At 73.9% G+C, this 56,903-nt stretch carries 52 protein-coding genes and 1 tRNA gene (2 of these 53 cut by a window edge); 24 read left to right on the top strand and 29 right to left on the bottom strand.

Annotated features, from left to right (window positions below; all coding sequences use genetic code 11):
• Positions 1-181 carry the 3' portion of a hypothetical protein gene (locus KBY47_RS05920; RefSeq protein WP_210919849.1) on the top strand. The gene continues 146 nt to the left of window position 1, outside the view, so the window shows 181 of its 327 coding nt (coding positions 147-327); the start codon falls outside the window, past its left edge; the stop codon is at positions 179-181.
• Here KBY47_RS05920 and KBY47_RS05915 read toward each other — a convergent pair.
• The 8 genes from KBY47_RS05915 to KBY47_RS05880 form a co-directional block, all read right to left on the bottom strand.
• Positions 168-689: a cupin domain-containing protein gene (locus tag KBY47_RS05915; RefSeq protein WP_210919848.1), complete on the bottom strand. Its 522-nt coding sequence runs from the start codon at positions 687-689 to the stop codon at positions 168-170. The two genes, KBY47_RS05920 and KBY47_RS05915, sit on opposite strands and share 14 nt — an antisense overlap.
• Before the next feature lie 7 nt (positions 690-696).
• Entirely contained in the window at positions 697-1,911 is a 1,215-nt protein-coding gene (locus tag KBY47_RS05910; protein ID WP_210919847.1) for a cytochrome P450, read from the bottom strand.
• 1 nt (position 1,912) lies between these two features.
• A complete protein-coding gene (locus KBY47_RS05905) occupies positions 1,913-3,007 on the bottom strand; it encodes a type III polyketide synthase (protein ID WP_308405058.1) in 1,095 nt (364 codons plus the stop codon).
• Positions 3,008-3,166: 159 nt separating this feature from the next.
• Positions 3,167-3,394 (bottom strand): DUF6213 family protein, encoded by a 228-nt coding sequence (locus KBY47_RS05900; protein WP_210919845.1) that lies wholly within the window; start codon positions 3,392-3,394, stop codon positions 3,167-3,169.
• Between the two features lie 25 nt (positions 3,395-3,419).
• On the bottom strand, positions 3,420-4,805 hold the full coding sequence (locus KBY47_RS05895) for an NADP-dependent succinic semialdehyde dehydrogenase (RefSeq protein WP_210919844.1): 1,386 nt from the start codon (positions 4,803-4,805) through the stop codon (positions 3,420-3,422).
• Positions 4,806-4,880: 75 nt separating this feature from the next.
• A complete protein-coding gene (locus KBY47_RS05890; protein WP_210919843.1) occupies positions 4,881-5,339 on the bottom strand; it encodes an NUDIX domain-containing protein in 459 nt (152 codons plus the stop codon).
• A complete protein-coding gene (locus KBY47_RS05885; protein WP_210919842.1) occupies positions 5,336-6,874 on the bottom strand; it encodes an ATP-dependent DNA ligase in 1,539 nt (512 codons plus the stop codon). Before KBY47_RS05885 ends, KBY47_RS05890 begins: the two co-directional genes overlap by 4 nt.
• Positions 6,875-6,903: 29 nt before the next feature.
• Positions 6,904-7,842, bottom strand: coding sequence for an NAD(P)/FAD-dependent oxidoreductase (locus KBY47_RS05880; RefSeq protein WP_210919841.1), 939 nt, complete (start codon positions 7,840-7,842; stop codon positions 6,904-6,906).
• A 77-nt stretch (positions 7,843-7,919) separates the two neighbouring features.
• Between KBY47_RS05880 and KBY47_RS05875 the strand changes: the two genes are divergently transcribed.
• The 6 genes from KBY47_RS05875 (at position 7,920) to KBY47_RS05850 (ending at position 13,178) form a co-directional block, all read left to right on the top strand.
• Positions 7,920-8,504, top strand: coding sequence for a helix-turn-helix domain-containing protein (locus KBY47_RS05875; protein ID WP_210919840.1), 585 nt, complete (start codon positions 7,920-7,922; stop codon positions 8,502-8,504).
• Positions 8,505-8,592: 88 nt separating this feature from the next.
• Entirely contained in the window at positions 8,593-9,558 is a 966-nt protein-coding gene (locus tag KBY47_RS05870; protein ID WP_210919839.1) for an NADPH:quinone oxidoreductase family protein, read from the top strand.
• Positions 9,555-10,736 carry an acyl-CoA dehydrogenase family protein gene (locus KBY47_RS05865; protein WP_210919838.1) on the top strand — a complete coding sequence of 394 codons (1,182 nt, stop codon included), beginning with the start codon at positions 9,555-9,557 and terminating at the stop codon, positions 10,734-10,736. The genes KBY47_RS05870 and KBY47_RS05865 overlap by 4 nt, the downstream gene beginning before the upstream one ends.
• Complete coding sequence (locus tag KBY47_RS05860; protein ID WP_210919837.1) at positions 10,733-11,815, top strand: acyl-CoA dehydrogenase family protein; 1,083 nt, start codon at positions 10,733-10,735, stop codon at positions 11,813-11,815. The genes KBY47_RS05865 and KBY47_RS05860 overlap by 4 nt, the downstream gene beginning before the upstream one ends.
• Positions 11,816-11,997: 182 nt before the next feature.
• A complete protein-coding gene (locus KBY47_RS05855; RefSeq protein ID WP_210919836.1) occupies positions 11,998-12,861 on the top strand; it encodes a phosphatidylinositol-specific phospholipase C/glycerophosphodiester phosphodiesterase family protein in 864 nt (287 codons plus the stop codon).
• Positions 12,862-12,983: 122 nt separating this feature from the next.
• Entirely contained in the window at positions 12,984-13,178 is a 195-nt protein-coding gene (locus KBY47_RS05850; protein WP_210919835.1) for a hypothetical protein, read from the top strand.
• Positions 13,179-13,196: 18 nt separating this feature from the next.
• On the opposite strand, the gene KBY47_RS05845 is transcribed toward KBY47_RS05850, so the two are convergent.
• From KBY47_RS05845 to KBY47_RS05815, 7 genes are all read right to left on the bottom strand, one after another.
• Positions 13,197-14,411: a phosphodiester glycosidase family protein gene (locus tag KBY47_RS05845; protein WP_308405057.1), complete on the bottom strand. Its 1,215-nt coding sequence runs from the start codon at positions 14,409-14,411 to the stop codon at positions 13,197-13,199.
• 119 nt (positions 14,412-14,530) lie between these two features.
• Positions 14,531-14,923 carry a monovalent cation/H(+) antiporter subunit G gene (mnhG, locus tag KBY47_RS05840; protein WP_210919834.1) on the bottom strand — a complete coding sequence of 131 codons (393 nt, stop codon included), beginning with the start codon at positions 14,921-14,923 and terminating at the stop codon, positions 14,531-14,533.
• Complete coding sequence (locus tag KBY47_RS05835) at positions 14,920-15,186, bottom strand: monovalent cation/H+ antiporter complex subunit F (RefSeq protein ID WP_210919833.1); 267 nt, start codon at positions 15,184-15,186, stop codon at positions 14,920-14,922. Before KBY47_RS05835 ends, mnhG begins: the two co-directional genes overlap by 4 nt.
• The gene (locus KBY47_RS05830) at positions 15,183-15,728 is read right to left on the bottom strand and encodes a Na+/H+ antiporter subunit E (RefSeq protein ID WP_210919832.1); all 546 of its coding nucleotides are present in this window, start codon (positions 15,726-15,728) and stop codon (positions 15,183-15,185) included. Before KBY47_RS05830 ends, KBY47_RS05835 begins: the two co-directional genes overlap by 4 nt.
• Positions 15,725-17,218, bottom strand: a complete 1,494-nt coding sequence (locus KBY47_RS05825) for a Na+/H+ antiporter subunit D (RefSeq protein WP_247694300.1) — start codon at positions 17,216-17,218, stop codon at positions 15,725-15,727. Before KBY47_RS05825 ends, KBY47_RS05830 begins: the two co-directional genes overlap by 4 nt.
• A gap of 8 nt (positions 17,219-17,226) precedes the next feature.
• Positions 17,227-17,655, bottom strand: a complete 429-nt coding sequence (locus tag KBY47_RS05820; protein WP_210919830.1) for a Na(+)/H(+) antiporter subunit C — start codon at positions 17,653-17,655, stop codon at positions 17,227-17,229.
• Positions 17,652-20,498 carry a Na+/H+ antiporter subunit A gene (locus KBY47_RS05815; protein WP_210919829.1) on the bottom strand — a complete coding sequence of 949 codons (2,847 nt, stop codon included), beginning with the start codon at positions 20,496-20,498 and terminating at the stop codon, positions 17,652-17,654. The genes KBY47_RS05820 and KBY47_RS05815 overlap by 4 nt, the downstream gene beginning before the upstream one ends.
• Before the next feature lie 180 nt (positions 20,499-20,678).
• Between KBY47_RS05815 and selA the strand changes: the two genes are divergently transcribed.
• Together selA and KBY47_RS05805 are read left to right on the top strand one after the other, a co-directional pair.
• Positions 20,679-22,031, top strand: coding sequence for an L-seryl-tRNA(Sec) selenium transferase (selA, locus tag KBY47_RS05810; RefSeq protein ID WP_210919828.1), 1,353 nt, complete (start codon positions 20,679-20,681; stop codon positions 22,029-22,031).
• A gap of 5 nt (positions 22,032-22,036) precedes the next feature.
• Positions 22,037-23,809: a SelB C-terminal domain-containing protein gene (locus KBY47_RS05805; protein WP_210919827.1), complete on the top strand. Its 1,773-nt coding sequence runs from the start codon at positions 22,037-22,039 to the stop codon at positions 23,807-23,809.
• Between the two features lie 14 nt (positions 23,810-23,823).
• On the opposite strand, the gene KBY47_RS05800 is transcribed toward KBY47_RS05805, so the two are convergent.
• The 5 genes from KBY47_RS05800 to KBY47_RS05775 form a co-directional block, all read right to left on the bottom strand.
• Positions 23,824-23,919, bottom strand: a tRNA-Sec gene (locus KBY47_RS05800).
• Positions 23,920-23,946: 27 nt separating this feature from the next.
• Positions 23,947-27,204 carry a formate dehydrogenase gene (gene fdh / locus KBY47_RS05795; RefSeq protein WP_247694268.1) on the bottom strand — a complete coding sequence of 1,086 codons (3,258 nt, stop codon included), beginning with the start codon at positions 27,202-27,204 and terminating at the stop codon, positions 23,947-23,949.
• A 4-nt stretch (positions 27,205-27,208) separates the two neighbouring features.
• Positions 27,209-28,099: an NrfD/PsrC family molybdoenzyme membrane anchor subunit gene (gene nrfD, locus KBY47_RS05785; protein ID WP_210919956.1), complete on the bottom strand. Its 891-nt coding sequence runs from the start codon at positions 28,097-28,099 to the stop codon at positions 27,209-27,211.
• A gap of 41 nt (positions 28,100-28,140) precedes the next feature.
• A complete protein-coding gene (locus KBY47_RS05780) occupies positions 28,141-28,944 on the bottom strand; it encodes a 4Fe-4S dicluster domain-containing protein (RefSeq protein WP_210919955.1) in 804 nt (267 codons plus the stop codon).
• 145 nt (positions 28,945-29,089) lie between these two features.
• Positions 29,090-29,500, bottom strand: coding sequence for a DUF1275 family protein (locus tag KBY47_RS05775; RefSeq protein ID WP_210919825.1), 411 nt, complete (start codon positions 29,498-29,500; stop codon positions 29,090-29,092).
• Positions 29,501-29,633: 133 nt separating this feature from the next.
• Between KBY47_RS05775 and KBY47_RS05770 the strand changes: the two genes are divergently transcribed.
• Positions 29,634-30,911: an MFS transporter gene (locus KBY47_RS05770; RefSeq protein WP_308405055.1), complete on the top strand. Its 1,278-nt coding sequence runs from the start codon at positions 29,634-29,636 to the stop codon at positions 30,909-30,911.
• A 65-nt stretch (positions 30,912-30,976) separates the two neighbouring features.
• On the opposite strand, the gene KBY47_RS05765 is transcribed toward KBY47_RS05770, so the two are convergent.
• The 5 genes from KBY47_RS05765 to KBY47_RS05745 form a co-directional block, all read right to left on the bottom strand.
• Positions 30,977-32,554, bottom strand: coding sequence for a DUF6851 domain-containing protein (locus tag KBY47_RS05765; RefSeq protein ID WP_210919824.1), 1,578 nt, complete (start codon positions 32,552-32,554; stop codon positions 30,977-30,979).
• A gap of 299 nt (positions 32,555-32,853) precedes the next feature.
• Positions 32,854-33,165, bottom strand: a complete 312-nt coding sequence (locus tag KBY47_RS05760) for a PRC-barrel domain-containing protein (protein ID WP_210919823.1) — start codon at positions 33,163-33,165, stop codon at positions 32,854-32,856.
• Positions 33,152-33,535, bottom strand: coding sequence for a hypothetical protein (locus KBY47_RS05755; RefSeq protein ID WP_210919822.1), 384 nt, complete (start codon positions 33,533-33,535; stop codon positions 33,152-33,154). The genes KBY47_RS05760 and KBY47_RS05755 overlap by 14 nt, the downstream gene beginning before the upstream one ends.
• Positions 33,532-34,761: an NRAMP family divalent metal transporter gene (locus KBY47_RS05750; protein ID WP_210919821.1), complete on the bottom strand. Its 1,230-nt coding sequence runs from the start codon at positions 34,759-34,761 to the stop codon at positions 33,532-33,534. The genes KBY47_RS05755 and KBY47_RS05750 overlap by 4 nt, the downstream gene beginning before the upstream one ends.
• A complete protein-coding gene (locus KBY47_RS05745) occupies positions 34,758-35,255 on the bottom strand; it encodes a hypothetical protein (RefSeq protein ID WP_210919820.1) in 498 nt (165 codons plus the stop codon). The genes KBY47_RS05750 and KBY47_RS05745 overlap by 4 nt, the downstream gene beginning before the upstream one ends.
• Before the next feature lie 272 nt (positions 35,256-35,527).
• Here KBY47_RS05745 and KBY47_RS05740 point away from each other — a divergent pair, with 272 nt between their 5' ends.
• From KBY47_RS05740 to KBY47_RS05700, 9 genes are all read left to right on the top strand, one after another.
• Complete coding sequence (locus tag KBY47_RS05740) at positions 35,528-37,999, top strand: nitrate reductase (protein ID WP_308405053.1); 2,472 nt, start codon at positions 35,528-35,530, stop codon at positions 37,997-37,999.
• Complete coding sequence (locus KBY47_RS05735) at positions 37,996-38,478, top strand: hypothetical protein (protein ID WP_210919819.1); 483 nt, start codon at positions 37,996-37,998, stop codon at positions 38,476-38,478. Before KBY47_RS05740 ends, KBY47_RS05735 begins: the two co-directional genes overlap by 4 nt.
• Positions 38,478-39,173: a GPR1/FUN34/YaaH family transporter gene (locus KBY47_RS05730; protein ID WP_210919818.1), complete on the top strand. Its 696-nt coding sequence runs from the start codon at positions 38,478-38,480 to the stop codon at positions 39,171-39,173. The genes KBY47_RS05735 and KBY47_RS05730 overlap by 1 nt, the downstream gene beginning before the upstream one ends.
• A 128-nt stretch (positions 39,174-39,301) precedes the next feature.
• Positions 39,302-39,517, top strand: coding sequence for a hypothetical protein (locus tag KBY47_RS05725; protein ID WP_210919817.1), 216 nt, complete (start codon positions 39,302-39,304; stop codon positions 39,515-39,517).
• Positions 39,517-41,778 (top strand): cation-translocating P-type ATPase, encoded by a 2,262-nt coding sequence (locus KBY47_RS05720; RefSeq protein ID WP_210919816.1) that lies wholly within the window; start codon positions 39,517-39,519, stop codon positions 41,776-41,778. Before KBY47_RS05725 ends, KBY47_RS05720 begins: the two co-directional genes overlap by 1 nt.
• Positions 41,775-42,296 carry a copper chaperone PCu(A)C gene (locus KBY47_RS05715; RefSeq protein WP_210919815.1) on the top strand — a complete coding sequence of 174 codons (522 nt, stop codon included), beginning with the start codon at positions 41,775-41,777 and terminating at the stop codon, positions 42,294-42,296. Before KBY47_RS05720 ends, KBY47_RS05715 begins: the two co-directional genes overlap by 4 nt.
• 93 nt (positions 42,297-42,389) lie before the next feature.
• The gene (locus KBY47_RS05710; RefSeq protein ID WP_210919814.1) at positions 42,390-43,025 is read left to right on the top strand and encodes a metal ABC transporter ATP-binding protein; all 636 of its coding nucleotides are present in this window, start codon (positions 42,390-42,392) and stop codon (positions 43,023-43,025) included.
• Positions 43,022-43,900, top strand: a complete 879-nt coding sequence (locus KBY47_RS05705) for a metal ABC transporter permease (protein WP_210919813.1) — start codon at positions 43,022-43,024, stop codon at positions 43,898-43,900. The genes KBY47_RS05710 and KBY47_RS05705 overlap by 4 nt, the downstream gene beginning before the upstream one ends.
• Positions 43,849-44,670 carry a metal ABC transporter solute-binding protein, Zn/Mn family gene (locus tag KBY47_RS05700; RefSeq protein WP_210919812.1) on the top strand — a complete coding sequence of 274 codons (822 nt, stop codon included), beginning with the start codon at positions 43,849-43,851 and terminating at the stop codon, positions 44,668-44,670. Before KBY47_RS05705 ends, KBY47_RS05700 begins: the two co-directional genes overlap by 52 nt.
• A gap of 56 nt (positions 44,671-44,726) precedes the next feature.
• Here the strand turns inward: KBY47_RS05700 and KBY47_RS05695 are convergent, their stop codons facing one another.
• Together KBY47_RS05695 and KBY47_RS05690 are read right to left on the bottom strand one after the other, a co-directional pair.
• A complete protein-coding gene (locus KBY47_RS05695; RefSeq protein WP_210919811.1) occupies positions 44,727-46,397 on the bottom strand; it encodes a class I adenylate-forming enzyme family protein in 1,671 nt (556 codons plus the stop codon).
• Positions 46,394-48,139, bottom strand: coding sequence for a CoA transferase (locus tag KBY47_RS05690; RefSeq protein WP_210919810.1), 1,746 nt, complete (start codon positions 48,137-48,139; stop codon positions 46,394-46,396). Before KBY47_RS05690 ends, KBY47_RS05695 begins: the two co-directional genes overlap by 4 nt.
• A gap of 145 nt (positions 48,140-48,284) precedes the next feature.
• On the opposite strand from KBY47_RS05690, the gene KBY47_RS05685 reads away from it, so the two are divergent.
• Entirely contained in the window at positions 48,285-49,457 is a 1,173-nt protein-coding gene (locus tag KBY47_RS05685; protein ID WP_210919809.1) for an acyl-CoA dehydrogenase family protein, read from the top strand.
• Here the strand turns inward: KBY47_RS05685 and KBY47_RS05680 are convergent.
• Together KBY47_RS05680 and KBY47_RS05675 are read right to left on the bottom strand one after the other, a co-directional pair.
• Entirely contained in the window at positions 49,454-50,719 is a 1,266-nt protein-coding gene (locus tag KBY47_RS05680) for a sugar ABC transporter permease (protein WP_308405052.1), read from the bottom strand. The two genes, KBY47_RS05685 and KBY47_RS05680, sit on opposite strands and share 4 nt — an antisense overlap.
• On the bottom strand, positions 50,716-51,858 hold the full coding sequence (locus KBY47_RS05675; protein ID WP_247694267.1) for an MFS transporter: 1,143 nt from the start codon (positions 51,856-51,858) through the stop codon (positions 50,716-50,718). Before KBY47_RS05675 ends, KBY47_RS05680 begins: the two co-directional genes overlap by 4 nt.
• A gap of 256 nt (positions 51,859-52,114) precedes the next feature.
• Here KBY47_RS05675 and KBY47_RS05670 point away from each other — a divergent pair, with 256 nt between their 5' ends.
• The 4 genes from KBY47_RS05670 to KBY47_RS37170 all read left to right on the top strand — a co-directional run.
• Positions 52,115-52,864 (top strand): hypothetical protein, encoded by a 750-nt coding sequence (locus KBY47_RS05670; RefSeq protein WP_210919808.1) that lies wholly within the window; start codon positions 52,115-52,117, stop codon positions 52,862-52,864.
• A 233-nt stretch (positions 52,865-53,097) separates the two neighbouring features.
• Positions 53,098-53,721 (top strand): sigma-70 family RNA polymerase sigma factor, encoded by a 624-nt coding sequence (locus tag KBY47_RS05665; protein ID WP_308405051.1) that lies wholly within the window; start codon positions 53,098-53,100, stop codon positions 53,719-53,721.
• 139 nt (positions 53,722-53,860) lie between these two features.
• Entirely contained in the window at positions 53,861-54,610 is a 750-nt protein-coding gene (locus KBY47_RS05660; protein ID WP_210919806.1) for a DUF1775 domain-containing protein, read from the top strand.
• A gap of 82 nt (positions 54,611-54,692) precedes the next feature.
• Positions 54,693-56,903: the 5' portion of a CHAT domain-containing protein gene (locus KBY47_RS37170; RefSeq protein WP_210919805.1), read on the top strand. Its footprint extends 1,530 nt past the window's final position; the window shows 2,211 of its 3,741 coding nt (coding positions 1-2,211); its start codon is at positions 54,693-54,695; the stop codon falls past the right edge of the window.

The raw sequence follows: 56,903 nt of genomic DNA, 5'->3' as shown, positions 1-56,903 counted from the left end.
CGCTGTGGACCGGCGCGACTGGCGTGCCGCGCGGACCGCTCGCTCGGCGGCCTGGGCCGAGGCCGACAAGCTGGCCGACTACCTGACCCGGGAGGAGCGGAGCAGGCTGGGCGAGTACCGGCGCCGTATCCTCGCGGGCGAGGCCCGCGACCGCCGCCCCGGCCCGCTCACCGGTGCCTGAGCGGCGTCAGCTGTTCGATGTCGTAGCGCCTGCGCAGCTCCTCGATGGCAGCGTGGTCGGGCGGGCCGCCGTTGCCGAGGATCTCCAGCAGTTCCTCGAAGTAGCGCTCGTGGTCCGGCGGCGGCGAGGACTGGAAGAACATCTTCGCCGGGGCGTCCATCGGGTTCGCGAACGCGTGCGGACAGCCCGGCGGTACGACGAGGACCGTGCCGGGCGTGGCGCGCACCACCCGGTTGCCCGAACTCGACTCCCACGTCCGCCAGTTGTCGGGGGTGCGGACACGCGGCTCGAAGGCGAGCACGTCCAGCTCGCCCTCCAGCACGTAGAACAACTCCTCGCTGCGCGTGTGCACATGGGCCCCCACGTCGAAGCCCGGCGGCACCAGCACCTCGAAGGTCGACGCCATCCGCGAGTGCGAGCCGGTCACCTTGAAGGTGACGTGCTGGGCGGGCGTCTGGACCACCCGCCCCTGGCCGGGCGGCACCAGCAGCCCCTCCGTCGCCGTCATCGGCCGCTCACCAGGTCACGGGCAGGGCCTCGGGCCCGCGGATCAACGCGCCCTTCTTGAAGGGCACGTCGGCCGGGTCCACCGCGAGGCGCAGCGTCGGGATCTGGTCGAGCAGCGCGTCGATCAGCAGTTCCGACTCCATCCGGGCGAGCATGCCGCCCGGGCAGTAGTGCGGTCCGAAGCCGAACGCCACATGCGGGTTGGGGCCACGGGCGAAGTCGATCGTCTCCGGGTCGGGGAAGACGTCCGGGTCGCGGTTGGCGGCCAGGTAGGACACGTAGACGGCGTCGCCCGCGCGGATGGTGTGCCCCTGGATGTCCACCTCCTCCCGGGCGATCCGGGACAGCCCGACGGCGTTGCGGTGCGGGATGTACCGCAGCAGCTCGTCGACGGCCTGGGGGCGGATCTCCGGCTCGGCGCGCAGCCGTTCGGCCAGTTCGGGGCGGGTGAGCAGGAGGTAGAACATCTGCCCGCTGTTGTTGGTGACCGCCTCCCCGCCGATCTGGAGGAGCACCGCGAGGCCCACCGCCTCCTGGAGCGTCACCTCCTCGCGCCCCACGGCGGCCCCGAGCAGCGAGGCCACGTCCTCGCCCGTGCTGCCCTCCCGCAGGCCGATGAGATCGGCGAAGTACGCGCCCATCTCCTCCTTGGCCTTCTCACTGACCTGCGCCCCGTTGGAGGAGGACAGGATGAGCTGGGTCCAGGTGTGCATGTCGTGCCGGTCGGCGGCGGGGACGCCCATCAGCTCGCAGATCACGGCGATGGGGAAGGGGCTCAGCACGGCCGCGGTGAGGTCGGCGGGCGGGCCGTCCTGGAGGAGTTCGTCGACGAGTTCGGTGAGCAGCTCCCGTGACCGCTCCCGTACCCGCTCCACGCCCCGGGCGGTGAAGGCGGACGCCACCGAGCGGCGCAGCCGGGTGTGGTCGGGCGGGTCGAGGAAGCCGACCGCGCCCCGGCTGGGGATGAAGTGCGGGGCGAGCCGGGTGACCTGCCGGTCCATGACCAGCTCACGGCTGAAGCGGGGGTCGTTGGTCACCAGGCGGACGTCGTCGTAGCGGGTGACCAGCCAGGCCCAGCCCTCGCCGTTGGGCAGCTGGATGCGGGTGACCGGGCCCTCGTCCATCAGCTGCCGCAGCACCGGGTCGAAGTCGGTGCCGGTCAGGTCGAGGGCGGGCCACTGCCGGACCGGGGGCGCGGTCTGAAGAATCGTTTCTTCGCTCATCTCAAGTCTTCTCGTCCGTGATCTGCCAGCGGCCCAGGGCCATCTCGGCGGTGATGCCGGGCCCGAACCCGGCCAGCAGCCCGCGCGCCCGCTCCTCGGCGCCGCCCTCGTCGAACAGCCGCCGCAGCGCGTCCAGGACGACGGCGCTGGCGATGTTCCCGTACTCGGTGAGGGTGGCCCGGCTGAAGCGGAAGGCGTGCGGGTCGACCTGGAGGAACTTGCTGAGGTCGTCGAGTATTCGGGGACCACCCGCGTGGATGATGTAGAAGTCCAGGTCGGACGCGTCCCACTGGTGCCGCCCGGCGAGTTCCTGGAGCGCCGGCGCGAGCGGTTCCATCGTCCCGGGCACCCGCTTGTCCAGCAGGAAGTGGAAACCGCTGGCGCGGACGTCGTAGGAGATCCAGTCCTCGGTCTTGGGGATCAGGTACGAGCCGTTGCGCTCCAGCCGGACGCCCGTGCCGCCCCGGCCCCGCACCACGGCGGCGGCGATCCCGTCGCCGAACAGCCCGTTGGACAGCAGCGAGCCGACGCCCACGTCCGTGGGCTGGTAGCACAGCGAGCAGAACTCGCAGGCCACGATCAGCGCGTTGGCCTCCGGGTAGGCCGTGCAGAAGTCGTGCGCCCGGTTGATCGCGGCGCCGCCGGCCGCGCAGCCCAGCTGGGCGATGGGGAGCTGGCGGGTGTCGCTGCCGAAGTCCATCTCGTTGATCAGCCAGGCCGTGAGCGAGGGCATCATGAAGCCCGTGCACGACACGTAGATGATCAGGTCGACGTCGCTGGTGAGCAGCTCGGCGTCGTCGAGGGCGCGCTGCACGACCGCCGGGACGCGGGCCTTGGCCTCGGCCTCGTAGAGCTTGTTGCGGTCCTCGAAGCCGGGGTGTTTCAGGGTCTCCTCGATGGGCTGCACGATGTGCCGGGTGCGTACTCCCGTGTTCGATATCAGCCTCAGGACGAGCGGGAGTTGGGGGTGGTCGGCGTGGCGGGAGCGCGCCAGGTCGAGCGTCTCCTCCATCGTGATCACGTGCTCTGGAACGGACACCGAGGGTCTGCACAAAGTCGCCATGAACCGTGCCTGCTTTCGCCGAAGGTGGTTCACCTCAAAGGTGCTTCACCCACGATCACCCGCATCGGCGACGATCTCGCGCGGGACTACTCCGTACAGGGGGTGAGCGGATGCCGCTCAAGGGGTGCGGGGAGCTGCGCGAGCAACCCATCACGACCCGCGCCCGGCGTCAAAGGGAAACCCGGACGGTGCTCACCCGCTGCTGTGGGCGATGCACGCCACATCGATCCGGTCGGCCAGCTTCGCCAGCTCGATCGTCAGCGCGGCCACCGTGTCCTCGTCGAGCCCGTCCTCCCCGGCCTCGACGAGGTGCAGCCACCGCCCGCCCACCGTGCGCAGCAATTTGCTCACGTCGGCCGCGGCCACCTGCAAGGTACCGCGGTCGTCGACGATCAGAGGCAGAGTCACTTCGCGGTTCACAAAGACGATCGTAGTCGCGGAAAGCTCACGCCCCGTGCCATACGGTGGTGATGTTGCAGAACTCGCGGATTCCGTGCCCGGACAGCTCACGCCCGTACCCCGACCGCTTCACCCCGCCGAACGGGAACGCCGGGTGGGACGCGGTCATCCCGTTGAAGTACACGCCCCCGGCCTCCAGGTCCCGTACGAACCGGTCGACCTCGGATTCGTCGCGGGTCCACACATTGGAACTGAGCCCGAACAGCGTGTCGTTGGCGATCAGCACGGCCTCGTCCAGGTCGCCCGCCCGGTACAGCGTGGCGACCGGCCCGAAGGCCTCCTCGCGGTGGATGCGCATCTCGCGGTCGATCCCGGCCAGCACGGTCGGCGGGTAGTACCAGCCGGGCCGGCCGGGGCGCTCCCCGCCGCACAGCACACTCGCGCCGCCGCGTACGGCGTCGTCCACCAGCTCCTCCAGATCGGCCCGGCCGCGCTCGCTGGACAGCGGCCCGATCTCGGTGTCCTCGTCCATCGGGTCGCCCATCACCAGCGCCTTCATGCCCTCGGTGAAACGCTCGGCGAAGGCGTCGTAGACATCGGTGTGGACGATGAACCGCTTGGCCGCGATGCAGGACTGCCCCGCGTTCTGGCAGCGCGCGTTCACCGCGACCTCGGCGGCCCGGTCCAGGTCGGCGGACGGCATCACGATGAACGGGTCGCTGCCGCCCAGCTCCAGCACCGTCTTCTTGATCATCTCCCCGGCGGTGGCGGCGACCGCGCGGCCCGCGGGCTCGCTGCCGGTGAGGGTGGCCGCCTTCACCCGCTCGTCCCGCAGGATCTCGTCGACCTCGCCGGAGCCGATCAGCAGGGTCTGGAAGGTGCCCTCGGTGAAGCCCGCCCGGTGGAAGAGGTCCTCCAGGTACAGGGCGGTCTGCGGGACGTTCGAGGCGTGCTTGAGCAGGCCCACGTTCCCCGCCATCAGCGCGGGCGCGGCGAACCGGATCACCTGCCACAGCGGGAAGTTCCACGGCATCACCGCCAGCACCGGGCCCACCGGCCGGTAGCGCACCAGGGCGCGGGTGGCGCCGGAGTCGCGCACATCGGCGTCGGCGGGCTCCTCGTCGGCGAGCAGCTCAGCGGCGTGGTCGGCGTACCAGCGCATCGCCTTGGCGCACTTGGCGGCCTCCGCGCGGGCCTGCTTGACCGGCTTGCCCATCTCGGTGGTGATGACCCGGGCGATGTCCTGCTGGTCCTCGTCGAGGAGGTCGGCGGCCCGGCGCAGCAGCGCGGCACGCTCGTCGAACCCGGTCGTCCGGTAGGTACGGAAGGTGGCCTCGGCGAGCTGGAGCCTGCGCTCGACCTCCTCCTCGCCCATGGCCTGGTACGTCTTGACTGTCTCGCCGTTCGCCGGGTTCACCGTCGCGATGGGCATGGCTGGACCTCCTGGGAGCGACTGTGCTTCGACCTTCGCGCGCGCCGATGCCCTCCGCAACGCGGGGACATCCCCTCAGGCCGAGTGCTCCGCCAGCCGGTCGAGAAACGCGCCCTGCGCCCTGACGATCACGTCCCTGGCCTCCGCCAGGGGGAACCAGCGCACCCGGTCCAGCTCCGGGAACTCCTCGATGCGCCCGGAGCGCGGCGGCCACTCCATGCGGAAGGTGCCCGGCGTGACCGCCGCCGGATCGAGGTCGCCCTCGACCGCCCACACCGTCACCAGCTTGCCGCCGGACTGCCGGACCTCGCCCAGCGGTACGGCCGCCCCGTCGGGCGGCGCCAGGCCCAGCTCCTCGGTGAACTCACGGCGGGCCGCGTCCCAGGCGGACTCGTCCGCCTCGTACTCGCCCTTCGGGACCGTCCATGCCCCGGCGTCCCGGCGGGCGAAGAACGGGCCGCCCATGTGACCGAGCAGCACCTCGAGGCCGTCGTCGCCGCACCGGAACAGCAGCAGGCCCGCGCTGCGCCTCACCGCAGCGCCTCCGGGTGCGCGGCGAGCAGGGTCTCCACGGTGTCGGCGTCCTCGGGGCGCTTGTCCTCGCGGTAGCGCACCACGCGGGCGAAGCGCAGGGTGACCCCGGCCGGGTAGCGGGAGGAGCGCTGGAGACCGTCGTAGGCGATCTCGACGACGAGTTCCGGGCGTACGGTCACCACGTGGCCGTCGGTGTCGACGGCCAGCTCCTTCAGCCGCTCGGTCTGCCACGTCAGCAGCTCGTCGGTCATGCCCTTGAAGGTCTTGCCGAGCATGGCGAAGGAGCCGTCCGCGGTGCGGGCGCCCAGGTGCAGGTTGGAGAGCTTGCCGGTGCGGCGGCCGTGGCCCCACTCGGCGGCCAGGACCACCAGGTCGAGGGTGTGCACGGGCTTGACCTTCAGCCAGGCCGCGCCGCGGCGTCCGGCGCTGTAGGGGGCGTCGAGGGCCTTGACGACGACACCCTCGTGGCCGCGCTCCAGGGTCTCGGCGAGGAAGCCCTCGGCGGCGGCCAGGTCGGCCGTCCCGGACACGACCGTGCGCCGGACCCGCATCGGCTCCGGGACCAGCCGGGCCAGCTCCGCGTGCCGCTCGGTCAGCGGCAGGTCCAGCAGATCGCGGCCGTCCACGGAGAGCGCGTCGAAGAAGACGGGGGAGACGGGGACCGCGCGGGCGGCCGTGGCCACGTCCACGCGGGAGCCGACGCGCCCGGCGGTCTCCTGGAACGAGCGGGGCCTGCCCTCCGCGTCGAACGCGATGACCTCGCCGTCCAGGATGAACCGCTCGCCCCTCAGCCCGAGCGCGGCCGAGGTCACCTCGGGCAGGCGGTCGGTGATGTCGTCCAGGGTGCGGGTGTACAGCCGTACGGTGCCGCCGTCGCGGTGCACCTGGACGCGGATGCCGTCGAGCTTCTCCTCGACCGCGCAGCCCTCCAGCCTGCCGACCGCCTCCGCCACCGAGGAGGCGCTGTGCGCCAGCATCGGCAGCACCGGACGGCCGACCGTGAGCCGGAACGCCTCCAGCGCCGCCGGGCCGTCCGCGAGCAGTGCCTGGGCCACGGTCTGGAGCGAGCCCGCCAGCATCACCGCACGCCGTACGTCCGCGGGCGGCGCCCCGGTCGCCTGCGCGAGACCCTCCACGGCCACCGCGTCCAGGGCGCCCTGCCGCACCTCGCCGGTGATCAGCCCCACCAGGAACCGCTGCTCCTCCTCGGTGGCCCGGCCCATCAGCTCGCCGGTCAGCCGGGCCCGCTCGGCCTGCGAACCGGTGCCGGAGACCGCGCCGAGCGCGGTGAGCCGCTCGTCCACCTCGCGCACGGTCAGGCTCGGCGCGTTCGCCGGGGGGACCCGGCGGCCCAGCACCTTCCAGCCGATGCCGAGCCGTCCCTGCGGCAGCCGTCCCGCCAGGTACGGGATGACCACCGGTACGTCGTCCGCGTCCGCGTCCCGGAACAACTCGGCGAGCAGGGCCGTCTTCCGGGACCGCGCGGACGTCGCGGCGACCTCCCGGGACACTTGGGCGAGCCGGGTGAGCAGCATGGAGTCAGGGTGCACCCGCCGGGCGGCCGTTACACCTCCAGCGCGGCGTCCAGGTCCGACATCAGCAGCTCGCCGTTGATGGTGGCCCCGGCCCGGTAGCCGCCGCTCGCCGCGTTCACCACCTGCTCGGCGAAGCCCATCGCGTTGCCCGCCGCCCACACCCCGGGCACGGTCGTCTTCCCGGTCGGGTCCACCACCGGGTACGCGCCGAAGGGCGTCTCGGTCAGCTCGGCGCCCAGCCGCTCCAGCAACCCGGTCCGGGGCACCGCACGCGGCGCGACGAACAGTACCGACCGCTCGTGCACCGTCCCGTCGGCCAGCCGTACGCCGGTCAGCCGGTCGTCGGTGGTCTCCAGGCCCGCGACCTCGCCGGGGACGACCTTCACCCCGGCCGCGGCGAGGCGGCGCAGCTCGTCGTCCGCCAGCTCCTCCTCCGCGATCCGGTGCAGGAACAGCGTCACGTCCTTGGACCACTGCGACACCATCAGCGCCTGGTGGACCGGCATCACGCTGCCCGCCAGCACCCCGAACGCCTGGTCGCGGACCTCCCAGCCGTGGCAGTACGGGCAGTGCAGCACGTCCCGGCCGAACCGCTCGGCGACGCCGGGCACGTCGGGCAGCTCGTCCTCCAGGCCGGTGGTGACCACCAGCCGCCGGGCGCGCACGGTCCGCCCGCCGGCCAGCGCGACGGCGAAGCCCTCGCCCGCGGTGACGTCCACCGCCTCGTCCCGGACCAGTTCGACGGCGTACCGCGCGATCTCCTCACGGCCCACGGCCAGGAACTCGGCCGGGGGCATGCCGTCGCGGGACAGATAGCCCTGCATATGGGCGGCGGGCGCGTTGCGCGGCTCACCCGCGTCGACCACCAGGGTCCGGCGCCGGGCCCGGCCCAGGACGAGGGCGGCGGACAGGCCCGCGGCCCCACCGCCCACCACTACGACTTCGTACTGATCCGTCTTCTCGGTCATGGTGACCACCTCCACGCACACCGTCGCGCGCCCGTCGAGCAATTGACAAATACGTTTGCCGAAACTGCAATGAAGACATGAGTACCGACGAAGTCCTGGCAGGCGTGGGCCCCCGGCTGCGGCAGTTGCGCAAGGAGCGGGAGGTGACGCTGACCTCGCTGTCCGAGACGACCGGCATCTCGGTGAGCACGCTCTCCCGGCTGGAGTCCGGACTGCGCAAGCCCAGTCTGGAGCTGCTGCTGCCGATCGCGCAGGCCCACGGGGTGGCGCTGGACGACCTGGTGGGCGCGCCGCCGGTGCGCGACCCGAGGGTGCGGTCCGAGCCGATCTGCCGCTACGGGCGCACCCACTGGCCGCTCACCCGCCAGCCCGGCGGGCTCCAGGCCTTCAAGGTGCTGGAGCCGCAGCAGGAGCGGGTGGTGGAGTTGCGCACGCACGAGGGGTACGAGTGGCTGTACGTGCTGTCCGGGAAGCTGCGGCTGGTCCTGGGCGACCACGACATCGTGCTCACGGCGGGGGAGGCCGCCGAGTTCGACACCCGGGTGCCGCACTGGTTCGGGTCGACCGGGGAGGGGCCCGCCGAGTTCCTGAGCCTGTTCGGGCCGCAGGGGGAGCGGATGCATGTGCGGGCGCGGCCCAAGCGGCGTGCCGAAGACGAGTGACCCCTCGCCTGTTCACAGGGCGGCAAGCGACCGCTTAGTATGCGAACCGACCCCGGTCAGACGAAGCAGTCCCCCGTGGAGGCCCCGCATGCAGGCATGGCAAGTGCACGAGAACGGCGAGCCGGGCGAGGTGATGCGCCTCGCCGAAGTGGCGCGGCCCACCCCCGGCGACGGCCAGGTCCTGCTGAAGGTGCGCGCCGCCAGCGTCAACTTCCCCGACGCCCTGATGTGCCGCGGCCACTACCAGGTCAAGCCGCCGCTGCCGTTCACCCCCGGGGTGGAGGTCTGCGGCGAGACCGAGGACGGCCGCCGGGTGATCGGCAACCCCGCGCTGCCGCACGGCGGCTTCGCCGAGTACGCCGTCGCGGACGCCGCCGGGCTCCGGGCCGCCCCGGAGACGCTGGACGACGCGGAGGCCGCCGCCCTGCACATCGGCTACCAGACCGGATGGTTCGCCCTGCACCGCAGGGCCCGCCTGGAACCCGGCGAGACCCTGCTGGTGCACGCCGCCGCGGGCGGGGTCGGCAGCGCCGCCGTGCAGCTCGGCAAGGCGGCCGGGGCCACCGTCATCGGGGTCGTCGGCGGCGCCGAGAAGGCCGCCGTCGCCCGGAAGCTGGGCTGTGACGTGGTGATCGACCGGCGTGCCGAGGACGTCGTCGCCGTGGTCAAGGAGGCCACCGGCGGACGGGGCGCCGACGTGATCTACGACCCCGTGGGCGGTGACGCCTACACCCAGTCCGCCAAGGTCGTCGCCTTCGAGGGCCGGATCGTGGTCGTCGGCTTCGCCAGCGGCACCATCCCCAGTCCCGGCCTCAACCACGCCCTGGTGAAGAACTACTCGATCCTCGGCCTGCACTGGGGCCTGTACAACACCAAGAACCCGGGGCTGGTCGAGGAGTGCCACCGGCAGCTCACCGAACTGGCCGCGCGCGGCGCCGTCAGGCCGCTGGTCAGCGAGCGGGTGCCGCTGGAGGGGGCCGCCACCGCCGTGCAGCGGGTGGCGGACGGGGTGACCACCGGCCGGATCGCCGTCGTGACGGAGGGAGCAGCATGACCGACGCAGCCGAACTGCGCCGCCGTACCCAGGAGTTCCTGGCCGCGCATCCGCCCGCCGGCACCGACCGCCTGGAGTTCCTGCGGGCCCGCTTCGACGCCGGGCTCGCCTGGGTGCACTTCCCCGAGGGCCTCGGCGGACTCGGCGCGCCCCGCACCCTCCAGGCCGTCGTGGACGCCGAACTGGAGGCCGCGGGCGCCCCCGACAACGACCCCCGGCGCATCGGCATCGGCCTCGGCATGGCCGCGCCGACGATCCTCCACTACGGCACCGAGGAGCAGAAGCGCAGCTATCTGCGCCCGCTGTGGACGGGCGAGGAGGTCTGGTGCCAGCTGTTCAGCGAACCCGGCGCCGGGTCCGACCTCGCCGCGCTCGGCACCCGCGCGGTCCGGGAGGGCGACGAGTGGGTCGTCAACGGGCAGAAGGTGTGGACATCCAGCGCCCATGTCGCCCGCTGGGCCATCCTCATCGCCCGCACCGACCCCGACGTGCCCAAGCACCGGGGCATCACCTACTTCCTCTGCGACATGACCGACCCCGGCGTCGAGGTCCGGCCGCTGCGGCAGATCACCGGCGAGGCCGAGTTCAACGAGGTCTTCCTCACCGACGTACGCATCCCCGACTCCCGGCGCCTCGGCGACGTCGGCGACGGCTGGCGGGTCGCGCAGACCACCCTCAACAACGAACGCGTCGCCATCGGCGGCATGCGGCTGCCCCGCGAGGGCGGCATGATCGGCCCCATCGCCGCCACCTGGCGCGAACGCCCCGAACTGCGTACCCACGACCTCCACCAGCGGCTGCTGAAGCTCTGGGTCGACGCCGAGGTCGCCCGCCTCACCGGCGAACGCCTGCGCCAGCAGCTCGCCGCCGGACACCCCGGGCCCGAGGGCGCCGGGATGAAGCTCGGCTTCGCCCGGCTCGCCCAGGAGATCAGCGGCCTGGAGGTCGAACTCCGCGGTGAGGAGGGCCTGTTGTACGACGACTGGACCATGCGCCGGCCGGACCAGGTCGACTTCACCGGCCGGGACGCCGGATACCGCTATCTGCGCGCCAAGGGCAACAGCATCGAGGGCGGGACCAGCGAGGTCCTGCTGAACATCGTGGCCGAGCGCGTCCTCGGGCTGCCCGCCGAGCCGCGCACCGACAAGGACGTCGCCTGGAAGGACCTCGCCCGATGAGCACACAGCCCGACCTGCTCTACACCGAGGAGGAAGAGGCCCTGCGCGCAGCCGTCCGCGATCTGCTCGCCGACCACTGCGACGCCGCCGGTGTCCTCGCCCGCGCCGAGTCGGACGAGCCGCACGACCGCGAGACCTGGAAGGCCCTCACCGACGGCATGGGCCTCGCCGGTCTGCTGGTGCCCGAGGCGCTCGGCGGTCAGGGCGCCACCCACCGCGAGGCCGCCGTCGTCCTGGAGGAACTGGGCCGCGCCGTCGCCCCCGTGCCCTACCTGACCAGCGCCGTCACCGCCACCGAGGCCCTGCTCGCCTGCGGCGCCGACGACCTGCTCACCGAGCTGGCCGCCGGCCGCCGCATCGGCGCCCTCGCCGTCGCCCTGCACCTCGCCCCGGGCGGGGCCTGGAAGACCGTACGCGCCGAGAACGGCACCCTGCGCGGGGAGTTGACCGGCATCGCGGACGCGGCCGTCGCGGACGTCCTGCTGGTGCCCGCGGACGACGGCGGGCTGTACGCCGTGGACGCCGACGCCGTGACCGTCACCCCGCAGGTGTCGCTCGACCTGACCCGGCCGTTGGCGACGGTCACCCTCGAGGGGGCGTCCGGGCGGCGGCTCGGCGACGCGGAACCCGCCGTGCGACGGGCGCTGCGCAGTGCCGCCGGGCTGCTCGCCTCCGAGCAGTTCGGCGTCGCGGAGTGGGCGCTGACCGAGACCGTGCGCTATCTGAAGGAGCGCAAGCAGTTCAACCGGCCCGTCGGCGGCTTCCAGGCGCTCAAGCACCGGCTCGCCCAGCTGTGGCTCGAGGTCGTCAACCTGCGGGCCGCCGCCCGCAACGCCGCCGACGCGCTGGCCACGGGCGCGGAGGCCGACCTGGCGGTGGCCGTCGCGCAGGCGTACGCGGCGCCGGTCGCGGTGCGCGCCGCCGAGGAGGCGCTGCAACTGCACGGCGGCATCGGGATGACCTGGGAGCACCCGGCGCACCTGTACCTGAAGCGCGCCAAGGCCGACTCGATCGCGTACGGCACGGCGGGCGCCCACCGGCAGGCCGTCGGTGAGCTGGTGGCCCTGCCGACTCCCTGACGTACACCGCTCGTTCAGCCGGGAAAGCCCGTCCCACCTGGGGCGGGCTTTCCCGTGCGCGCCGAGCGGCAGGGGTGAACTCATGGCGGCGGTCCAGCCAACTCCTGGCATGTACAGGCCTTTCGAGGGCCGAACGGCCGCATACTTCCTGCGTCCCGTCCGGCACCCCTCGGGAGGCAGACATGGCCCTCACCACCCGCCGCAGAGCCCTCACCACCCTCGGCGCCGCCCTCGCGGGCTCGTTCGCGCTGCCCGCCACCCAGGCCCTCGCGGGCGAGCGGGGCCGCGGCCCGCGCCCCCTGTGGCGGGCCCACGCCCACAACGACTACGAGCACCCGCGCCCCCTCCTCGACGCCCTCGACCACCGCTTCGGCAGCGTCGAGGCCGACATCTACCTGGTCGGCGACCAACTCCTCGTCGCCCACGACCCCGAGGACCTCGACCCGGCCCGCACCCTGGAGTCGCTCTACCTCGAACCGCTCGCCGCCCGGGTCCGCGCCGGACACGGCTGGATCTACCGCGGCCACCACCACCCCCTCCAGCTCCTGATCGACCTCAAGACCGAGGGCTCGGCCACCTACCTCGAACTCGACCGTCAGCTGCGGCGCTACAAGCACCTGTTCACCACCTACGCGCACGGCCGGGTGCGCCGCGGCCCGGTCACCGCCGTCATCTCCGGCGACCGCGCCGCCCGCGTCCCCATGGCGGCGCAGACCACGCGCCGCGCCTTCTACGACGGCCGCCTCGCCGACCTCGGCGGCCCCGCGCCCGCCTCGTTCATCTCGCTGATCAGCGACAACTGGACCAACCACTTCACCTGGCGGGGCGTCGGCGCGTTCCCCGCGGCCGAACGGGAGAAGCTGCACGCCATCACCGGCACGGCGCACGCACGTGGCCAGCAGGTGCGGTTCTGGGCGACCCCCGACCTGCCGGGGCCGGAGCGCGACGCGCTGTGGACGGAACTGCTCGCCGCCGACGTCGACTACCTCAACACCGACGACCTCGCGGGCCTTGAGGCCTTCCTCGACGCCCACCGGGCGCTCTGACGGTCCGCGGCAAGACCACACGATCGGAGGACAGGTCAGCCGCCCGGACGAACCCCCCGCTACGCCACACTTGCGGCCGAACGCCGTGAACCGGAAGTGCGGCGTGGCGGAGGAGTGTGACGATGGCCGTTTCCATCTCTGTGGTGCTGCTGCTCCTGGTCCTGGCGGTGATCTTCGTACGCAACGGCGGGCTGAAGTTCTCGCACGCCCTGGTGTGCCTGCTGCTCGGCTTCTACCTGGCCGGCACCAGCGTCGCCCCCACCATCAGCAGCGGCCTCACGGCGACCGCCGACCTGGTCAGCAGTCTGCGCCCCTGAGGCCGCCGCCCGGTCGCTTCAGGGCGTCGAGAACACCCCGATGCCGTTCGGCACGGGCCGTTCCGTGCCGTCGGAGGGGTTGTTGCGCACCGTCACCCGCGCCGCGCCCGGCTCCCGCGCGACGAGCGCCGACGAGCCGCCGCCGTCCAGGCTGAACGCGTCGGCCGACCCCAGCTGCCGCATCACGTCAGCCAGTTCGGCGACCGTCAGACCGGTGCGGTACGCGGGCGCCCCGTCCACCGCGAGCAGCAGCAGCCCGCGTCCGCCGCGGAAGACCCCGGCGGCGGTGCGCACGGCCGGGGTGGCGTCGCTCAGCCCCGGCAGCGGCTGACCGTCCACCAGGACCGGATAGCCGCCGACGGCGAAGCGGTACGGCACCCGGCTCGCGGACGCCACCAGCCGGTACCCCACCCGCACGGGCTCTCCCTCGGACAGCTTCCGCAGCCGCTGCGCGCCCGCCTCCCGGCCGACCAGCACCGTCGTCCCGGCACCGATGGGCCCGCCGCCCGGAGTGCCGGAGGCCGACACGACCCGGCCGCCGCGCACCGTCACCTCGTAGGTGTCCGTGCTGCACGGCGCGGCCCGGTCGGTGTCCGTGCCGCAGGTGGCGCGCACCCGGGAGGCGCCGCCCCACGCCGACGTGAACGCGCCGACCGAACCCTCCGGCAGCGCGTACTGGTTGAGCCCGCCCAGCGGCAGCGCACCCTGCGGGGTGCGCACGGTGCCGTCCAGCGTCAGCCGGTCCAGCCGGGCCCGCCGGTCGTCCCCCACACCGATGACGTCCCGGGCGCTGGTGCCGGGCGGCAACGCCGGGCCGAAGCGCTGGGCGTCGGGCACCGCGCCCTTGAGCGCCCGACCGGCCGCGATCGCCGGACCGGAACTCGCGCCGGTCGCCTCGACACCCGGGTGCTGCACCTCGGTGATGTTGAAGAAGTCCCCGTTGACACCCGCGACCGCGCCCGCGCCGTCGGCCAGCGACGACACCGTGGCCCGCGCCGCCACCGTCCCCGGGTACAGCAGGCCGAGACGCACCCGGGGGTCGCTCACATCGACCCGGAGCACATGCACACGCGTCGGCCCGCCGACCGCGGCCACGTCGAACCGCTCGTAGCGCACACCCGGCGCCACCTGGGTGCCGCCGTCCACGGCGGCGGCCGGGGCCGCCCCCACCAGGCCGGCCCCGGCCAGCGCGCCGAGAGCCGTCAGCAACGCCAGCAGTCCCCTGCCCGTCACAGTCCCCCCTGAGGGTCCGTCAACCGTCCTGGTCACAGGGAGAAGTGCAGCAGACGGCGGTGGACCGCGGCGGTGCCACGCGCCGAACCACGCACGAACGGAGGGCTACGAGGGCCCGTTCACCGCTCCGCGTCGTGATCGGCCCGAGGGGTGTCCGCCCCGGGCAGCGGTGTGCCGTCCTCGGCGAGCCGGTCGGCGAGTTCGTCACGCACCAGCGGACGGCGGTCGAGATCACCGATCCGGTACGCGGTGCGGCCGATGATCTGGCTGGTCACCGGGGCGGTGAGCATCTGGAACACCGCGACCAGCACCAGCACGGGCGCGTGCCGGGCCGGAAGCTGCACGGCCGCCCCCAGCAGCACCAGCAGCAGACCGAGCGTCTGCGCCTTGGCCGCGGCGTGCAGTCTGCTCCCGGTGTCCGGGAACCGCAGCAGGCCCACCGCGCCGAGCAGACAGAACAGGGCACCGGCCGGGAACAGCACCGCGGTCACCACGTCCCGGACGACGCTCACCGCATGCCCTCCCGCTTCTCCACCAGGTGCGCCGCCGTCACCGAGCCGATGAACGCCAGCAGCGTCAGCACCACCAGCGCGGGCACGGGAGTGGCGTCCGCACGCAGGACCATGCCGACCGCCGTCCCCGCGACGACCAGCGTCACGACCACGTCCAGCGCCATGACCCGGTCCAGCGCGCTCGGACCGCGCACCAGCCGCACCAGCGTCAGCAGGGCGGCCGCCGACAGCAGGCCCAGGGTGACGGCGTACAGCGTGTTCATCGTCGGTTCCCTCCGGAGTCTCGGGTGCCGTCGGAGCGGCCCATGGCCCGCGCGACCGTGCGCTCCACCGACCGGACCTCTTCCCTGCGCAGTTCGACGCCGCGCGCGTCGCGGACCGGCAGGGCGTGCACGTACAGGCGCCGCCGTCGCCGGTCGATCTCCATCACCAGCGTCCCGGGAGACATCGTGGCGACCTCGGCGACGGCCGTGATCAGCAGATCGTCGTCGGCCCGCAGCGGCACCTCCACGATCGCGGCGCTGGTCCGGGGCCCGTGCCGTACCGCCTGCCAGGCGACCACGACGCCCGAGCCGACCAGATCCGCCAACAGCCGCACCAGCAGCCGTACTCCGGCCAGCGGCCGGGGCAGCCACCCCGGCACCGCCGGCAGCGGGAACACCGCCACCACCACGACCGCGACGACCGCGCCGCCGACCAGCACCCGCGGGCCGAGCGACCCCCACAGCATGATCCACAGCAGCCACAGCCAGCCCACCATCGGCAGGTGCCGTCCCACCCGGCGCAGTCCCGCGGCGCCGCTCATCGCTCCCCCTCGCCCAGGACGACGGACCGGTACGCCTGCGGACTGATCAGATCGTGCGCCGCCCGCTCGGCGAGCCGGGCCAGCGGCCCCGCGCCGACCGTGATCACCAGCCCCGCCGCCGTCACCCCGGCCGCGGAGACCAGCATCAGCCACGCCCCGCGCGTGCGCACCGACGGCCCACGCTCCGGACGCGGCGGCTTCATGAAACCGGCCGTCCACACCCGGGTCATGGCGTACAGGGTCAGCGCGCTGGTGAGCACGGCTGCCCCGAGCAGGGCGTACGACACCGCCCCGCCGTCATCGGCACCGGCCTCCAGCAGCGCCAGCTTGGCCACGAAACCGGAGAACGGCGGAATGCCCGCCAGACTCATCGCCGGAAGCGCGAACAGTACGGCGACCAGCGCGCCCGGCGCCGGCCGCCCCGCCATCCTGGACAGGGACGCCGTGTCGGAGCGGCGCACCATCAGGTCCGCGACGAGGAACAGCGCCGCCTGGGCGACGATGTGGTGGACGACGTACAGGATGGTGCCGGTCAGGCCGCGCACGTCGAACAGGGCGAGACCGAACAGCATGAAACCGATGTGGCTGACCAGGGTGAAGGACAGCAGCCGGTTGAGGTCGTCCTGCGCGAGGGCGCCCAGGATGCCCGTCAGCAGGGTCGCGATCGCCACCCAGGCCAGCAGCGGCCACGGCCCGTCGCGCGGGAACAGCAGCGTCTCCGTGCGCAGCACGGCGTACACGCCGACCTTCGTCAGCAGCGCGGCGAACACCGCGGTGATCGGCGCGGGCGCGGTGGGGTAGCTGTCGGGGAGCCAGAAATGCAGCGGCACCAGCGCCGTCTTGATGCCGAGGACCGTCAGCGTGAGCAGCGCCAGCGCACCGCTCAGCCCGTCGTCCAGCTCCGCCAGCCGCGGGCCGAGCTGCGCCAGCGTGACCGTGCCGGTGGCCGCGTACACCAGCGCGATCAGAGTGATGAACAGCAGCGACGAGGTCAGGCTGACGATGGTGTACGTCATGCCCGCGCGGGTGCGGTCCCGGTCGGCGTCCAGCGTGATCAGCACGTACGACGCCGCCAGCATCGTCTCGAAGGCGACGAACAGGTTGAACAGGTCACCGGAGAGGTAGGCCAGGCCGACGCCCGCGACGAGCACCAGGTACGCCGGGTGGAAGACGCGCGCGGTACGGCGGCGGTGCTCCGCGGTGCCCTGGCCCACGGCGAAGCCCAGGACCGCCAGCGACACCAGCGCGGAGACGCTGAGCAGCAGCGCCGACAGCCGGTCGGCGACCAGGGTGATGCCGAGCGGCGCGGGCCAGCCGCCCATGTGCACGGCCTGCGGCCCGTCCCGGTCGGCCAGCACCAGCAGCGCCAGCGCGTCGGCGAGGACCACGGTGAGCACCACACCGCTGAGCGCCCGCACCGCCGCCCGGTGCGGCCCGAGCAGCGACAGCCCGGCGCCGCACAGCGGCAGCAGCACCGGCAGCGCCAGCATCGTCGCCCTCACCGGTCCTCCTCCCGTGACACCGAACCGGCGCGGTCGTCGTGCCGGGCATGCCCGGCACGCTCGGCGAACGTGCCGATGCGCCGGTCCTCCACGTCGTCGCGCACCTCGTCGTTGCCCCACAGCCGCCACGAGCGGTACGCCAGCGCCGTCAGGAACGCGGTGAGGGCGAACGTGATCACGATCGACGTCAGCGCCATGGCCTGGGGCAGCGGATCCGCGTACCGCGAGGGGTCCGCCGCCTTGCCGTCCGTCACCGGGGGCCGCCCCGGCGTACCGCCCGCGACCAGCAGCAACAGGTTGGTTCCGTGGCCGAGGACGATGAACCCGAGGACGATCCGCATCAGCGAGCGTTGCAGCATCAGGTAGAACCCCACGGCGAACAGACCGCCGACCACGACGGACAGGGTGACGTCGATGGTGTTCACCCGGTGGCTCCCTTCGTCGTCTCCTTCTCGGGTGCCGGAGCCCGGCCCAGTGACACGCCCGCGGCCGACAGCAGCTTCAGCGTCACCCCGACGACCACCAGATAGACGCCGATGTCGAAGAGGAGACTGGTCGCGAACTTCACGGTGCCCAGCAGCGGCGGATGGAACGTCAGCACCGTGCTCTCCAGCGGCGCGCCCCCGACGAGCGGCGGGAACAGCCCGACACCGGACGCGAGCAGCAGACCCGAACCCGCGACCACGCCCGAGTGCACCCGCACCGCGGCGCCCAGATCGGCCCGGCCGCCCACCAGATAGCGCAGCACGAACGCCTGACCCGCCACCAGACCGGCCGCGAAGCCGCCGCCGGGGTCGTAGTGGCCGGAGAACAGCAGGAACAGGGAGAGCACCAGGATCGACGGGAACAGCAGCCGGGTCACCACCTCCAGCAGCACCGAACGTTCACCGCCGGGCCGCTCCTTGGCCCCGGGCAGCCAGGTCCCGGCGGGCTCGTCCCAGTGCGCGGTGGGAAAGGCATCCCGCCGGGCTTCCGAGGGCATCCGGGCCCGGCCCCGGCCCGGCACCCGCACCAGGCTCACCACACCGACCGCCGCCACCAGCAGCACCGAGATCTCGCCCAGGGTGTCCAGGGCGCGGAAGTCGACGAGGATCGCGTTCACCACGTTGTGGGCGCCCGCCTCCTCGGCGCGCCGCACGTGCTCACCGGAGACGGCGGGCGCCCTGCGCGCAGAGGACGCCGCCAGCGCGAAGCAGATGACGAACACCCCGACCGCGCAGGCCGCCGCCGCGCGCAGCAGCCGCGCCCGGGTCCGTGTCCGGCCGGGGCTGAACCGCGACGGCATCCGCCGCAGCACCAGCACCACCACGACCAGCGTCATCGTCTCCACCAGCAGTTGGGTGAGCGCCAGGTCCGGCGCCCCGCGCACCAGGAAGATCCCCGCCACGCCGTAGCCGACGGCACCCGCCAGCAGAACACCGGTCAGCCGGTGCCGCGCGGCCACCACCGCCGCGGCCGAGGCCAGCACCAGCACCCCGAGCACCGGCTCCACCGGTGACCACCACGCCGACGGTGAGCCCAGCGTCGGCGCCGCCGCGGCCAGCGCCACCCCGGGCACCAGGACCACCGTCGCCAGCAGCACCGTCAGATAGACCGGCAGCGACCCGACCTGGGTGCGGCCGGTGACGGCGACCGCCACCCGGTCCACACCGGCGACGGCACGGTCGTACAGCCGCTGCGCGTCCGGGAGGCTCGGCAGCCGTCCCGCGGAGCCGTACGGCAGCCGCCGCAGCCACGCGTGCAGCAGACCGCCGAGCAGCAGCGCCAGCGCCGACAGCCCCAGTACCGCCGTGAACCCGTGCCACAGCGCCAGTTCGTACGGGCCGTCAGGACCCGGCGGGAAGACGTCGGCGTACGCCTCCGCGACGGCCGCCGTCCCCGGGTACCAGACCCCGAGGACGAGACCCGCCCCCGACAGCACGGCCACCGGCGCGAGGAACCGGGGCTCCGGCCGCTCCGCCCGCTCGACGACCTCCGCGGGCGGCCCGCCGAAGGCGCCCCGCACGAACCGCGCGCTGTACGCCACCGTCAGCGCGAAGCCCACCACCAGCGTCGCCGTCAGCCAGCCCTGGGCGGCCAGCTCACCGCCGTGCCAGAACGCCTCGATGGCGGCCTCATGGCTCAGATAGCCGACGAGCGGCGGCAGCCCCGCCATGGACGCCGCCGCGAGCACGGCCACCGCGCACAGCATCGGCATACGACGGCCCAGACCCGACAGTTCGCGCACGTCCCGGGTGCCGGTGCGGTGGTCCACGATGCCCACCGACAGGAACAGCGCCGACTTGAACGCGGCGTGCGCCGTCAGCAGCACCGTCCCCGCGATCGCCGCGGTCCGCGTCCCCGCGCCCAGCAGGGCGGTGAGCAGACCCAGTTCGCTGATCGTGCCGTAGGCCAGCAGCAGCTTCAGGTCCAGCGCGCGCAGCGCCCGCCACGCCGCCAGCACCATCGTCGTCAGCCCCACCCCGAGCACCATCGGCCGCCACGGAGCGACCTCGGCCAGCCCGGGCGCCAGCCGGGCCACCAGATAGACCCCCGCCTTCACCATCGCCGCCGCGTGCAGATAGGCGCTCACCGGCGTCGGCGCCACCATCGCCGCGGGCAGCCAGCCGTGCAGCGGCAACTGCGCCGACTTGGCGAACGCCCCGATCAGCACCAGCACCACGGCCGCGGTGACCGTGCCGCCGTGCGGCGGGTCCGCGACGATCGCGGAGATCCGCGCAGTACCCGCCGCCCGCGCCAGCAGCACGAAGCCCAGCAGCATCACCAGGCCGCCGGCCGTCGTCACCAGCAGCGCCTGCCGGGCCGCCCGCCGCTCCGCCGCCGACTCGCCGTGCCCGGCGATCAGCAGGAACGACACCACCGTGGTCAGTTCCCAGAAGACGTAGAGGACGAAGAGGTTGTCGGACAGCACCAGGCCCGCCATCACCCCCGCGAACAGCAGGAGCAGCGCCGCCAGCCGTCCGGCGTCCCGCTCCACGTAGTACCGGCAGTACAGCAGCACCAGCGCCCCGACCCCGGCGACGATCCACAGCATCAGCAGGGACAGCGCGTCCAGCCGCAGATCCACGGTGAGTCCCAGCGACGGCGCCCAGGCCAGCGACTCGGTGTGGACCTCACCGTCCAGCACCCCGCCCGTCAGGGCACCCGCCCAGACCACCACCGCCAGCGGCACCAGCGCGGCCACCGCCCACACCGAGCCGCCGAGCCGCCGCCGCCCCCACCAGATCGCCACCGCGACCACGGCGTGGGCGGCCAGCAGGAACAGCACGACAGCACCAACCCCTCCGCGGCGAACCGCTCGTCCCTGCCCGGCCTACGCGGGGGATCTACCACCCGCGACGCGGCCGGGTGCCCGGCGCGGCGGAAAATGAACCCTTTGCCGCGACATCGCCCGCGCAATCGGCCCTGCCCGGCGTGTTCCACGAGCGGCCCGGGGCACTGGAGGACGATGGAGGCCGCGCACAGCACTACGGAGGGGCCCGTGGACCACCAGGTGGACGCACCGCCGTCGGACCCGCGCCGCCGGGTCCCGCGCACCGACGCCCTGCTGCGCGACCCACGGCTGCGCGAGGCGGCGGCCCGGCTCGGCGAGACGCCCGTGAAGTCGGCGGTCCGGCAGGCCCAGGAGCGGGCGCGACGGGGCGCCGTCACACCGGAGGAGGTGGCCGACACGGCGGTCGCCCTGCTGCCGCGCACCGCCGGCGGACTGCGCCCCGTCGTCAACGCCACCGGTGTGCTGCTGCACACCAACCTCGGCCGCGCCCCGCTGTCCGCCGCCGCCCGCCGGGCCGTGGCCGAGGCCGCCGGACCCACCGACGTCGAACTCGACCTGACCACCGGCGTACGCGCCCGGCGCGGCCGTACCGCACTGGCCGCCCTGCGCGAGCGGGTGCCGTCCGCCGAGGCCGCGCACGTGGTCAACAACGGCGCCGCCGCCCTGGTGCTGGCCGCCACCGCGCTCGCCGCCGGACGGGAGATCATCGTCGGCCGCGGTGAACTCGTGGAGATCGGGGACGGCTTCCGGCTGCCGGACCTGCTGGTCTCCACCGGGGCCCGGCTGCGCGAGGTCGGCACCACCAACCGCACCACACCCGCCGACTACGCCGCCGCCGTCGGGGAGCGGACCGCCTTCGTGCTCAAGGTGCACCCCTCCAACTTCCGGATCACCGGCTTCACCCGCGCCGCCGACATCACCGAACTCGTCCCGCTGGGCGTCCCCGTCGTCGTCGACATCGGCTCCGGCCTGCTCGCCCCGCACCCCCTGCTGCCCGGGGAACCCGACGCGCAGACCCAACTGCGCGCCGGGGCCGCCCTGGTCACCGCCAGCGGCGACAAACTCCTCGGCGGTCCGCAGTGCGGCCTCCTCCTCGGCGCACAGGACGTCGTGGGCACCCTGGCCCGGCATCCGCTGGCCCGCGCCCTGCGCGTGGACAAGCTGACCCTGGCCGCCCTGGAGGCCACCCTCACCGGGCCCGGCACCCCGACCGGGGAGGCGCTGACCGCCGACCCGGCGCGGCTGCGGCAGCGCGCCGAACGGCTCGCCCACGCGCTCACGGAGGACGGCGTCGACGCCCACGCCGTCGACAGCGAGGCCACCGTCGGCGGCGGGGGAGCGCCCGGCGTCACCCTGCCCAGCGCCGCGCTGTCGCTGCCCGAGCGGTACGCCGCCGCCCTGCGCGCCGGGACGGACCCCGTGGTGGGACGGCTGGCGAGCGGGCGCTGCCTGCTCGACCTGCGGACCGTGCCCGAAGCGGACGACGAACGGCTGGCCGCCGCAGTGCGGTCGGCGGCCGGGAGGTAGCCGTCATGCGGGTGCTGGCCACCGCCGGGCACGTCGACCACGGCAAGTCCGCGCTGGTGCGGGCGCTGACCGGGATGGAACCCGACCGGCTCGCCGAGGAACGGCGCCGCGGCCTCACCCTCGACCTCGGCTTCGTCTGGACCGGCCTCCCGCCCGACGGCGAACCCCTCGCCTTCGTCGACGTGCCCGGCCACGAACGCTTCGTCGCCACCATGCTGGCCGGCGTCGGCCCGGTGCCCGCCGTGCTGTTCGTCGTCGCCGCCGACCAGGGCTGGCAGCGGCAGTCCCAGGAACACCTGGAGATCCTGCACGCCCTCGGCGTCCGGCACGCCGTGCTCGCCGTCACCCGCGGCGACCTGGCCGACCCGGCGCCGGTGCGCGCGGACGCGGCCCAACGCCTCGCGGCGACCTCCCTCGGCGCCGCGCCCTGCGTCGAGGTCAGCGCGGTGACCGGGCAGGGCCTGAGCGCGCTGCGCGCCGAACTGTCCCGGCTGGCCCGCGCCCTGCCCGTGCCCCCTGCCGACGCGGACGTCCGGCTGTGGCTGGACCGCGCCTTCACCGTGCGCGGACACGGCACCGTCGTCACCGGCACCCTGGCCGCGGGCACCCTCCGCGTCGGCGACCGGCTGACGGCCGGGGACGGCACGACGGTGCTGCGGGTGCGCGGCCTCCAGTGCCTGAACGAGGACCGGGACGAGGTCGGCGCGGTGGCGCGGGTGGCGGTCAACGTGCACGGCGCCCCCGACGGACTGCTGACGCGCGGTCAGGTACTGCTCACCCCAGGCCGCTGGCTGCCCACCTCCGTGACCGACGTACGCGTCACCGGCACCCCCGTCGCCGAACTGCCCCGGCAGGCCACCCTGCACTTCGGCACCGCCGCCGTCCCCGTGACCGTCCGCCCGCTCGGCACCGACACCGCCCGCCTCACCCTCGCCCGGGAACTGCCGCTGCGCGTCGGCGACCGGGCGGTGCTGCGGCAGCCGGGCGGCCCCCGCACCCCCTCCGCGGTGACCCTCCTCGACGTACGGCCACCCCGGCTGACCCGACGCGGGGCCGCCCGCGCCCGAGCCGCCGAACTGGCCACCCTGACCGGCACCCCGGACGCCGCCTCCGAACTCCGCCGCCGTCACCTCGTACGCCGCGGCGAACTCCACGCCATGGGCGTCCCCGCCCCCTTCGAACCCGTCACCGGCGACTGGCTGGCCGACCCGGCCCACTGGGCCGCGCTGCGCGAACGCCTGTCCCAGGAGGTCGACCGGCACGCCTCCCGCGACCCCCTCGACCCCGGCCTGCCCACCGAGGCGGCCCGCCGCCTCCTGGCGCTGCCCGACCGCACCCTGATCGACGCGCTCACCACCACCCCCGGAAACCGCCAACTGCACCAGCGCAACGGCAAGTTGTACGGCACCACGAGCGCCGCCCCCGCCCTGCCGCCCCACCTCAGCGCCGCCGTCGACACCGTGCGCGCCGAGCTGACCGAGGCCCCCTTCCGCGCCCCCGAGGCACACCACCTCACCGAACTCGGCCTCACCCGCAAGGCCCTGGCCGCCGCCGTCACCGCGGGCGCACTGCTGAAGGTCGGCGACGGCATCGTCCTGCTGCCGGGCGCCGACGCGCGGGCCGCCGCCGTCCTGCGCGACCTGCCCCAGCCCTTCACGACCAGCGAGGCCCGCCGCGCCCTGGACACCACCCGCCGGGTCGCCGTACCGCTGCTGGAGTTCCTGGACACGCGCGGCTACACCGAACGGGTGGACGACCAGCGGCGCCGGTGCCGGTAGCGAGACAGGGGCGATGGCGGAGGCGGACAGGAATCGAACCTGCCTGCCCGAGATCCTCGGGCACCTCGGTTTTGAAGACCGGGAGGGCCACCAGGCACCCACACGCCTCCACGCCCGGCCAGGCTACCGGAGCCGGCTCACATCTCCCTGCCGGTGTTCTCGTCGATGCCCGCGCGTGCCCGGTAGGCGCGTACCAGGGCGGGGGCGGCCGGACCGCGGGGGCGGCGGCCGGGGCGGATGTCGACGGCGAAGGCCTTGGCCTCCTGGATGTGGGTGTTGGGGTCGAGGGAGAGGTGGAGCAGTTCGTTGGCGGCGTCGCCGGTGGTGTGGCCGTTCGGGCCCCAGTGGTAGGGCAGGCCCACCTGGTGGAGCGGGCGGCCGTGCACGGTCAGGGGCGGCATCCGGTCGGTGACCAGGACCCTCGCCTCGATCACCCCGCGGGCGCTGACGACCGTCGCCCAGCCGGTGTGTTCCAGGCCCCGCTCGGCGGCGAGCGCCGGTGACACCTCGCAGAAGAACTCCGGTTGCAGCTCCGCCAGGTAGGGCTGCCAGCGGGACATGCCGCCCGCGGTGTGGTGCTCGGTGAGGCGGTACGTCGTGGCGACGTAGGGGAACACCAGGGAGCCGGGGTCGGCGGGGCCGGGCTGGTAGCGGTTGTCGGGGTGCGGGGGCGGCAAGTGCCGTACCGGGTTGCGCTGCTGGCCGTACAGGAGGTTGGGGAACGGGGAGTCCTGCGGTTCGTAGTGGGTGGGCAGCGGGCCGTCGGTGAGGCCGGACGGGACGTACAGCCAGGCCTTGCCGTCGGCCTGCATGATGAAGGCGTCCGTGCCGCCCAGCGCCTCGGGACCGGTGGCGTCCGGCGGGGGAGTGTGGTCGGGTGCCTGGTCCTTCTTGAAGTCGGGGACGTCGTGGCCGGTCCACTCGCCGCGTTCCGCGTCCCACCAGACGAGTGCCTTGCGCTCGCTCCACGGGCGGCCCTCCGGGTCGGCGGAGGCCCGGTTGTACAGCACCCGGCGGTTCGCGGGCCAGGCCCAGCCCCACTCGGCCGCCACCCAGTCCTGCTCCGCGCCCGGGGTGCGGCGCGCCGACTGGTTCACCCCGTCGGCGTACACCCCGCAGTAGATCCAGCAGCCGCACGACGTCGAGCCGTCCGCGCGGAGCTGCTCGTAGGAGCCGAGCGGGGTCCCGTCGGGGCCGTGGCCGTTGATCTCGGCGAGGACGGCGGCGGCATCCGGCTCGGCGAGCGGACCCCTGGTCGGGTAGTCCCAGGTCAGATCGAGCAGCGGGCGGTCCATCGGGTCGGTGGAGGCGGCGAGCTTCTGCCGGACGAGCCGTCCGAGGTGGTACGTGAACCACAGGTCGCTGCGCGCCTCGCCGGGCGGCTCCACGGCCTGGTGATGCCATTGCAGCAGCCGCTGGGTGTTGGTGAACGTGCCGTCCTTCTCGATGTGCGCGGCGGCCGGGAGGAAGAACACCTCCGTGCCGATCTCCTCCGTGCGCAGCTCACCGCTCTCGATCTCCGGGCCGTCCCGCCACCAGGTCGCCGACTCGATGAGGGAGAAGTCCCGTACGACGAGCCAGTCCAGGTTCGCCATGCCCAGGCGCTGCATCTTGGCGTTGGCGGAGCCGACGGCCGGGTTCTCGCCCATCAGGAAGTAGCCCTTGCACACGCCCTCCAGCTGGGCCGTGACCGTCTCGTAGGTGGAGTGCGAACCGGTCAGCCGCGGGAGGTAGTCGAAGCGGAAGTCGTTCTCCGCCGTCGCCGCCTCGCCCCAGTACGCCTTGAGCAGACTGACCAGGTAGGCGCGCATGTTGCCCCAGTAGCCCTTGCGGGAGGCGTCCGCGCGGACGAAGGTGTCGAGGTCCTGGTTCTCGTGCGCGTGCGGCATGGGGATGTAGCCGGGCAGCAGGTTGAACAGGGTGGGGATGTCCGTCGAGCCCTGGATGGAGGCGTGCCCGCGCAGCGCCAGGATGCCGCCGCCCGGCCTGCCGATGTTGCCCAGCAGGCTCTGGAGCACGGAGGCCGCGCGGATGTACTGCACGCCCACCGTGTGCTGGGTCCAGCCGACGGCGTAGGCGAACGCGGTGGTCCGCTCCCGACCGGAGTTCGCCGTGACCAGCTCGCACACCTGGCGGAACACCTCCCGCGGGACACCGCAGATCCGTTCCACCGCCTCGGGCGTGTAGCGGGCGTAGTGGCGTTTGAGGACCTGGAGGACGCAGCGCGGGTCGGTCAGCGTCTCGTCGCGTTCGGGCTCGCCGCCGCCGATGTCGGGACCGCCCGAGCCGTGCGCCTCACCGCCCGCCTCCTCCGCGACGGCGTGTTCGTCGACGGCGGTGCGCCGCTCGTACAGCTGGTCCCGCTGGCCCGACGCCGCCTGCACCTCCGTACCCGCGTACTGCCAGCTGTCGTTGTCGTAGCCGCGGCCGTCCGGGTCGAGGCCGGAGAAGACGCCGTCGAGGTCCTCCGTGTCACGGAAGTCCTCCCGCAGGATCACCGGCCCGTTGGTGTAGGCCACCACGTACTCCCGGAAGTACGCCTCGTTCGTCAGGACGTGGTTGATGATCCCGCCGAGGAAGGCGATGTCCGAGCCCGCGCGCAGCGGCACGTGCAGGTCGGCCAGCGCGCTGGTGCGGGTGAAGCGCGGGTCGACGTGGATCACCTTCGCGCCGCGTGCCCGGGCCTCCATCACCCACTGGAACCCGACCGGATGGCACTCGGCCATGTTCGAGCCCTGGATGACGATGCAGTCGCTGTTCTGGAGGTCCTGCTGGAAGGTGGTCGCGCCGCCGCGGCCGAACGAGGTTCCCAGACCGGGAACGGTGGCGGAGTGTCAAATACGCGCCTGGTTCTCGATCTGTACGGCGCCCAGGGCGGTGAACAACTTCTTGATCAGGTAGTTCTCCTCGTTGTCGAGCGTGGCCCCGCCCAGGCTCGCGATGCCCAGCGTGCGCCGGGTGCGGGCCGCGTCGACCTCCCACTGCCAGCCCGCCCGGCGCGCCTCGATCACCCGGTCCGCGATCATGTCCATCGCCGTGTCGAGGTCGAGACGCTCCCACTCGGCGGCGTACGGCGCGCGGTACAGCACATGGTGCTCGCGGGCGCCCCCGGTCGTCAGCTGGAGGCTCGCCGCGCCCTTGGGGCACAACCGCCCCCGGGAGACGGGCGAGTCGGGGTCGCCCTCGATCTGGGTGACGCGGTCGTCCTCGACGTACACGTTCTGCCCGCAGCCCACGGCGCAGTACGGGCAGACCGACTTCACCACCCGGTCCGCCGACGCGACCCGGGGCGTGCGCCGGGCGCCGCTCTTCGCGGCGGCTCCCCGGCCGAGGGGGTCCGTGCCGGTGAGCTGCCGGTAGACCGGCCAGGAGTCGATCCAGGTGCGTACGCCCATGTCCTCACGTCCCTTCCCGCGCGCGGGCGGCGAGCCGCTCCCGCTGGGGTACGACGGTGTACTTCGGGTCCTGTGCGGACGCCACGCCGGCGTGGAACACCCCGAACCGCAGCGCCGCCGAACCCGCCAGCAGCGCCGCGCCCGCGACCGCGCCGGGCACCCGGCCGCCCCGCAGGCCCGCCAGCGCGGCGCCGGAGGCCGTGAGCGCCTCGGCCGCGCGCAGCAGGCCCCGCTCGTACGGCTCCGCCGTCAGCCCCATGCGCCGCCGCATCAGCCGGAAGGCACCCACTTCGAGGGCGGCGCCCAGCACGGCCATCCGGCGCGCGGGACCGGTCTGCCCGGCCGGTGCGCCCACGAGCGCCAGCCCGGCCGCCGCCGTCGCACCGGAACCGGCGAAGACGAACGGCAGCTCCCGGTGGGCGTCGTGCCACGACGGCACCGCGGTGTCGGCGATGAGGACCGCGGTGTACGTGGTGACCACCGGGCCCAGCACCGCCGCGGACAGGGCGGCGGCCCGGCCCACGATCCGGAAGCGGCCCGCCACGTCGGTGGCGGCGGCGGTCAGGGTGAGCGGCGCGTAGCCCGCCAGCAGCCAGGAACCGACGCTCATCGGCGAGGTGGGCTTGCAGACCCGCAGCATGTTCAGGAACCGGGACGGGCGGCCCAGGTCGTGCACCAGCAGCCCGAGCGACGCGGAGACCGCGCCCGCCGCACCCAGCTTCGCCACCCGGGCCACCGCGGGCCGGGCGGTGGCCTCGGCCCCGGCGGCCAGCAGCGAGGACGCCCCGGCGAGACCGCCGAGGAAGAGATAGCCCGCGATGTCGAGGGCCTTCCAGGTCGGGCGGTTGAGGACCGGGGTGCCGTAGTACGAGGCGAACGTCGCCTCGGGGACCATCGGCCGCTCGCCGCGGCCCCGGCGTCGGCGGTGCGTGGCGGTCAACGCGGCCCCCTGGCGAAGCTCACGGCGGCCAGCGCCGCCAACGACACCGCTGCCGCCGCCGCGTGCCGCCACATGGCGGGCAGATCACGTGTGGTGACGACCGGGTCCGGCGGCAGACCGTAGACCTCCGGCTCGTCCAGCAGCAGGAAGAACGCCCCGTCCCCGCCGACGCCGTCCTGCGGGTCCGCACCGTAGAGGCGGGCGTCCGTGACACCGGTGGCGTGCAGCGCGGCCACCCGGCCCGCCGCCCGCTCGCGCAGCTCGTCCAGCGGGCCGAACTGGATGGACTCGGTCGGGCAGGCCTTGGCGCAGGCCGGTTCCATGCCGACGCCGAGCCGGTCGTAGCACAGGGTGCACTTCCAGGCCCGGCCGTCCTCGCGGCGCTGGTCGATGACGCCGTACGGGCAGGCGGGGACGCAGTAACCGCAGCCGTTGCAGATGTCCTCCTGGACGACGACCGTGCCGAACTCCGTCCGGAACAACGAGCCGGTCGGGCACACATCGAGACAGGCGGCGTGGGTGCAGTGCTTGCACACGTCCGACGACATCAGCCAGCGCAGCTCGCCGCCGGGGCCCTCCGGCTCCAGGTCACGGGCGGCCGTGAAGACGTCCACGTCGGCGGGCACCCGCTGCTCGACGAAGGCGACGTGCCGCCAGGTGTCGGCGCCCAGCCCGCCGGTGTTGTCGTACGACATGCCGGTCAGTTCCAGGCCGTCCGCCGGGATCGCGTTCCACTCCTTGCAGGCGACCTCGCAGGCCTTGCAGCCGATGCAGACCGAGGTGTCCGTGAAGAAGCCCATGCGCGGCTGTCCGTCCGGGTACCCGGACGACCGCGCGGCGGTGTCTTCCGTCACCTACGACCTCCTCACTCGTACCGAGCCTGGCACGGGTGCCCCCGGCGCGCGCGGCCGAAACGGTGATCGGGGGAACCGGCGGCGGACGGTCTCAGGGTCGGCGCACCCAGTCGGCGTCACCGCGCGAGAAGCGGTGGGCGGCCGGCGCGATCACGGCGAGGAGCAGCAGGGTCAGCGTCAGCAGCAGGACCAGACGGTCGTGCGGGACGAGCGCGCCGCCGCCCAGCGCGCCGAGGAACATGGCCAGCACGGACAGCAGCCGCCTGCCGGGCCGTACCGCCGCGGTCGCCGCGCCGGTCGCGGGGTCGGCGGCCAGTCCGGTCAGGGTCAGCGTCAGCACCGTGGTGGTGAGGCCGGGGACGGCGAGTCGCCGGGCGACCGCGTTCCGCACGCCCATGGCGAGCGACAGCAGCACGATCAGGGCGTACCGCACATCGGTGGAGAGCCGGCCGGCGGCGCCCGCCGCGACCGCCGCGGAGCCCGCGACCAGCACCGTCTGCACGGTTGCCGCCGCCCGCGGTGCCCGGGGAACCGGGCGCCGAGCCCGGCGTCGGAAATTGCCTTTCGTGTGCCGTGGCGCGAGGGCTACGGTTCGGGCGACGAGTCACTCCTGAGGAGCGAAGACGTGGTCCCCCGTGTCCGATCCAGGACGACCTGATGCGGCGAGCCTGTGGCGGAACGGCGACTTCCGCGGGCTCTGGCTCGGTCAGACTGCCTCTCAGCTCGGCGAACACGCGAGCCTGGTGGTCCTGCCGCTCTTCGCCGTCCTGACGCTCGACGCCGGCGCCGACCAGCTGGGCGCCCTGCGCGCGGTGGGACAGACGCCGATCCTGCTGCTGTCGCTGTTCGTCGGCGCCTGGGTGGACCGGTGGCGGACCCGTACGGTGATGGTGCTGACGGACGCCGGCCGGGCCCTGGCCCTGGGCGCCGCCGCCGCGGCGGGCCTGTTCGGCTGGCTCGGCCTGCCGACGCTGTTCGTCGTCGCCTTCGCGGTCGGGGCGCTGTCCGTGTTCTTCGACGTCGCCTACCAGGCGTCGCTGGTACGGCTGGTGAGACGCGATCAGCTGGTGCGGGGCAACAGCGCGCTCGAAGGGAGCAGGTCCGCAGCGCAGATCGGCGGCCCCGCCCTCGGCGGCGCACTGGTGTCCACGCTGTCGGCACCGGTCGCCGCCGCGTCCAGCGCCGCGTTCTTCGCGCTGTCGTTCCTGTCGATCCGCCGGATCGGTCACCACGAGGCCGTCCCGGAACGCACCGAGCGCCCGCCGCGGATCTGGCGGCGGATCCAGGAGGGCCTGCGCTTCGTCGTCCGCGACACCTCGCTGCGGGCGGTGTGCCTCGCGTCGGCGGCCTTCCAGTTCTCCTTCGCGGCCGTGATGACCGTCTACCTGCTGTTCCTGCCGAGGGACCTGCATCTGTCGGGCACCGCCGTGGGGCTGGCGCTCGCCGCGACCGGACCGGGCGCGCTCCTGGGTGCGCTGCTGGCCGCCCGTCTGCCGGGCCGCTTCGGACACGGCGTCGTACTCGTCACGGCGGCGGCGCTCGGCGACGGCGCGTTCCTGCTGGTGCCCGCGCTGCACGGCTCCTCCGCGGTGACGATCGCCGCGCTCCTCACGGTCAACTTCGTCTTCGGGGCCTTCGGCCAGCTGGTGAACGTCACGATCATGGCCGTCCGGCAGACCGTCACCCCCCATGCGATGCAGGGCCGTGTGGCCGCGACGATCAACTTCGTCGGCATGGGCCTGACCCCGCTCGGCTCGCTGCTCGGCGGCCTCCTCGCGGAGGTGTGGGGCACGCGCACCAGCCTCCTGGTGGCCGCCGTGGGCATGCTGCTGTCCCCGGCGCTGATGGCGCTGTCCCCGCTCGCCCGCCTGGGGCGGACGCTTCCGGCCCCGCCGGGGACACCAGTGCAGTGAACGAACGTTTCATGGGTTCCCCGGCGGCGGGCGGGCCCGTGGCCGTGCCCGCAGCCGGGGCGGCATCAGCTCCTGACCTCGCCCCTGATGTGCCGCTGCACGAACTCATGGGCCAGATCGCCGAACTGCTCACCCATCGCGGCGGACCTGTCGACCGTCTTCTGGAAGTGCACCCCGCCCCACACCCGGCTGTCGGCGCACGTCCTGGTGAAGTCGGTCCAGGTGGGGAAGTGGATCTCGATGTCCTTGGCGGGCGCGATCCCCGGCTCCGTCCGCGTCCCGCCCGCACGGACGGTGAACTTCCAGTCCAGGACGTCGTCGCCGAAGTAGCGCCGCGCCGCCTGTGACGCGGCGCCGCAGAGCAGCGCGGAACCCGACGGGTACTCCGGGTGGTCGCCCGTGGGCAGGTAACTCCGCCACTCACTGGCCGGAATGTCGTTGACCGTGCCCATGCCGGGTCCGCCCCAGGCGGTCACCGGCCGGCTGCCGTACACGTGCCGGATCGCGCTGACCGGCCGTACGGCGTCGTACCTGACCTTGTGGTGCCAGGCGACGATCGCCGACTCGAACGTCGCGAGCACGTGCTCGAGCTGGAAGTGCACCCAGCCGTGGATGCCCTGCTCGCCGTTCCGGTCGTGCTTGCGGAGGATGGCCACGCCCGACTGGCCGATGCCCCACAGCTTGTTGTCCATGATCTCCGCGAACACCTTCTGCTCGTCGGTGAGCGCGGCCGACGCCGCCAGGACCTCGTCCACCGCCCGCCGGTAGGCGCGCGGACGGGTGTGGTCGCTGAAGTCGGGGCGGGCGATGGGGAAGTCGCCCGGGTCCCGGAAGGACAGGGGCCGCACCCGGCCCATCTGCGGGGTGACCATGTGCTGCGCGACGTAGATACCGATGTCACCCGGCCCACCGCCGACACGGCGGCCGTTGTGGGGGCCGAGCTGCGGCTGCCAGCGCGAGGGGTTGGCCAGGTCGAACGCGGTGTTCACGGGCCGGTAGCCGGTGTAGTCCGCCCAGGGCCGCGGGTTGTACCGGCGGCCGCCCTCGTCGCCGAGGAAGTTCATGCCGTCCCGCTTGTGCGCCTCGAAGGCGCCCTTCCCCGCGAGGTTGCCGATGCCGACCGGGCTGGCCGGGTCCTCCGACCTGTCGTCCGGGTCCAGACCTATCGCGCTCATCACCTGCCCCAGGGTGTCGGGAGCCTTGCTGCCGAGCACGTACTGCATCACCCGTAACGCGGCGTACAGGCTGGCCGTGTTCATGTTCCGGTTGGTGGCGGACTCACTGGAGGGACGGCGCCGGATCCGGGTGTGGATACCGACCGCGGTCTCGTGGTACGGCGCTACCGCGTCGAATGCCGCGATCGCCGCAATGCGGTTGAGCCAGAGGAATGTGGTCACGTCCATCTGGCCGAAATACTCCGAAGTGAGCGCCGTTCCGGCGTCTTCGTCCTGCGGTACCAGCCAATCGAAGTAATTGTCGGTATCGAGGTCGAAATCGACTGGCGGAGGCTCGTCGCCCTGGCTGGCGGCGGCCCAGCCAGCGGGTCCCGCGGTGGCCATCACCGCGGCCGCGGTGGCGCCGAAGAGAAGTGACCTGCGCCCCAGTGTGAAGTTCGAGAGGGGAGAACGCCCGGTTTTTGACATGGCTGTATCCCTTGTCCTTTGTCTCGTCCTTGTGGGTCCGACGAACGAGCCTATAGACGCGATCCGCTCCCGCAATGCCGCTCTGCCAGCTCTGGCTCCCTTCTTGAGTTGTGCGGCAATGGCGTATTCCCGCCGGTTATCACTTCCTTGAGGGGCCCGGCCTTGCGCCGGGCCGCCGCCCGTTCGCTAACGGCGCGGGTCCCGCTCGTCCGGCCCGTGGCGCAGGACGAGCCAGACCAGGACGGCGACGAGCGCCAGGTACTCCAGCCAGGCGAAGAGGACCGCCAGTCCTTCCGTCGTCACGGGCCGGTCCGTTCCGTGTCAGGGCGTACGACCAGGCGGCGCTGCCGGACGGAGACGATCCGGTGCCAGGCGATCGAGCGGTTCCTCCGGCCGAGCCTGCGGGCCAGCGCCGCGAGGACGTAGGGGCCGTCGACGGTGTCCTCGGCGTAGCCCAGGCGGTACGCCAGGGCCGACGGTCCGACGACGACGGCCTCGATGCGCCAGGGCGCGTCCCTCCCGGAGCGGGCGAGACGGACGTCGTGCACCCGGCCGAGCGAGTGGCCGTCCGTGTCGACGGCTTCCGCGCCGAGCAGGTCAGTCGCTTTCACGCATGCCTCCGGGGAGCCGTGAGACCAGATGCTGACGCAGCCACCGCTCGGGCGCCGTCAGGTCGGGAAACGCCTCGGTGGTCGAGGTAAGCCGTACGACGGTGCCCATGTCGTCGATGGCCGCGACGGGTACCTCGACCGGACCCCGGCGGCCGGACAGCCGCTCGGCGATCCCCGCCCACCAGAGCCCGGCGCGGCCTCCGAGGCGGCCCGCGAAGGCCCGTTGGCCGATGAGCACGGCCGTGAGGACCGGCGGTCCGTCCCCGTCGTCGGCGAAGAGGAGATCGTCGATCTTGCCCAGTTCGGTGCCCTCGCTGTCGACGACCTGGCGGTCGAGGAGCCGGAGCCCGGCATCGAGGAATTCGGTCACAGTCCCGCCTTGGTCGCGATCAGCAGGGGAAGAGCGGCCACCGCTCCGGCGAGCACGATGACCAGGTAGACCACGCCGACGGCGTTGGCCAGGCGCCCGTTGACCCGGTCGCCCATGTACCGGCGGTCGTTGGCGATCACCAGGATCGGCAGATAGGTCACCGGCAGGACGGCGGCCCCGAGGTAGACGGCGTAGATGGTGATCGTGACGGGGTTGACCGTGGTCAGCGCCACGGCCACCGCGGCGAGCAGGGTGACCAGCAGCAGGGTGTGGAAGCGGCTCGCGTCGGCCGGGCGCGCGGTCTTGCCCCAGGTCCAGCCGAAGTGGTGGGCGACCGTGTAACCGGACGACAGCAGCGTCTCGATCGTGGAGCCGAAGACGGCGGCGACGATACCGAGGATGGCCAGCGCGAACCCGACCTTCCCCAGCGCCAGGACGACGGGCAGGACGGTCTGGCCGAGGTTCTCCACCTGGATCCCGGCGGGCTGGAGCACCAGGTAGGCGACGGCCTGGATGCCGATGGCGAGGATGCCGCCGATGGGGTAGCCGACCCAGCAGTTCATCCTCACCTCGGCCAGGTCGCGGGCCCGCCAGCGGTGCTCGACGGCCGCGGAGGAGAAGAAGAACACCTCGTAGGGGGTCATCTGCGCGCCCAGCATCACCAGCGCGTAGAAGAAGTACGTGGGCAGCCCCTCGCCGAAGGGCAGGCTGGGGTGGGTGACGTCGTGCAGCATCCGGTCCCAGTCGGGGCCCAGGTGCCAGACGGCGACCACGAACACGAACAGGGCCATCCCGGCGAGGCCGTAGAGGCGTTCCATCAGCTCGAACGGCACCCGCCAGATCACCAGCCAGGCGAGCAACGCCACCGGTGGCACCCACAGCAGGTAGTGCACGTCCGTGAGCAGTTCGATCGCCAGTGCGATGCCGCACAACTCGGCGACCAGGGCGATCGCGTTGACGAGGTACGAGACCACGACGGCCGCCAGCCCCATCCGGGCGCCCATCCGCTCACGGATCAGATCGAACACGGTCCGGCGCGTGACCACCGCGACCCGGCCCGCCATCTCCGAGTACAGGGCCACCCCGATCACCGCCACCACGGTGACCCACACCAGCGCCAGCCCGAACCGGGCCCCGATCAGGGCGTCGGTGATCAGGTCCCCGATGTCGATGAACCCGCCGATCGCGGTGAAGACACCGAGTGCCAGGCTGAGGATCTTCTTCATGTCGGCCTCAGCTCCTGCAACCGCTTCAGCCGCGTGGCGAGCCGGGGCAGCGGCTCGGCGAGCCGGGCGAGCGTGTCGAATCGTCCGTCGCGGGCGGCGATCCGCAGATCGGCCAACGCCGTCTGACAGTCGGTCAGCAGCGAGGTCACCCTGCCGCGCAGGCGGGTGCCGCGCGGGGTGGGCGGCTGCACCGACGCGATGTGCGTGGCGATGGAGGACACGGCCGTCTCCGCGTCCGACAGCGCCCTGGCCGTGTACGGGCCGGGGGCCTTGCTCTCCTCGGCCGCCTCCACCACCAGGCGTGCCGTCTGCACGGCCGAGCGCGCCGCCTGCGCGGTGTTGGCCACCTTCTCCTCGTAGTCCGTCTCGGACCAGGAAGGCCCCACGCACGCGCCGAGGGCCATGAGCAGCGTCACGGTGAGGGACACCGGCCACGCCGCCCGGCCGGCGGGCCGCCTGCCGCCGGCCTGCATCGTGATGTCGTAGGAGCCCATGGACAGCGGACGGTAACCGCGCGCATCGCCACCGTGACGTACGCCTCGCCGAGACGGCCCGCGAGGAAACGCCCGTCGGTCGTTTGGACGGCGGATGCCGGGGGACTGGGGGGTGGCGCGGGACGGCGGGCCGCCGGGTGCCGCGGCGTCAGGCGGCTTGCTCCGGACGAGGGGCTCCGCCCGTCCGTGTGCGGCGCGCTGGCGTGGGCGAGCGGACGAGGGCGTTCCGTCGGCCGATGATGTGGGCGGGGACAGTCGCAGGGAGGCACGCAGTGGGGACTTCCGACCGTATCGCCGAGCCGTGGGGCATCCGGACCCCCTACGGACCCGGCGAGGACTGGCCCGTCCGGGTGGACACCCACCTGGCCGACGGGGTCGAGGACGGCGACGTGGAGCGCTGGGTGCGGTCCGCCTCACTCCTGCACTCCAACGGCGACGCGATGGACATTGCGGTCAGGGACGGACGGATCGTCGGGGTCCGCGGGCGCGCCGACGACCGGGTCAACCACGGGCGGCTCGGCCCCAAGGACCTCTTCGGCTGGCAGGCCAACGCCTCCGCCGACCGGCTGACCACCCCGCTGGTACGGGAGAACGGCCGCCTGGTGCCCACCACATGGGACACGGCGATGGACCGGATCTGCGCCCGGACCCGCGAACTGCTCGACGAGCAGGGCCCCAGCGCGATCGGGTTCTACACCACGGGTCAGCTGTTCCTCGAGGAGTACTACACCCTGGGGCTCGTCGCACACGGCGGGCTGGGCACCAACCACGTGGACGGCAACACACGCCTGTGCACGGCGACCGCGGCGGCGGCCCTGAAGGAGTCCTTCGCCTGCGACGGGCAGCCCGGTTCCTACACCGACATCGACCACGCGGACGTCATCGCGTTGTTCGGGCACAACATGGCGGAGACCCAGACCGTCCTGTGGACGCGGGTGCTGGACCGGCTCGCCGGGCCGAACCCGCCCGCGATCGTCTGCGTCGATCCCCGCCCGACCCCCGTGGCGCGTGCGGCGACCGTGCACCTGGCACCGCGGCCCGGCACCAACGTGGCGCTGATGAACGGACTGCTCCACGAGATCATCGCCCGTGGCTGGACCGACCGGGACTACATCGAGCGGCACGTGGTCGGCTTCGAGGAACTGGCCGAACGGGTCGAGGACTACCCGCCGGAGCGTGCGGCCGCCATCTGCGACGTCCCCGTCGAGCGGATCCGCGACGCCGCCCGGATTCTCGGGACCGGCGAGCGGGTGCTGTCGACCGTCCTCCAGGGCTTCTACCAGTCCCACCAGGCCACGGCCGCCGCCGTGCAGGTCAACAACCTGCACCTGGTGCGCGGCATGCTCGGCCGGCCCGGCTGCGGCATCCTCCAGATGAACGGACAGCCCACCGCCCAGAACACCCGCGAGTGCGGCGCCGACGGCGATCTGCCCGGCTTCCGCAACTGGGCCAACGACGCGCACGTCGAGGACCTGGCACGGGTGTGGAACGTCGACACGGCGCAGATCCCGCACTACGCGCCTCCCACGCACGTCATGCAGATGATGCGCTACGTGGAGGAGGGGTCGATCCGCCTGCTGTGGGTGAGCGGCACCAACCCCGCCGTCTCCCTGCCCGAGCTGAGCCGGGTCCGCCCGCTGCTGGAGCAGGACCGGCTCACCCTCGTCGTCCAGGACATCTTCCTCAGCGAGACGGCACAGCTCGCCGACGTCGTGCTCCCGGCGGCGACCTGGGGCGAGAAGACCGGCACCTTCACCAACGCCGACCGCACCGTCCACCTCTCCGAGAAGGCCGTCGACCCGCCCGGCCAGGCCCGCCCCGACCTCGACATCTTCCTCGACTACGCCCGTCGGCTCGACCTGCGCGACAAGGACGGCCGGCCGCTCGTGAAGTGGGACGACCCGGAGTCCGCCTTCGAGGCGTGGAAGGAGTGCTCACGCGGCCGGCCCTGCGACTACACCGGCATCACCTACGCCGCACTGCGCGCCCGCGGCGGCATCCAGTGGCCCTGCAACGACGAACACCCCGACGGCCTGGAACGGCTCTACGCCGACGGAACGTTCTGGAGCGACCCCGAGCAGTGCGAGAGCTACGGCCGTGACATGGTCACCGGCGCCCCCCTGGAACCCACCGAGTACCGCGCGATGAACCCGCACGGCAAAGCGGTGATCAAAGCGGCCGCCTACCAGCCACCCCATGAATCACCCGACGACGAGCACTCCTTCGCCCTGATCACGGGCCGCACCCTGTACCACTTCCACACCCGCACCAAGACCGCCCGAGCACCGCAGCTCCAGGCGGCCGCGCCAAAGGTCTGGGTGGAGGTCTCCCGCGACGACGCTGCCACGCACGCCATCAGCGAAGGTGACCTGGTCGAGGTGACCACGCCCCGCGGCTCGGTACGGGCCCGCGCCCGGGTGTGCGGGATCCGCGACGGCGTCCTCTTCCTGCCCTTCCACTACGGCTACTGGGACGCCGACGGTGACACGGCCCGCAAGCCCGGCGACGAGGACCGGGCCGCCAACGAACTCACCCTCACCGACTGGGACCCCGCCTCCAAGCAACCGATCTTCAAGACGGCCGCGGCACGACTGCGCCGTATCGGACCCGGCGCCGGGCCCGCCCCCGCCCCCACCACGACGGCCTCCGCGCCCCTGGACCCCGGCATCATCCCCACCGCGGCCGGACCGGCGGGCGAGGCCCGTGAAGAACCGCGCACCACGGCACCGGGAGACACCCCGTGAAGATCGACCTCGTACTGAGGGAACTGCACCGCAGCGAGAACGACCTCGCACGCCATCTGCTGCACGTCTCCGACCGGCACAAGACCGACCACGACGTCCACCACCTCGCCCGCGACCTCGCCGCCTGGTCCCAGCGCCACGTCCGCGAGATCGCCGGCATGAGCCACCGCTACGGCGTCGACCTGGACCCCGAAGCACACGACGAGCCCGCGCTGACCGAGAAACTGCGGGAGAAGGGCAGCGAGTTGATCGGACGCCGGGGCGAGGCGGCCCTGCTCCTGCTGCGCGATCTCCGCAAGGTCTACACCTCGGCCTCGGGCGTCTCCGCGGACTGGGAGATGCTGGCCCAAGCCGCCCAGGCGGTCAAGGACACCGAACTGCTGGCCCTGTGCCGGCGCTGCCACCCGGACTCCCTCAGGCAGATGCGCTGGGCCAACGCCAAGATCAAGGAATCGGCCCCGCAGATCCTGGCCAGCTGATGACGGCACAGCCACCTCCCTCCGACGCCGACCGCGACCACCTCGCGGTCAGCCGTATCGTCCTGCGCCCGGTCGGCACACCCCTGCCGCTCGGCTTCCTCGCCCTCGGCCTGGCCACCACCGTCTTCAGCGCCCTCCAGCTCGACTGGCTCGGCGCCGCCGACGGCACCGCCGTCGCACGGGCCGTCCTGGTCTTCACGGTGCCCCTGCAAGTCCTGACATCCGTGTTCGGCTACCTGTGCCGGGACCCCGTCGCCGGAACCGGCATGGGCGTCCTGGCCGGAACCTGGGCCGCGGTCTGCGTCATCACCCTCGGCTCTCCTCCCGGGGCGCACAGCAACGCCCTCGGCACGGTCCTGCTGGCCGCCGCGGTGGCGATGCTCGTACCCGCGGCGGCGGCAGGCGGCAAGCTCGTCGCCGCCGCCGTCATGGGGGTGTCGGCCGTCCGGTTCGCGGTCACCGGCATCGCGGAGATCACCGCGTCCAGCGCCTGGGAGACGACGGCCGGCGTCATCGGCCTCGTCCTCGCCGCCCTCGCCCTCTACGCCGCCCTGGGCTTCGAACTCGAGGACACCGCCCACCACACCGTCGTCCCCCTGTTCCGCCGGGGCTCCGGCCGCACCGCCCTGCGCAGCGACGTCGCCGCCCAACTCTCCGACATCAGCCACGAAGCGGGGGTCCGCAAGGACCTGTGACCCCGGCCCGATCGCATGTGGCGCACGCCACATGCCAGCGGCGGAACTCGGGCGTCGGCCGCTTCGACCCCTTCACCGGCACGGCTCGATCCGACGGACGCCGTACGACGCGATCTGGAGACCCGGTGATGGACGAGTCCAGGGAATCACCCGCCGGCGCGGGCGGAGCGCCGGGCAGACTCATGCCCCCGCCCGCCCTCTGCGGCTTCCTCCTGCTGCTGGCACTGGTGTTCACGGCGTCGTACGCCGTGGGGGCGGCGGCGGGACCCGTCGCGCCCGGCATGCACGGCACGTCCGGCAGCGCCGACACGGAGGACGTGGACCCGCACGGAGGAGGCCACTGATGGGTGCGCGGCCGGTCACCGTGCTGGTGACGACCGACCTGGCCGTCGGCGGGATGACCTGCGCGGCCTGTGTGACGCGCGTCGAGAAGAAGCTCGGCAGGCTGGACGGGGTCACGGCGAGCGTCAATCTGGCGACCGGGCGGGCCCGGGTGAGCCACCCGGCGGACGTCAGCGCCGAGGACCTCGTGGCGGCGGTCGAGAAGGCCGGTTACACGGCCGCCGTGCCGCGGCCGACCAGGAAACCGCAGGGCGGGGAGCCGTCCGCCGAGGACGGCGGGCGGGAGCGGGAGCGTCTGCTGATCACGGCCCTGCTCGCGCTGCCCGTGCTCGTCCTGTCGATGGTGCCCGCCCTCCAGTTCCGCAACTGGCAGTGGCTGTGCTTCGTGTTGGCGGCGCCGGTGGCCGTGTGGGGCGCGTGGCCGTTCCACGCGCGGGCGGCGCGCGGGCTGCGGCACTCGGCGGCGACCATGGACACCCTGGTGTCGCTCGGCGTGATCGCCTCCTTCGCCTGGTCGTCCTACGCGCTCTTCCTCGGCGGCGCCGGTGACCCCGGCATGCGGATGCCGTTCAGCCTGGTGCCTTCCGCGGCGGGGGACACGGCGCACGTCTACCTCGAAGCGGCCGTCGCCGTGCCGCTGTTCGTGCTCGCGGGGCGGTTCCTGGAGGCGCGTGCCCGGCGCGGCACCGGGTCGGCACTGCGCGCGCTGGCCGGGCTGGCGGCCAAGGAGGTGGCGCTCCGCGAGGGGGACGGCTCCGAACGACTCGTGCCTGTTGAGGAGTTGGGGGCCGGGCAGGTCTTCGTCGTGCGCCCCGGGGACCGGGTGGCCACGGACGGGCAGGTGGTGGAGGGGAGTTCGGCCGTGGACCTGTCCCTGGTCACCGGGGAGAGCGACCCGGTCGAGGTCGGCCCGGGCTCGGCGGTCGTGGGGGGAGCCGTCAACTCCGGCGGGCTGCTGCTCGTACGGGCCACCGCCGTCGGGGCGGACACGCAGCTCGCCCGGATCACCCGGCTGGTGACCGAGGCGCAGGCGGGCAAGGCGAAGGCACAGCGGCTGGCCGACTCGGTCGCCGGTGTCTTCGTCCCGGTCGTCCTCGCGCTGGCCGCCACGGTGCTGGGGTTCTGGCTCGGTGCCGGCGCCGATCCGCAGGCCGCCGTCACCGCGTGCGTGGCCGTCCTCGTCGTGGCCTGCCCGTGTGCGCTGGGTCTCGCCACGCCGACCGCGCTGATGGCCGCCACCGGCCGCGGGGCCCAACTCGGGGTGCTGGTCGGCGGTCCGCAGGCGTTGGAAGGGCTCCAGCACCTGGACACCGTCGTACTGGACAAGACCGGCACGCTCACTTCGGGGCACATGAGTGTCGCCCGGGTCACGGCCGTGCCCGAGGGCTTGGGCGGGGACACGGCGCTGCGGTGGGCGGGGGCGGTCGAGCAGGGCTCGGAACACCCGCTGGGGCGGGCGATCACCGCCCACGCCCGGCGGGCCCTGCCCGGGCGGCCGTTGCCGGAGCTGACCGGGTTCACCGCGGTGCCGGGGCGGGGAGTGCAGGGACGCGTCGAGGGGCGGCTGGTCGAAGTGCGGGCCCCGGACGACGACGAGTTGCCCGCCGTCCTGGCGGAGGCGGTGTCGGCTGCCGAGGGCGCCGCGCACACCGCCGTGCTCGTCCGCGTGGACGGTGTGGGCGAGGCGGTGATCGCGGTCGGGGACGTCGTACGGCCCGGCAGTTACCGGGCCGTGGACCGGCTGCGGCGCCTCGGCGTGCGACCGGTGCTCGCCACCGGCGACCGGGAGGCACCCGCCCGGGCCGTCGCGAAAACCCTGGGCATCGACGAGGTGCACGCCCGCCGCACCCCCGAGGACAAGGCCGGTCTCGTACGGGACCTACAGGAGCGCGGGTACCGGGTCGCGGTCGTCGGCGACGGTGTGAACGACGCCGCCGCACTGGCCGCCGCCGACCTCGGCATCGCCATGGGAACGGGCACCGACGTCGCCATCGGGGCCGCCGACGTGACGCTTGTGCGCGGTGACATCGAGGCCCTGGCGGACGCCGTACGGCTGGCCCGGCGCACGCTGGGCACCGTCCGCGCCAACCTCGTGTGGGCGTTCGGCTACAACCTCGTGACCGTGCCGCTCGCCATGGTCGGACTGCTCACCCCGATGCTCGCCGCGGCGGCGATGTCGGCCAGTTCGCTGCTGGTCGTCGGCAACAGCCTGCGGCTGCGCGGCTGGCAGCCCGCCCCCGCGGCCCGGAGGCGCACCCGATGACCGACCGCGATCGCCGGCGGCCGACGCGCCGCCGGCTCACCGACGCCCTGCTCGCCGCGCTCGCGCCCGTCGCCGCCTGCGCTGTCGCCCTCGGCGGACTGAGCATGTGGACCGCCTACGGCAACGCGGGCAGCCCGGCCCTGATCACGGTCACCGAAGGGCGGGTCTTCCTGCCGACCGGGGACAGCCGGGAGACGGCGGCGTTCTTCCGGATCACCAACAGCGGGGGCTCGGCGGACCGGCTGCTCAAGGTGACCTCCGCCGAAGCCGGTGGTGCCACCCGGCTCAGCCGCCACCGCATGGTCACCGCCAACACGGCGTCCGGGCAGACGGTGACCTCGGTGCCCGTCCCCGCGGGCGGCAGTCTCGCCATGTCCCCGTCCGGCGTCGATGTGATCGTGCCGACGAAGGGGACGTGGCGGCCCGGCGACCTCATCGCGTTCACGCTGCACTTCCAACACAGCGGGGCCGTGCGGAATCTCGCCGTGGTGGTCCGCCCGGGGCAGGACGGCCCCTAGAACACCCGTGCTGCCCGGCGGATTCGCCTGATCGCCGGGAACTCACGGGCCGCCTCCTCCGACTCCTCTCGGGGAACGAGCGGGAGGGGTGGCATGGACGGTCTGGATGTGCGGATGCGTGACGTCGTCTGCCGGCACGGCCGCGTCGAGGCCGTCAGTGGCGTACACCTCGATGTCGAGGCGGGCGAGCGGGTCGCGCTGACCGGCACGAACGGGTCGGGCAAGACCACGCTGATCCGCGCGGTGCTGGGCCTGCACCGTCAGGCCGACGGGCAGATCCTGGTCGGGGGCCGCGGCACGGGCTCGGCCGCCGAGTGGGCCTGGCGGCGCCGGGCGTGCGCCTGGGTCCCGCAGAAACCCGCGGTGGGCCGTTTCCCGCTGCTGGCCCACGAGCTGCTGGCCAGCAGCGGGGCACGGCCGGAGGCCGGGCGGGCGGCGGAGAGACTGGGCGTGGGGGCGTTGACCCGACGGCCGTTGCACACGCTGTCCGGGGGCCAGTTGCAGCGCGTGTACCTGGCCCGTGCCGTGGGCTGTGTGGCAGCCGGAGCCGGTGTGCTGCTGGCCGACGAGCCCACCGCGGCCCTGGACTTCGCCGGGCAGGAAGAGGTCGCCGACGTTCTGCTGTCCCTGCCGGTGACGGTGGTGGTCGTCACGCACGACCGGGCGCTGGCCGACCGTTGCGACCGGGTGCTGGAGATGGCAGCCGGACGACTGCGGGAGGTGCGGTGAACAGCCTCGCCGCCGCCGACCTGGGGCCGCTGCTCCAGCTCGCGCCGGTCCAACGGGCGGGCGCCGCCCTGCTGTTGGCCGCGATCGGACTGCCCGTGATCGGTGTGGTGATCGTCGGCCTCGACATCATGCCGGTGCGGTTCGCGATGATGCACGTCGCCCTGCTGGGCATCGCCGTCGGGCTGCTGACCGGGCTGGACCCGATGCTGTGCGCGCTCCTGGCCTGCGCCCTCGCGGGGGCCGGGGTCGCCCCGCTCGCCCGCACGCCGGACGGCCTGTCCGGCGCGATGGGCCTGTTGATGAGCCTGGCGATCGCCGCCGCGCTGCTGCTCCTGTCCGTGTCCGGGGTCAACGCGCAGGGCGCCTTCGCGCTGCTGTGGGGGTCGATCCTGTCCGTCGGCACGGCCGAGCTGTGGCTGCTCGGCGTGCTCGCCGTCGTCGTACCGTCCCTGTTCTGGTGGCGGCGCCGCGATCTCGCCCTGCTGCTCCACGACCGTGAACTCGCCCTCTCCGCCGGGGTCCGGGCCGACCTGCTGACGCTCCTGCTGCTCGTCCTGGTCGCGGTGTCCGTGGCCGGGGCCATCAAGCTGACCGGCGCACTGCTCGTCGACGCGCTGACCCTGCTGCCCGCGCTGGCCGCCCGGCGGCTGGGCACGTCCCTGAGGTCCATCACCGCCTGGGCGGTCGGCATCGGCGTCGTCGTCAACGTCACGGGGTTCCTCGTCGCGCTGACGCTCGACTGGCCCCCCGGGCCCGTGCTCGTCCTGACGGCCGGGATCGTGGTCCTGGCCGTTCACCTCATTCCCGAACGGAGAACCAGCTCATGGCGCGCAACCGCGTCCGTACCGTCCGTGTCCCTTCCGCCCTCGCACTGAGCCTGAGCACGGCGCTCGTCCTGACCACCACCGCCTGCGGCTCCGACCAGGCCGACGGCACGGGCACGAGTGGGCAGAAGAACGGCGGTGCCCCTGTCGTCGTGGCCACCACCACCTGGGAGGGCGCCTTCGCCAGGGCGGCCGGTGCCGAGGACGTGACGGTCATCGTCCCGTCGTCCGCGCGGCACGCCCCGGACTACGACCCCAAGCCGTCCGACCTCGCGGCGGTGGCGGGCGCCGACTTCGTGCTGTACGCCCCCTTCGAACCGTACGCGGCGAAGATCAAGGAGGCCGCCGGGTCGGACGCGAGGCTGGTCGAGGTCAATCTGGACAACGACGCCGACAAGGCGGGTGCCGAGGTCAGGCGGCTGGGGAAGCTGTTCGGGACCGAGGATGCCGCCGCCGAGTGGGACACGTCCTTCAAGAGCGAGTACGGCACACTGCGGGACGAGTTGAAGGACGCGTGGCCCGGCGGCAAGGCCCCGGTCGTCGTCACGCAGGTCTTCTCCGCCTGGTCGGCGAAGATGGCGGGCGCGGAGGTGGTCGGCACCTACGGTCCCGAGGCGGTGACCGTCAAGCAGCTGTCCGACCTGTCGAAGACGGAACCCGCGTACGTCCTCGACAACGCGCACATGACGACCGGCGAGGTGCTGCCCGGCTCGGGGGCGAAGCAGGTGGAGATCGTCAACTACCCGGGCGGGGACCTGGATCTGACGGCGGTCTACGAGAACGCGGCCGACACGATCAAGAAGGCGCTGGCAGCCTCGTAGCGAGGGCCCGGGGGGCCGCCGGGTGACACGCCGGGCGGCCCCTCTCCGTACGAAGGTCAGACAGCCTCCGCGAGCGACTCCGACGTCCCGAGGGCGCACTGCTCACGCAGCCGTGCCCGGTCCGGCTTCCCGGCCGGGGTCAGCGGCAACTCGTCCACGACCAGCAGTCGTTCGGGGTGCTTGCGGCGTTCCAGGCCCCGCGCCGTCAGGTGCGAGGACAGGTCCGCCAGCGTGGGCGCCGCGCCCCGCGCGACCACACAGGCCGCCAGCCGCTCACCCATCACCGGATCGGGCACCCCGACGCACACCACGTCCCGTACGAGGGGGTGCGTGGCGAGTTCGGTCTCAACCTCGGCCGGGCTGATGTTGGCCCCGCCCCGGATGACGACGTCCTTCAGACGGCCCACGACCCGCAGCGTGCCGTCGTCCCCGATGAGGCCGAGGTCCCCGGTGCGCACCCAGCCGTCGGCGGTGCGGTAGCGGGCGTCGAGGTCGGGGGCCGCGACGTAGCACAGCGGGGTCATGGGGCCGCGGGCGACGATCTCGCCGACGGAGCCCTTCGGCGCCTCCTCCAGCTCGGGGGCGCTGCCCGGGACGGCTATGCGTATGTCCGCGACGCGTGGGTCCGGCTGTCCGGCGACGACGCCGGGTCCTTCCCCGTGCAGGGGGCCGTCGCCCAGCCCGGTGTGGCAGTTGACGCCGTCCGCGGAGCCGTAGAGGTTCACCACCGGGCAGCCGAAGACGCGGCGGGCTTCGTCGGCCGTCGCCTCGTCGAGGGGGGAACCGCCGACGACGACGGCCGTCGGGGGAGTGAACGCCGGGCGGTGTCCCTCCGCGAAGCGGTCGAGCATCATCCGGATCATGGTCGGGACGCCCAGGACGTGGGTGGGCCCGTGCTCGGCGAGCGCGTCGAGGGCCGCCTCGGGGGTGAAGTGGTCGAGCAGCACGAGCGTGCCGCCGTGCCGGGCGAGCGCGACGGCGGTGCCGTTGCTGCCGAAGGCGGAGGCGAGCGGGACGAGGAAGAGACAGCGGGGCGGCCGGTCGTCGGCGATGAGGGAGGCGAGGAAGTTGCCGCGGCCACCGGCCAGGGCGTTGTGCGAGTACGCCACCATCTTCGGCTCCGCCTCGGAACCCGAGGAGACGAGGATGCGGACGGCGGAGTCGGGGTCGGGACGGGCCACGGTGAACGACGTGGGGTCGGTGCGCAGCAACGCGGAGAAGGCGACCGCGCCCTCGGGGGGCGTGCCCGGCCCGGCGGCGACCACGGTGTGCAGGGCGGGCAGCTCGCCGGTGAGGGCGAGCAGATCGGCGGCGTGCCGGTCGCCGCGGTGCTCGGTGGCGGCGATGACGGCGACCGCCTCGGCTCTGCGCAGCAGCGAGGCCGCCTCGCGCCTGCCGCGGCCGACGGGGAAGGGCAGGGCGATGGCGCCCAGCGCGGCCACGGCCAGGTCGGCGACGACGGCATCGCGTCCGTTGGGCAGTTGTACGCCGACCACGTCACCGGCGCGTACGCCGAGCCCGGACAGCCCGGCGGCCAGACGGCGCACCTTGCGGTCGAGAGCGGTGTAACAGAGCGTGCCCTTGGCATCGAGGACCGCCGTGCGGTGCGGGTCGGCGATCTGACGGGCGCGGTAGAGGCTGTACAGGTCGAGGTCGGGGCAGGTGCCGTCGAGGGCCCAGGCGCGGCGCAGTTCGGCGGGCAGCAGGTCGTGCAGGTCCACGGTCATACGAAGCTCCAGGGGGAGGGGACGGCGGGGGCGCCGTGGGCGTCGCGGGAGATCGGGCCGCAGGAGAGGAGGTCGGCCAGGTCGGTGACGACCGGGACGGCCCGCACCCCGCGGTCCCGCATCCGCTCGATGGCCTGGTCCGTGGTCAGTCCGCTCAGGTCATGGGGGGCCGCGGAGTGGTCCGGGAACGCGATCCATCCGCCGTCGGCGGTGCGCAGCGGACGGCGGAACCCCCTCGGCCGGCGCGGGTCGAGCCCTCGCGCGGCCCGGGCCCGGGCGGGCGCGGTGAGGACGTCGGCGGCGCCGAGCAGGGAGGAGTCGACGCGCACCCCGTGCCCGGTCCGCTCGCGCAGCAGCAGGCCCGCCAGGACCGCCTCGGCGCCGAGGAGTCCGCCGAGGACGTCGAGCAGGGTCATCAGGGACGGCGCGGGCGCCTCGTCGGCGGGCCGTACGGCCTCACCCATCCCGGTGCGGGCCTGCACCATGAAGTCGGTGCCCATGGGGGCGTCGGCCAGCCGGCCCGCCCAGCCGCTGGTGTAGGCGTGGACGAGGGCGGGGTTGACCGCGGCCAGGTCCCCGTGGTCGAGGCCGAGCCGGGCGGCCCTGCCCGGCGCCCAGTTGTGCAGGAACACATCGGCGTCGGCGGCCATGTCCCGCAGCCGGTCCCGGCCGGAGGGGGACTTGATGTCCACCTCGACCGCTCTTTTGCCCCGGTTGAGGGCGAGCCACCGTGCCGAGACCCCCGAGCAGGCGGGCGGCATGCCGCGCAGCGGGTCGCCGCCCGGCGGCTCGATCCGGATGACCTCCGCGCCCAGCAGGCCGAGCAGATGGGCGGCGAGCGGGGCCTGGATACGGCGGCCCGCCTCCAGGACGGTGAACCCGGCGAGGGGCAGGCCGGTGTGGAGGGCCCGTGCGGGGGTGTACGTGGCGTCGTGCGGGGTCAGCTTCCAGGGCGCCGCTCCGTCGTACTCGGCGGCCCGCCCGGCCAGCGACCGCACCGGGCACACGTCGGCGCCGGAGGCGTGGGCGGCCTGCCGGAGCCGCTCCCAGGTGGTCGCCCGTGTGGTCTCGTGCAGTACCTCGGGCAAGGGCGCGCAGGCGGTGGCGTACCGGAACTGGAAGGGCCGCCATCCCCGCCGTACCGCCTCCTCCGGAGCGTCCAGGGCACGCCAGAACGCCGCCCACCCACCCGGGTCGAGCGTCTCCAGCTCGAAGACCGTTCCGTCGGCGGACGTGAACGGCGGCCCGCCCGGCGCGAGTTCGACGGCCTCGCCGTCCTCGGCCCCGGCGGCGGCCAGATACTGGGAGACGGTGAGCAGACCGGCGCGCTCGGCGCTCACCTCCACCCGCGTGGGGGGCCCGCCCCCGCGCGCCCCCGCCAGCAGCCCGGCCAGCAGGCCCTGCACGGTGAGGACGGCGGTGGCGGTGGCGGCGTGGTCGACGCCCAGACCGCGCGGGGCGCCGTCGCGGCGGCCGTGCACCGCCATGATGCCGCTGACCGCCTGAACGGTGGCTTCGTCGCTCGCCGTGTCCCCCCAGGAGCTGCGGGCGGACACCTCGCCGAGGCCGCGCCCGGTGACGGTGAAGCGGCCTCCCGGACCGCCGTTGGGGCGGGCGCCGAGCAGCCGTAGGTGCTCCGCGACCAGGGCGTCCGCCACGCCGGGCGGGCCTGAGCCCTCGAAGCGGAGTCCGTCGAGCGGTCCGGCCGTCCGCGCGACGGCCGGTGTGGCGGGAGTTGCCATGGCTCTCCTTTCCTGACGCGTCCTGACGACTCCTGACGCGCGGGAACCCGGGGGTGATCACCCCCGACCAGTTCCACGGAAGAGGGAGTCGGACGGCCGACGGCCGGGGTTCCCGCGGCCGCCGGGAAAGTGAGGGGAGAACCGCATGCGGGACATCACCGGAGAGCCTCAATGCCCGCCGGAGACGGCCGAGTTGAGGGATCGCGTCGCCGCCTTCGTACGTGACCGGGTGCTTCCCGTCGAGCCGGCACTGGACGTCGGCGGTCCGGGGGCCGCCGTCACCCTGCGCCGGCTCCAGGCGCAGGCCAGGACCGAAGGGCTGTGGGCGCTCCCGCTCCCCACGGAACTCGGCGGACAGGGGCTCCCGCTGTGTTCGTACGCCCATGTCGCCGAGGCGGAGGGAGTCAGCGACCACGGACCGGCCGCCCTCGGCTCGGCACCCCTGCTCGACGCCCTGATGCTCTGGCGGCACGGCAGCCCCGGCGTCCGTGACCGGTACGCCGAGCGCCTGGTCGCCGGGGAGGTACGGGCCTGCTACGCGATGACCGAGCCGGACGTACCGGGCACGGACCCCTCCCTCACGGCCACCCGCGCCGTGCCCGGGGAGGACGGGACCTGGCGGGTCAGCGGGCGGAAGTGGTTCACCAGCGGCGCCGCCGAGGCCGACCTGGTCACCGTGCTCGCCCGCACCGACGGCGGACCGGCGGACCGGGACGGGCTGTCGCTGCTCCTCGTCCCCTCCGCCTCACCCGGCTTCCGTGTGGTGCGGGAACTGCCCGTGTTCGGTGCGAGCGGGCAGGGGGAGATCGCCCTCGACCAGGTCGTCGTGGACGCCGACCATCTGATCGGCGAGCGCGGCAAGGCCCTGGCCGTCGCGGGCGAACGGCTCCAACTCGGCCGGACCCTGCGCTGTCTGCGCTGGCTGGGGCAGGCGGCGCGGGCCTTCGACCTGATGCGTGAGCGCGCGATGACCCGTACCCGCTCCCGGGGGCCGCTCGGCGACCTCCAGCTCGTCCAGCGCCACGTCTTCGAGTCGTTGCTCGCCCTGCGGACGACCCGTCCGCTCGTGCACGAGGCCGTGGCCCGCCTGGACGCGGGTCGCGACGCCGCCGTGGAGGTGGGGCTCGCCAAGGTGGCCGCAGCCCGCACGCTTCAGCAGGTCGCCGACGCCGCGATCCAGGTGCACGGGGCCGCGGGCCTCGGCCCGGACACCGCGCTGCCCGCCCTGTTCCGCACCGGCAGGGCGGCCCGCATCCTCGACGGCCCGGACGAACTGCACATCACGTCGGTGGCACGCCGGGTCCTGCGGGCCACCTAGCGGCCCGTCAGGGCGACTTCCCGGTCGACGAGTCCGGTGAGCGACGCGAGCGCGTACGCGAGGAAGAAGTCGCCCCAGACCAGCTGGTGCCGTGTCGCCGTCCCGGAGGCGAGGTCGTAGCAGCCGTTCAGGAGACGGCCGTCCACGACATGGGCGCTGACCAGGTCGTGCAGCAGGGCCACGGCCCGCTCCCGGTGGCCGAGCCCGAGCAGGGCCACCGCGGTGATGGCGGCGGCGGAGGTGTCGGGAGGGCGGTCGGGGCGTGCCTCGTCGGCCGGGGGCACCACCGGCCCGGTGAGCAACAGTCCGGCGGCTTCCGCGAGTTCCTCGCCGCCGGGACACCGGGTGGCCTCGGCGAGCGCCAGCAGCAGCCAGGCGCGGCCTCGGCTCCAGCCGGGCGGTGGATCGTCGCGGGGCGTCCAGCCGACCGGCCGCTCGTACCGCCAGGACCACCGGCAGGGGGCTTTCCCCAGGCACAGTTCGAGGTGACGGCACAGGTGGGAGCGGGCCGCCCCAGGGTCGACCGAAGCCAGCAGCGGAACCATGCCGGGCACACCGTCCACCCGGGCCAGGAGCCGGGGCCCGCCGAACGCCGCGCCCCAGGGGACGAGGCCGAGTTCCGGGTCGTAGGCCTCCCGGCAGGCGTGCGCGGCACGCACCCGCAGCGCGGTGGCCTCCGGGGTGTCGGCCAGGGCGGTGCCGTACCAGAAGATCAGCCCGCGGGTGGCAGTGTCGGCTCCCACCCATGGCGTGAGCCGCTCGGTGCACCGCGCCGCGGCCTCGCGGTCGGCCGCCTGCCGCGTGTACCGGGCACGGAGCCACAACAGCCCCGCCCAGAACCCGCCCGTCCACGAGCCCCGCCCGGTCGTCGTCCACCGGCCGGTGGCGGGGTCCGCGAACAGCGGGAAGCGGTCGCCGGCCTCCGCCCGCGTGACGGCCACCCGGCCCAGGACGGACTCCAGCGCGGGACCGGCCCACCCGGGGACGTCGGCCGCGCCCGTCCGGCCCTCGGCCGTGCTCATCGCTGTGCGGCCGTTCGCCGTGCCCGCCGGGCCCTCGGCCGTGCTCATCGCTGTGCGGCCGTTCGCCGTGCCCGCCGGGCCCTCGGCCGTGCTCATCGCTGTGCGGCCGTTCGCCGTGCCCGCCCGGCCCTCGGCCGTGCTCATCGCTGTGCGGCCGTTCGCCGTGCCCGCCGGGCCCTCGGCCGCGCTCATCGCTGTGCGGCCGTTCGCCGTGCCCGTCCGGCCCTCGGCCGCGCTCATCGCCGTGCGACCGTTCGCCGGTCCCGCGCGGCCCAGGCCAGTGCGACCACGCCCGCGCCCGCGAACTCGGCCGCGACGAGCAGCCACCCCGTGCCGTAGTGTCCGGCGGCGGCCAGCAGACCGAACAGCGGGGGACCGAGCGCGAAACCGGCGAAGAAACCGCCCGAGACCAGCGCCGAGTCCTGCCCGGCCCGTCCGGGCGCGGCCCGCTGCATCACCAGCACCATGGAGACCGCGTTTGCGGCCACGCCGAAAACGCCCACGGCCACCGCCGCGACCCACGCCAGCGGACGCCCGTACGCCGAGGCCGCGAGCAGCAGAGCCGCCGCCACCGCCCCGGCCGCCAGTCCGCCCGGCAGCCAGCGTGCGTGCCCCGGGTTCCCGGCGGCCTTGGACCAGCCCACCCGCCCGGCGATCCCCGCGACGCCCAGCACCGCCACCAGAGCGGCGGCGGCCGTCGGGCCCATCTCCAGTCGGCGCACGCCGTACAGGGCGAGGTAGGTGTTCACGGAGGCGATGCCGCATCCCAGCAGCAGCGAGAACACCGCCAGCCAGGCGATGGTGCCCCGCGGCGTCCATGCGGCGCGCGTGAACGTGGGGGGCGGGTCGGCGGGCAGCGCACGTGCCGCCCACACCGCCACCACCACCGCCGTCGCGGCGGCCGTCCACACCGCGCCGCGCCAGCCGACGAGCCCGGCCAGCGCGGCCAGCGGCAACCCGGCGGCGAACGCGCCCACCTGGACACCCGACTGCTTCGTTCCGGTCACGGAGGCACGCCGTTCGGCGGGCACGGCCGCCAGGATCGTCCTGTTCGTGGCGGGGTTCGCGAGCGCCTGCGGCAGTCCGCCGAGCGCCACCGCGGCCAGCAGGAACCACGCCCGGGGCGCCGCCCCGATCAGTGCCAGGGCGACCGCCGACACCAGCAGCAGTGCGACCAGGCAGCGGCGCGGCCCCACACGGTCCACCACCCGCCCGCCGACCGGGGAGAGGACGGCCGCCGCCCCGAAGCCGACGGTCGTGGCCAGGCCCAGGACGGTGGGTGACACCTCCAAGTCGTCCACGAGCCGCGGTCCGAGGGCACCGAGCAGGAACAACTGCATCATCGAGAACGCCATGGCACACGTCAGCAACGCGGTCATGGCGGTGCCTCCCCGCCCGGGGCGGCTCCCGGCCGCGGGCCGGATCCCCCTCTGCTCCGTCGTCACCGGCGCCCTCCCCAACCCCGCTCCACCCCGGCGGCACATGCGGGGCCTGGGCAGGAGTCGGACGGAACACCCCGCTGGTTCCCGCCTGTTCGCGTGGCGTGGATCACAGCTGCCGCATTGAGTCGGACACCGGCAGCAGGTGCGTACCCTCTCGTGACCCGTGGGACCCGGACTGCGAAGATGAGGCGCCATGACTGCTGGGGGGTGTTCTCGCACGCTCAGGGCCGCGGTGTTCGCGGCCGTCTGTGTGCTGCTCGCCTCCCTGGGCCACGTCATGATGTCGGGAACCGCGGTGCCCTGGTGGGCCATGGCCGCGGGGGCGGCGGCGACCGGCGGCACGGGTTGGCTGCTGGCCCGCCGGGAACGGGGGCCGGTGCTGGTCGGCTCCGCGGTGGTCCTCGCCCAGGCCGCGCTCCACGCGTCGTTCTCGCTCGCCCAGGCGGTCGTCCACCCGGAACCGTCCGGTGGCGGGTCGCTCGTCCAGCGGTGGCTGGGCTATCTGCTGTGCGGTTCGCCGTCGGGCACGGGGCACGACGGCGGCATGCCGACGTCCATGGCCTCCATGGCCTCCATGGCCTCCATGGACCACCCGATGGGCGACCCGCACTCCATGGGGGCCATGCACCACATGGGGGCCGCGCGGGCCATGGACCACGGCATGGGGGGCATGTCCTCGACCGGCATGCTCGCCGCGCACCTGCTGGCCGCGCTGCTGTCCGGTCTCTGGCTCGCCCACGGCGAGCGCGCCGCCTTCCGCATCCTGCGGGCTCTCGCCGGATGGCTCGTCGCTCCGCTGCGCCTGGTCCTCCGGCTGCCCGCCCCGCCGCACCGGCCCCGCGCGGGCCTCCGCCGAGGCCGCTCGGACCGTGGACCGCGGCGGCTCCTCCTCGCCCATGCGATCACTTCTCGGGGTCCGCCCCTGGGGGCCGCTGTCGCCTGACGACAGCAGGTTTCCCGTGGCGGGGACGGCGAGCCGTCGGCACCCCGCCTCGGTACCGGCCGTGCGCACCGATGCCCGGCCGACGACCCCAACACCCGTTCACCGGGGCCGCCCGCCAGCCGCCGTGCCGTGCGCGCGGACCTGAGCGCGCCGCCGCGGAGCCAGGTTGTTGCCCGGTTCCCCGGCGTCCCGGACTCCCGGATCCCCGGATTCCCGAGAAGGAGGGACAGCAGGTGCTCACTCCTGCCCCGCCCCCGATTGCCCCGCACGAAGAGCCCACAGCAGAGTCGAGGGACGATTCGGTCACCGTCTGGGCACTGGCCGCCCGCGGCGGCGACCCCGACGCCGTCGACCTCTTCGTCCGCGCCCTGCACCGGGACGTACGCCGCTATGTGATGTTCCTCGGCGCCGACCCGCAGAGCGCGGAGGACCTGACCCAGGACACGTTCCTGCGTGCCCTGAGCAGCCTCCACCGGTTCGAGGGCCGTTCCTCGGCCCGCACCTGGCTGCTGTCCATCGCCCGCCGCGCGGTGATCGACAGCATCCGTTACGCCTCCTCCCGCCCCCGCCTGTCGGACACCGACGACTGGCAGTCGGCGGCCGAACGCGCCCAGCCGCGCGGGCTGCCCGGATTCGACGACGGCATCGCCCTCGCCGAACTGCTGGACGCGCTTCCGGGCGACCGCCGTGAGGCATTCGTCCTCACCCAACTGGTCGGGCTGCCCTACGCGGAGGCGGCCGGGGTCAGCGGCTGCCCCGTCGGCACGGTGCGCTCCCGCGTCGCCCGGGCGCGCACCTCGCTGATCGAGTGGCTCGACGACGCCGAGCGCCGCACACCAGCGGTCGCCGCGGCCTGACCCGGCGCTGCCGCCCGGTTTCCGGCCGGGCGGCAGCGGCCCCGCTCACGGCATGGCGACGGCACCGGGGAACCACGCCCGAACACGGCGCCCCGCGTCTGCCCTGCCGCACCACACCATCACGAAGAGGGAGTTGCCCGTGCACCGTCCGACCTTGGTACTCAGCCTGCGCCGATTCGGCGCCCTCACAGCGGTCGCCCTCGCGGTCACCGTCGCCACCGCGGTACCGGCCGCGGCCCACGCCGAGGTCGAGGCGGAGGGCGCCCGCGCCCTCGACCAGAACGTCGCGCTGACCTTCTCGGCCGCCTCGGAGTCGGCTTCCGCGGGCATCACCGGGCTGGAGGTGATCCTGCCCAAGGGCATCACCGCGGACGACCTCACCTACAAGGAAGGCCCCGAGGGGTGGAAGCTGACCGCCACCAGCCGGGGGTACACCGTCTCGGGGCCGAAGCTCGCCGTGGGCGAGGACGCCGAGTACGTGGTCGTCGTACGGCAGTTGCCCGACGCCGGGAAACTGGTCTTCAAGACCCTCCAGAGCTACAGCGACGGCGGGGTGGACCGCTGGATCGAGCTGGAGGACGAGGCCGAGGACGACCACGGTCACGGGCACCCCGCGCCCGTCCTGCGGCTGAAGCCCGCGGCCCCTGGGGCGAAGCCCGTCGCCCCCAGCCCCACGCCGGAGCCCACCACGGCCGTTCCCTCGCCCGGCACCGCCCCGGGGGAGACCGTCGCGGAGGCCACGGACACGGCCACGGACACGCCTACGGGCACGGGCACGGACGGGGACGGCGGCGTGCCGCTCGCCGTGCTCCTGGGCGTCGGGGCGGGCGTCGCCGTCCTCGGCGGTGGGGCGTGGTGGCTGCGCAGCCGCCGCGGCGGATCGGCCTGAGCCCGGGGGCGTTGGGGTCCATCGTTTGTCGGAGATTTCCGGATGGCGTCTATAGCCCGCCGCCCTCAGGAAGACTGGCGGTGTGCCAGAGATACGAACGGCCGTGGACCGCCTACTGGTGCGGTGCGAGGCGGCGTGGACACCTGCCGTCGAACGGCACATGGCCGACGTCGGCGAGGCTCCGGACAGCTGGCTGCCATCGGCGGCCGGACTGCTGCGCGGGTCCTGGAGCGAGGGCGGCCGGGACTGCGCGGTGGCCGCGGTGGCAGTGCTGGAGTACGCACTCGACGTAGGGGAGAGGCGGGATCCGCGGCGGCCCCGCTGGGTGCTGCACCTGTGGCTGGCCGAGCGGACTCTGGCGCTGCGCTTCGATGACCACCGGCTGTCGGACGAGGTCCACCACCATCTCGCCGCCCAGACCCAGGGCCGGCGGGCGGACGATCCGGTGGCCGTGGCGGCGACCTACCCGGAGGAGCCCTCGCCCCGCCACTTCGAGCCACAGAGGCCGTCGCACCCACACGCCGTGCGGCTGGCCGAAGGGCTCCCCGCGGACGACCTGGTCCGCCCCAGCCTCCTGGCCCGGCTGGCGCAGTCCGCCTTCTTCCGCCTGGAGTCGGGCGACATGACCGCCCTGGAGAATGCCGCACGGTGGGCCGACGAGGCCTTCACCGGTGTCACCGCCGACCATCCGGAGGCTGGTCTCGTCAGCTGCGCCACCGTCCACGCGGCCCTTGCGCGCTTCCGCGACCGGCCGAGCGACGCGCAAGGGGTACGGCTGGCGTTGCGGGCGGGCCGTTCGGCGCTGCGGGCGGTCGAGCACTCCCGGCGCCACGGGACCCGCCCGGTCGACAGGGAGGCCGCCTCGGCCCATCTCGTGTTCTCCCTCGCCCTCACCGCCTCCGTGCCGCTCCATCCCGACCAGGAGGTGGTCGACGAGGCCATCGCCCAGCTGGAAGCGTTCCGGGCCTGCGCGCCGCCCGATGACAACGGGATCTACGCCGGGAACATGCCCGGGCTGCTGAGCGCACGGGCCGTCCTCACCGGATCGCGGGCCGACCTCCGTCGCTCGGACGAGCTGTGGGCGGCGCTACAGCGGGACCTGCCGCCGGACCACCCCCTGCTGCCGCACATCGCCGACAAGCGCGCCGCGTGCGCCGAGTTGGAGCGGATGCTCACGCGGCTCCCCATCAGCGGTACCCAACTGCTCAAGCTCGTGCGCCCGATGCTGGGACAGCTGCTGAGCGGGGTGCGGCTGCCGCCCGTTCAGATGTACGTCCCGCCGGGCCGCCCCGGCGTGCGCTCCCCCGGCCCCGGACCGGAGGAGTTCGCGCCCTTCCTCGGCTTCCCCCGAGCCGCCACGGCGGACGCCGCACCTGGCCGCCCCGAGGGCGTCACCGTCGCGTGGCCGCCCGGGCCGCCCGCGGACGCCGGACCGGCGAAGTCGCCCTCCGCCGCGGATCTCGACGGACTGCCGCCCGAGGCGGCGGCCGTGCACGGCGCCCTGCTGGGCGCCGGGGTGAGCGATCCGCGTCGGCTGGCCCTGGCCGTCGACCAGTTGAAGAAGGTGCTGGCCGGGCCGCTGCCCGACGGACAGAGGGGCCGCGTCGCCACCGTCCTCGTACAGATGCTGGCCTCGCAGTTCACCTTCAGCGAGGACTTCCGGCACCTGGAGCAGGCGGTGCGGTGCGGGGACGAGCAGCTGGCCCTGCTGCCGGCGACGAGTGCGCGGTACGTCGAACTGCTGTGCGCGGTGGAGATGCACCGGCACTCCTACGGGGCAATGCACCAGGACGAGGCGACGATCGCCCGGGCGTGCGACGCGCTGGCCTGGGCGGTCGGCCGGATGCCGGAGACGTCGGCGAGCTGGCTGGGCTGTGCGATCCCCTACGCGCACGCCCTGGCCAGCGTCTCCTGGATGCGCCGGGACGTGGCCGGCACTCAGGAGGCGGTCCGGCTCGTGGAGTTGTCGGCGCGGCGCCTGGAAGCCCTGCCGGACCAGCCGGGGTACTCGCCCGAATCGGCACAACTGCGCGAGCAGCTCCGACCCGCCCTGGCCACCGTCGCCGAACTGGTCCACCGCGCCCACGACGAGGTCACCTGGCACCGCTACGGGGACGAGGAGCCCGTGTCCTGGACCGCGGCAGCCGACAGGGCGCTCCCGCCCCGCGCCCGGTTCGCGAACGCGCGGATGGCGCTCGGCGAGGCGGTGGAGCGCCGGGACTGGACACTGGCGACGGACGCTGCCGCGGCCGCGCTGGAAGTCCTGCCGCTGGTGGTGTCCCAGGCACTGCAA

This window comes from Streptomyces sp. B93 (genome assembly GCF_018070565.1).
Classification (GTDB): Bacteria; Actinomycetota; Actinomycetes; order Streptomycetales; family Streptomycetaceae; genus Streptomyces.
Note: the sequence above shows the minus strand (reverse complement) of the source record. Positions and strands in the feature narration are given on the sequence as shown.

Excerpts from the sequence above, each read along its gene's own strand:
- KBY47_RS05915 (WP_210919848.1), bottom strand. The coding sequence starts at position 689 with ATGACGGCGACGGAGGGGCTGCTGGTGCCGCCCGGCCAGGGGCGGGTG.
- KBY47_RS05910 (WP_210919847.1), bottom strand. The coding sequence starts at position 1,911 with ATGAGCGAAGAAACGATTCTTCAGACCGCGCCCCCGGTCCGGCAGTGG.
- KBY47_RS05895 (WP_210919844.1), bottom strand. The coding sequence starts at position 4,805 with ATGCCCATCGCGACGGTGAACCCGGCGAACGGCGAGACAGTCAAGACG.
- KBY47_RS05885 (WP_210919842.1), bottom strand. The coding sequence starts at position 6,874 with ATGCTGCTCACCCGGCTCGCCCAAGTGTCCCGGGAGGTCGCCGCGACG.
- KBY47_RS05880 (WP_210919841.1), bottom strand. The coding sequence starts at position 7,842 with ATGACCGAGAAGACGGATCAGTACGAAGTCGTAGTGGTGGGCGGTGGG.
- KBY47_RS05875 (WP_210919840.1), top strand. The coding sequence starts at position 7,920 with ATGAGTACCGACGAAGTCCTGGCAGGCGTGGGCCCCCGGCTGCGGCAG.
- KBY47_RS05870 (WP_210919839.1), top strand. The coding sequence starts at position 8,593 with ATGCAGGCATGGCAAGTGCACGAGAACGGCGAGCCGGGCGAGGTGATG.
- KBY47_RS05865 (WP_210919838.1), top strand. The coding sequence starts at position 9,555 with ATGACCGACGCAGCCGAACTGCGCCGCCGTACCCAGGAGTTCCTGGCC.
- KBY47_RS05860 (WP_210919837.1), top strand. The coding sequence starts at position 10,733 with ATGAGCACACAGCCCGACCTGCTCTACACCGAGGAGGAAGAGGCCCTG.
- KBY47_RS05855 (WP_210919836.1), top strand. The coding sequence starts at position 11,998 with ATGGCCCTCACCACCCGCCGCAGAGCCCTCACCACCCTCGGCGCCGCC.
- KBY47_RS05850 (WP_210919835.1), top strand. The coding sequence starts at position 12,984 with ATGGCCGTTTCCATCTCTGTGGTGCTGCTGCTCCTGGTCCTGGCGGTG.
- KBY47_RS05835 (WP_210919833.1), bottom strand. The coding sequence starts at position 15,186 with ATGAACACGCTGTACGCCGTCACCCTGGGCCTGCTGTCGGCGGCCGCC.
- KBY47_RS05830 (WP_210919832.1), bottom strand. The coding sequence starts at position 15,728 with ATGAGCGGCGCCGCGGGACTGCGCCGGGTGGGACGGCACCTGCCGATG.
- KBY47_RS05825 (WP_247694300.1), bottom strand. The coding sequence starts at position 17,218 with ATGCTGGCGCTGCCGGTGCTGCTGCCGCTGTGCGGCGCCGGGCTGTCG.
- selA (WP_210919828.1), top strand. The coding sequence starts at position 20,679 with ATGGAGGCCGCGCACAGCACTACGGAGGGGCCCGTGGACCACCAGGTG.
- KBY47_RS05805 (WP_210919827.1), top strand. The coding sequence starts at position 22,037 with ATGCGGGTGCTGGCCACCGCCGGGCACGTCGACCACGGCAAGTCCGCG.
- nrfD (WP_210919956.1), bottom strand. The coding sequence starts at position 28,099 with ATGGTCCCCGAGGCGACGTTCGCCTCGTACTACGGCACCCCGGTCCTC.
- KBY47_RS05780 (WP_210919955.1), bottom strand. The coding sequence starts at position 28,944 with ATGGGCTTCTTCACGGACACCTCGGTCTGCATCGGCTGCAAGGCCTGC.
- KBY47_RS05765 (WP_210919824.1), bottom strand. The coding sequence starts at position 32,554 with ATGTCAAAAACCGGGCGTTCTCCCCTCTCGAACTTCACACTGGGGCGC.
- KBY47_RS05750 (WP_210919821.1), bottom strand. The coding sequence starts at position 34,761 with ATGAAGAAGATCCTCAGCCTGGCACTCGGTGTCTTCACCGCGATCGGC.
- KBY47_RS05745 (WP_210919820.1), bottom strand. The coding sequence starts at position 35,255 with ATGGGCTCCTACGACATCACGATGCAGGCCGGCGGCAGGCGGCCCGCC.
- KBY47_RS05730 (WP_210919818.1), top strand. The coding sequence starts at position 38,478 with ATGACGGCACAGCCACCTCCCTCCGACGCCGACCGCGACCACCTCGCG.
- KBY47_RS05725 (WP_210919817.1), top strand. The coding sequence starts at position 39,302 with ATGGACGAGTCCAGGGAATCACCCGCCGGCGCGGGCGGAGCGCCGGGC.
- KBY47_RS05720 (WP_210919816.1), top strand. The coding sequence starts at position 39,517 with ATGGGTGCGCGGCCGGTCACCGTGCTGGTGACGACCGACCTGGCCGTC.
- KBY47_RS05715 (WP_210919815.1), top strand. The coding sequence starts at position 41,775 with ATGACCGACCGCGATCGCCGGCGGCCGACGCGCCGCCGGCTCACCGAC.
- KBY47_RS05710 (WP_210919814.1), top strand. The coding sequence starts at position 42,390 with ATGGACGGTCTGGATGTGCGGATGCGTGACGTCGTCTGCCGGCACGGC.
- KBY47_RS05700 (WP_210919812.1), top strand. The coding sequence starts at position 43,849 with ATGGCGCGCAACCGCGTCCGTACCGTCCGTGTCCCTTCCGCCCTCGCA.
- KBY47_RS05695 (WP_210919811.1), bottom strand. The coding sequence starts at position 46,397 with ATGACCGTGGACCTGCACGACCTGCTGCCCGCCGAACTGCGCCGCGCC.
- KBY47_RS05690 (WP_210919810.1), bottom strand. The coding sequence starts at position 48,139 with ATGGCAACTCCCGCCACACCGGCCGTCGCGCGGACGGCCGGACCGCTC.
- KBY47_RS05685 (WP_210919809.1), top strand. The coding sequence starts at position 48,285 with ATGCGGGACATCACCGGAGAGCCTCAATGCCCGCCGGAGACGGCCGAG.
- KBY47_RS05680 (WP_308405052.1), bottom strand. The coding sequence starts at position 50,719 with ATGAGCGCGGCCGAGGGCCGGACGGGCACGGCGAACGGCCGCACAGCG.
- KBY47_RS05675 (WP_247694267.1), bottom strand. The coding sequence starts at position 51,858 with ATGACCGCGTTGCTGACGTGTGCCATGGCGTTCTCGATGATGCAGTTG.
- KBY47_RS05670 (WP_210919808.1), top strand. The coding sequence starts at position 52,115 with ATGACTGCTGGGGGGTGTTCTCGCACGCTCAGGGCCGCGGTGTTCGCG.